The 57671-nt window shown below is 54.0% G+C and carries 41 protein-coding genes and 1 CRISPR repeat array (2 of these 42 only partly in view); of the genes, 24 read left to right on the top strand and 17 right to left on the bottom strand.

The window, feature by feature from the left end; all coding sequences use genetic code 11:
• Positions 1-405, bottom strand: partial view of an asparagine synthase-related protein gene (locus EQG79_RS04040; RefSeq protein ID WP_240699267.1) — the beginning only. 1491 nt of this gene lie to the left of the window's left edge; 405 of the gene's 1896 nt are visible here — the first part of the coding sequence; the start codon lies at positions 403-405; its stop codon lies off the left edge, out of view.
• Between the two features lie 322 nt (positions 406-727).
• Between EQG79_RS04040 and EQG79_RS04045 the strand changes: the two genes are divergently transcribed.
• Entirely contained in the window at positions 728-1372 is a 645-nt protein-coding gene (locus EQG79_RS04045) for a hypothetical protein (RefSeq protein ID WP_129600101.1), read from the top strand.
• On the opposite strand, the gene porU2 is transcribed toward EQG79_RS04045, so the two are convergent.
• A complete protein-coding gene (gene porU2, locus EQG79_RS04050; protein WP_129600103.1) occupies positions 1369-4635 on the bottom strand; it encodes a putative type IX secretion system sortase PorU2 in 3267 nt (1088 codons plus the stop codon). The two genes, EQG79_RS04045 and porU2, sit on opposite strands and share 4 nt — an antisense overlap.
• Before the next feature lie 336 nt (positions 4636-4971).
• Between porU2 and EQG79_RS04055 the strand changes: the two genes are divergently transcribed.
• The 4 genes from EQG79_RS04055 to EQG79_RS04070 are packed head-to-tail and all read left to right on the top strand — an operon-like array spanning position 4972 to position 11082.
• Positions 4972-5448 (top strand): MarR family winged helix-turn-helix transcriptional regulator, encoded by a 477-nt coding sequence (locus EQG79_RS04055; protein ID WP_129600105.1) that lies wholly within the window; start codon positions 4972-4974, stop codon positions 5446-5448.
• A gap of 55 nt (positions 5449-5503) precedes the next feature.
• The gene (locus EQG79_RS04060) at positions 5504-6859 is read left to right on the top strand and encodes a TolC family protein (protein ID WP_129600107.1); all 1356 of its coding nucleotides are present in this window, start codon (positions 5504-5506) and stop codon (positions 6857-6859) included.
• A gap of 23 nt (positions 6860-6882) precedes the next feature.
• Positions 6883-7938, top strand: coding sequence for an efflux RND transporter periplasmic adaptor subunit (locus tag EQG79_RS04065; RefSeq protein ID WP_129600109.1), 1056 nt, complete (start codon positions 6883-6885; stop codon positions 7936-7938).
• Between the two features lie 12 nt (positions 7939-7950).
• Positions 7951-11082, top strand: a complete 3132-nt coding sequence (locus EQG79_RS04070) for an efflux RND transporter permease subunit (RefSeq protein ID WP_077920483.1) — start codon at positions 7951-7953, stop codon at positions 11080-11082.
• A gap of 38 nt (positions 11083-11120) precedes the next feature.
• Here EQG79_RS04070 and EQG79_RS04075 read toward each other — a convergent pair whose 3' ends face one another.
• Complete coding sequence (locus EQG79_RS04075; RefSeq protein WP_077920484.1) at positions 11121-11684, bottom strand: TetR/AcrR family transcriptional regulator; 564 nt, start codon at positions 11682-11684, stop codon at positions 11121-11123.
• A 240-nt stretch (positions 11685-11924) separates the two neighbouring features.
• On the bottom strand, positions 11925-12920 hold the full coding sequence (locus EQG79_RS04080; protein WP_129600111.1) for a helix-turn-helix transcriptional regulator: 996 nt from the start codon (positions 12918-12920) through the stop codon (positions 11925-11927).
• Positions 12921-13076: 156 nt separating this feature from the next.
• Between EQG79_RS04080 and cas6 the strand changes: the two genes are divergently transcribed.
• From cas6 to EQG79_RS04130, 10 genes are all read left to right on the top strand, one after another.
• Positions 13077-13916, top strand: coding sequence for a CRISPR-associated endoribonuclease Cas6 (gene cas6, locus EQG79_RS04085; RefSeq protein ID WP_129600113.1), 840 nt, complete (start codon positions 13077-13079; stop codon positions 13914-13916).
• A gap of 100 nt (positions 13917-14016) precedes the next feature.
• Positions 14017-15444 (top strand): type I-B CRISPR-associated protein Cas8b1/Cst1, encoded by a 1428-nt coding sequence (gene cas8a1, locus EQG79_RS04090; protein ID WP_129600115.1) that lies wholly within the window; start codon positions 14017-14019, stop codon positions 15442-15444.
• A 2-nt stretch (positions 15445-15446) separates the two neighbouring features.
• Positions 15447-16520 carry a type I-B CRISPR-associated protein Cas7/Cst2/DevR gene (gene cas7i / locus EQG79_RS04095; RefSeq protein WP_129600117.1) on the top strand — a complete coding sequence of 358 codons (1074 nt, stop codon included), beginning with the start codon at positions 15447-15449 and terminating at the stop codon, positions 16518-16520.
• Entirely contained in the window at positions 16520-17194 is a 675-nt protein-coding gene (cas5b, locus tag EQG79_RS04100; RefSeq protein WP_129600119.1) for a type I-B CRISPR-associated protein Cas5b, read from the top strand. Before cas7i ends, cas5b begins: the two co-directional genes overlap by 1 nt.
• Entirely contained in the window at positions 17187-19523 is a 2337-nt protein-coding gene (gene cas3 / locus EQG79_RS04105; protein WP_129600121.1) for a CRISPR-associated helicase Cas3', read from the top strand. Before cas5b ends, cas3 begins: the two co-directional genes overlap by 8 nt.
• On the top strand, positions 19520-20032 hold the full coding sequence (gene cas4, locus EQG79_RS04110; RefSeq protein WP_129600123.1) for a CRISPR-associated protein Cas4: 513 nt from the start codon (positions 19520-19522) through the stop codon (positions 20030-20032). The genes cas3 and cas4 overlap by 4 nt, the downstream gene beginning before the upstream one ends.
• A gap of 63 nt (positions 20033-20095) precedes the next feature.
• Entirely contained in the window at positions 20096-20629 is a 534-nt protein-coding gene (locus tag EQG79_RS04115; RefSeq protein ID WP_129600125.1) for a serine/threonine-protein kinase, read from the top strand.
• 48 nt (positions 20630-20677) lie between these two features.
• The gene (cas1b, locus tag EQG79_RS04120; RefSeq protein WP_129600127.1) at positions 20678-21685 is read left to right on the top strand and encodes a type I-B CRISPR-associated endonuclease Cas1b; all 1008 of its coding nucleotides are present in this window, start codon (positions 20678-20680) and stop codon (positions 21683-21685) included.
• Between the two features lie 93 nt (positions 21686-21778).
• Positions 21779-22042: a CRISPR-associated endonuclease Cas2 gene (gene cas2, locus EQG79_RS04125; RefSeq protein ID WP_129600129.1), complete on the top strand. Its 264-nt coding sequence runs from the start codon at positions 21779-21781 to the stop codon at positions 22040-22042.
• A gap of 214 nt (positions 22043-22256) precedes the next feature.
• Positions 22257-26374: direct repeats of the CRISPR family, unit length 30 nt; unit sequence CTTCTAATCGTACCTGAGTGGAATTGAAAT.
• Between the two features lie 97 nt (positions 26375-26471).
• Positions 26472-27116 carry a 3-keto-disaccharide hydrolase gene (locus EQG79_RS04130; RefSeq protein ID WP_129600131.1) on the top strand — a complete coding sequence of 215 codons (645 nt, stop codon included), beginning with the start codon at positions 26472-26474 and terminating at the stop codon, positions 27114-27116.
• Between the two features lie 85 nt (positions 27117-27201).
• Here EQG79_RS04130 and EQG79_RS04135 read toward each other — a convergent pair whose 3' ends face one another.
• Together EQG79_RS04135 and EQG79_RS04140 are read right to left on the bottom strand one after the other, a co-directional pair.
• Positions 27202-28191 carry a gluconolaconase gene (locus EQG79_RS04135; RefSeq protein ID WP_129600133.1) on the bottom strand — a complete coding sequence of 330 codons (990 nt, stop codon included), beginning with the start codon at positions 28189-28191 and terminating at the stop codon, positions 27202-27204.
• 98 nt (positions 28192-28289) lie between these two features.
• Entirely contained in the window at positions 28290-29279 is a 990-nt protein-coding gene (locus EQG79_RS04140; protein ID WP_129600136.1) for a gluconolaconase, read from the bottom strand.
• A gap of 101 nt (positions 29280-29380) precedes the next feature.
• Between EQG79_RS04140 and EQG79_RS04145 the strand changes: the two genes are divergently transcribed.
• The 4 genes from EQG79_RS04145 (at position 29381) to meaB (ending at position 32786) form a co-directional block, all read left to right on the top strand.
• Positions 29381-29746 carry a hypothetical protein gene (locus EQG79_RS04145; RefSeq protein ID WP_077919005.1) on the top strand — a complete coding sequence of 122 codons (366 nt, stop codon included), beginning with the start codon at positions 29381-29383 and terminating at the stop codon, positions 29744-29746.
• A gap of 112 nt (positions 29747-29858) precedes the next feature.
• The gene (gene queA, locus EQG79_RS04150) at positions 29859-30902 is read left to right on the top strand and encodes a tRNA preQ1(34) S-adenosylmethionine ribosyltransferase-isomerase QueA (RefSeq protein WP_077919006.1); all 1044 of its coding nucleotides are present in this window, start codon (positions 29859-29861) and stop codon (positions 30900-30902) included.
• 55 nt (positions 30903-30957) lie between these two features.
• Positions 30958-31659 carry a 2-C-methyl-D-erythritol 4-phosphate cytidylyltransferase gene (locus EQG79_RS04155; protein ID WP_129600138.1) on the top strand — a complete coding sequence of 234 codons (702 nt, stop codon included), beginning with the start codon at positions 30958-30960 and terminating at the stop codon, positions 31657-31659.
• A gap of 155 nt (positions 31660-31814) precedes the next feature.
• Positions 31815-32786: a methylmalonyl Co-A mutase-associated GTPase MeaB gene (meaB, locus tag EQG79_RS04160; RefSeq protein ID WP_129600140.1), complete on the top strand. Its 972-nt coding sequence runs from the start codon at positions 31815-31817 to the stop codon at positions 32784-32786.
• Between the two features lie 53 nt (positions 32787-32839).
• Here the strand turns inward: meaB and wrbA are convergent, their stop codons facing one another.
• From wrbA to EQG79_RS04205, 9 genes are all read right to left on the bottom strand, one after another.
• On the bottom strand, positions 32840-33451 hold the full coding sequence (wrbA, locus tag EQG79_RS04165; protein ID WP_077919009.1) for an NAD(P)H:quinone oxidoreductase: 612 nt from the start codon (positions 33449-33451) through the stop codon (positions 32840-32842).
• 101 nt (positions 33452-33552) lie between these two features.
• Positions 33553-34005: a hypothetical protein gene (locus EQG79_RS04170; RefSeq protein WP_129600142.1), complete on the bottom strand. Its 453-nt coding sequence runs from the start codon at positions 34003-34005 to the stop codon at positions 33553-33555.
• A 123-nt stretch (positions 34006-34128) separates the two neighbouring features.
• A complete protein-coding gene (locus EQG79_RS04175) occupies positions 34129-34680 on the bottom strand; it encodes a hypothetical protein (RefSeq protein WP_077919011.1) in 552 nt (183 codons plus the stop codon).
• 364 nt (positions 34681-35044) lie between these two features.
• The gene (locus tag EQG79_RS04180; protein WP_077919012.1) at positions 35045-36535 is read right to left on the bottom strand and encodes a SusD/RagB family nutrient-binding outer membrane lipoprotein; all 1491 of its coding nucleotides are present in this window, start codon (positions 36533-36535) and stop codon (positions 35045-35047) included.
• A 60-nt stretch (positions 36536-36595) separates the two neighbouring features.
• A complete protein-coding gene (locus tag EQG79_RS04185; RefSeq protein WP_077919013.1) occupies positions 36596-39859 on the bottom strand; it encodes a SusC/RagA family TonB-linked outer membrane protein in 3264 nt (1087 codons plus the stop codon).
• A 539-nt stretch (positions 39860-40398) separates the two neighbouring features.
• Complete coding sequence (locus EQG79_RS04190; protein ID WP_077919014.1) at positions 40399-41907, bottom strand: glycoside hydrolase family 130 protein; 1509 nt, start codon at positions 41905-41907, stop codon at positions 40399-40401.
• Positions 41908-42013: 106 nt separating this feature from the next.
• Complete coding sequence (locus tag EQG79_RS04195) at positions 42014-44413, bottom strand: glycosyltransferase family 4 protein (protein ID WP_129600144.1); 2400 nt, start codon at positions 44411-44413, stop codon at positions 42014-42016.
• A 240-nt stretch (positions 44414-44653) separates the two neighbouring features.
• The gene (locus EQG79_RS04200) at positions 44654-45412 is read right to left on the bottom strand and encodes a LytR/AlgR family response regulator transcription factor (protein ID WP_129600146.1); all 759 of its coding nucleotides are present in this window, start codon (positions 45410-45412) and stop codon (positions 44654-44656) included.
• Positions 45409-47421, bottom strand: coding sequence for a histidine kinase (locus tag EQG79_RS04205; RefSeq protein ID WP_236648533.1), 2013 nt, complete (start codon positions 47419-47421; stop codon positions 45409-45411). The genes EQG79_RS04200 and EQG79_RS04205 overlap by 4 nt, the downstream gene beginning before the upstream one ends.
• 253 nt (positions 47422-47674) lie before the next feature.
• On the opposite strand from EQG79_RS04205, the gene EQG79_RS04210 reads away from it, so the two are divergent.
• The 4 genes from EQG79_RS04210 (at position 47675) to EQG79_RS04225 (ending at position 54847) form a co-directional block, all read left to right on the top strand.
• Complete coding sequence (locus EQG79_RS04210) at positions 47675-49009, top strand: OmpA family protein (protein ID WP_129600148.1); 1335 nt, start codon at positions 47675-47677, stop codon at positions 49007-49009.
• A 59-nt stretch (positions 49010-49068) separates the two neighbouring features.
• Complete coding sequence (locus EQG79_RS04215) at positions 49069-51780, top strand: M4 family metallopeptidase (protein WP_129600150.1); 2712 nt, start codon at positions 49069-49071, stop codon at positions 51778-51780.
• Between the two features lie 114 nt (positions 51781-51894).
• A complete protein-coding gene (locus EQG79_RS04220) occupies positions 51895-52407 on the top strand; it encodes a DUF2306 domain-containing protein (RefSeq protein ID WP_129600153.1) in 513 nt (170 codons plus the stop codon).
• 85 nt (positions 52408-52492) lie between these two features.
• A complete protein-coding gene (locus tag EQG79_RS04225) occupies positions 52493-54847 on the top strand; it encodes an efflux RND transporter permease subunit (RefSeq protein WP_129600156.1) in 2355 nt (784 codons plus the stop codon).
• Here the strand turns inward: EQG79_RS04225 and EQG79_RS04230 are convergent, their stop codons facing one another.
• On the bottom strand, positions 54848-56911 hold the full coding sequence (locus tag EQG79_RS04230) for a sialate O-acetylesterase (protein WP_077919021.1): 2064 nt from the start codon (positions 56909-56911) through the stop codon (positions 54848-54850). It lies immediately after the preceding gene.
• Between the two features lie 101 nt (positions 56912-57012).
• Positions 57013-57315: a DUF4286 family protein gene (locus tag EQG79_RS04235; protein WP_077919589.1), complete on the bottom strand. Its 303-nt coding sequence runs from the start codon at positions 57313-57315 to the stop codon at positions 57013-57015.
• Between the two features lie 86 nt (positions 57316-57401).
• Here EQG79_RS04235 and EQG79_RS04240 point away from each other — a divergent pair, with 86 nt between their 5' ends.
• Positions 57402-57671, top strand: partial view of a cytochrome B gene (locus EQG79_RS04240; protein ID WP_077919022.1) — the 5' portion only. 165 nt of this gene lie beyond the right edge of the window; only the first 270 of its 435 coding nucleotides appear in the window; its start codon is at positions 57402-57404; its stop codon lies beyond the right edge, outside the window.

The raw sequence follows: 57671 nt of genomic DNA on the forward strand, positions 1-57671 counted from the left end.
TCTGTATTTGTGGCGATTCGGTTTGACGATTACCTCCCCAATGGCAAGCAGTGCTTTGATCTCCGTAGCAAATGCGCAAAACGAACCGGGTCGATGCACGTAATACAACGGTTTAACACCCAGCAGATCTCTGGCACAGACAAGCGTCTGCCGACGATCGTCCCATAAGGCTATCGCAAAATCGGCGTTCAGTTGATTGAATGACGAGAATCCACGCTGCAGGTAGTTGTCAACCAGGGAATTGCTGGCTCCGGGCTGCGAACCATCAGCGGCATCGGCGACGGCATAAATACCCGCATTTATGTCAACATCCAGGGTGCTGTTAAAGGCAAATAAGGTACCCTGTTTGTGGGAATAACGGTTTACCGTGCCTCTATGCACCAAGAGGGTTTCAATAGCAGCCATGTCGGACAACTCGACAGGCCGCCCATCGAACCGAATTATTCCAGCGATTCCGCCCATATTACTTTACCAGGTTAGTGAACGAAAACTGACTGGTAAAATCAGCCTTTGCCATGACCTATTTATTGACTCAATGCTCCTTATTAATAAATACTGGCACGCAGGAAGAACTAGTAAACAGGTCGACAAAGTGCTACCTTTAGGATTCATAAAAAAGGAGAAATTTTCCTGAAAATGGGTTGACCTACAACCATAAGTCATCAAAAACGTGGGAATAAAAACCGGTTTACAGGTAACGCTTTGGCTGGCTTTGTTACCCGCACTCATGAGTTGCCAGGAACGGGCAACGAGTCCTTTGCCTGACGACTCCGCTTATTTTCCGCTGGAGGTGGGAAATTACTGGACCTATCAGGTATCGACCGAAACGTACCTCACCGCCAATGTACCTACCAAACAAAGCTACCAGCTCCAGCAAAAAGTCAGTAGCTCTTACCAGATGAACGGTCAGCTGGTTTTTATAATCGACGAATTGACCCGACCCACGAATCAGTCGCCGTGGACACTGAAAAGCATCCGTTCCCTGTATAAAAACAGGGTCGAAGTGATTGATCAGGATAACAACTCACCGATTGTCAAACTGGCGTTTCCCATCGCGCCGTCAACCTCCTGGAATAAAAACCTGTACAATACCAACCCGCTCTCGCTCCTTCGGTACGAGGCTATAGTACGCCCGTTTATTAGTGGCAAAAACCGGTTCGATAACACCGTTACCGTTCTGGGAACCAACGATTCAACCCTGGTCAGTCAGGAAAAATACCTTCGGGTCTATGCCCGGTCGATTGGCTGCGTGTACCAGGAAGATCGGTCGTTGGCCTTTTGTCAGGAGTCGCCCGCTTGCCTGGGCACCGGCGCAATCCAGTCGGGCACGACGGCAAAGTGGGTACTGATTGCCTCCGATCGATTCCCTTAATGCAGCCATACCACCTTACCCGTTCGTACGTCAGACCGGCCGTCCTGCCAGCCCAGCCGCAATCGGTACGAGTACACACCCGGCACCTGCGTTTGCCATAACAGCGTATTTTTTCCCGTTAGCACCGGAAACGGCTCATCGAAAACCTGTATCCCATGAATCGAATAGATGGCCAGCCGGGCTTCGGTGGGTAGAGCAAGAAGGGGCAGGTTTAATTCGAACCGCACATACGTACTCGTCGGATTTGGATAGCTGGTAAACGTAATGGGCTCATCGGCGCTTACCACCCCCATGATCAGCGCATAGGGCGGTTGAGTCCGGTTACCGGCTGCGTCTTTCCCGAAAACGGTAAGTTGGTACGTACTGCCTGCTGCCAGCTCCAGTGTTGTTTTGATCTGAAGTTGATTCGGCGACAATTCGGACAGCAGCAGCCGTTGACGGGGAATTTGCGCCGGGCTACAGGTGTCGCAGGTCGAAATATAGACATCAACGGCATCGGTATCGCCGACGGAAAGGGGACGCTCATCGGTCAGGTAAATCGTTAGTTCAGGCCTCGTATCGACTATAGCACCGTTTTCCCGTACGCTCCCGTTGACCAATACCGTAAGAGCCGGACTGACCACGTCTGGCAGAACTATTGATGGATAGCGACTCCCGACGCTGGCTTGCGGCCAGTCTATTGCCAGGCTTGCCGCGTTATTATCCCGGCTCAGTTCGTCTACCTGGCTGTCCGGATCAAGCAACACATCGATTTTTTGCAGTGATCTGTCGTTCGGCAGGGTGTACACCAGCGTATCCAGATACCTGAATGCGGGCATTCGGACAACATGGCTGCCTACCGTTTTGCCGGTCGTTCGAATCGAAAGAGCAACGGACTGGTTCGGCTGAAACCGGCCCAGATTGGCCAGGGGAACAATTACCTGAATCGAATCGCTGTTTTGTAGCGTACTTCCCACCACCGATGCCTGTATGTATACCCCTTTTTGCGCGACAGAAAAATCGGGGCGGGCCAGCGGATAAAGCTGCAGAGCCGGGTCGCCCTGAAGAATCATCTGCAGCAAAACCGACACATCATACAGATTAGCACCTTCTTTTTCGAGTTCGGCGTTTACCTGCTGCTGCACCTTCCCGAACGATTGGCCGAGAGTTGCCGGATTCGTAAATAACGCCCGGTACAAGCTCTTCAGGTACCGGGTTGTTGGTGCTTCGTAACTGTAGTAGGAATGAGCCAGAACGAGGGCAGCTCCCTTGTCCGGAGCCAGCACCCAATCGGTCGACAAGGTGTTGAACCGGGAGAAGATCTCGCCAACTCCGCACCCGTTAAAAATCATGAACGGATAGATCGTATTGCGAAATCCGTTTTGGGGGGCCGAGGCAAAGCCAAAGTTCATGTCGGTGATGGCGGGTCCGGCATGGCCGAAAAAGGTAATAAGGCTTACGCCATCATTGACCACCGGCGCTATATTGACAGGCTCGACTGTACTGTATGGATTGCTTTTGCTGAACGATTTGACTTCTCCGCCCAGCTGGCCATTGACAAACACAGTCTCCAGATCCCGCATCGCCAGTTCCAGGCTCTTCGCTTCAGGTTCCGACTTACCACCGCTGATATGAACAAGTTGCTTGCGCCACAAGCCGTTTGGCGTACCCGCTTCGACATGTTTAACCTTCGTTAGGTAGTCGAGTACCTGCTCGTTGGTCGTTACCGCAAGGCGACCCGTCGGAATAGCCGGCGTGTTCGCGGAGGTACCGCCCAGACCGGCCGTCAGCAACACGTCTGACCCCGGATACCCAATGGTAGGTACCAGATCGTCGGCGGCCGTTTTAATAAAATAAGGATAGCTATTGGCTTTCCCGATCAGCAGCATGTTCTTCACTACTGTTGTCTGTAGCATAAACCGGGCAAAACGCCGGATCGCCAACGGACTGCGTTCGCCGTAATTGAAGGCATCGAACAGGGAGTCGACATCAACCACCAGCGGTTTGTGCCCGCCCCCCGACACCGACGCCCGGTAATCGGCATAAGCCATCGCTGATTTTTTGAGTGACCCGTGGGTAATGATCAGATAATCGGTCGAGGCCGGGTAGGCGAATCGAAGCTGAACGGGTTTTACGCTCAGCGGGTTCAGCACCTGGTTGGTTACCAGAATATCCCGGTTCTGCCCCATGCCGTCGACCACAACCTCTGCGTTACTGGCTATACTGTTTACCGGCAGATAGCGGCAATTGAGCTTATCCGTAACGTCATAGGCGAACGTTGACGAGGGAATATGCTGTATCGCCAGAAGCACGGTCTGCCGCTTACCGGCAGGCAGATGAAATACCTTGCTGCCCTCCCCGTTCATGTCGAACTGCTGAGGATAAGACACGTTCACATAGGTAATGGAGAACTGATTGGCGCCGACGTTCCGTTCCGGTTTGAAGCGAAGCCTTATTTTTTCATCCCGCAACAGGCCGGGGGGCAGCGTTGCCTGAAAAGGCTGGCTGGTAAACCCCAGAAAGCGCAGCGAAGCCAGTGATGTTGGCACACTGTCATTGACCTGAATCTGAATCTGATGGAGCTGGTTGTCGCGACCATTGATAAGGCCCTCTAAACGGATTGGCCAATCAACATTCACACGTCCGGGCAGACTGAAGTCAACCGCTCCAATGGAATCTGTCGATATCAGTTTACCCGACCACCCTTCGCCGGGCTCGAAATAGCTCTGTTGAAGGAACGGTTCAATGCCTTTTAAGTTGTTAAATGTATAGTCACTGGTGAAAGCCTGAACAGATTCCTGCACATGAAACGTCTCGGGTATCAGACCCTCACCAGAACCACTGACAACAGCCATACGCTTACCGACGGATGTCGGACTCGCCGTCAGGAAGTAAGCTGACTGGTCGGAGAATAGCGTCTGGTATGGATGCAGTCTACTCTGGGGCCGATACAGGAGCGAGTCCTGACTGCCGTCGTTCCCTTCCCCATAAAACTCGATGCTCGACTGCTCGGTGAATGTCCCCCCTTGCTGACCGGACATTCGGATGGCTATTTCCTGCCCGCGAAAAAATAACTGCCACCCGGCCGGGTTCGTCTTTAAAAAAGAAGCATCGCCATTTTTTATGTCTGAATAACGTATCCGATGAATCCCTGCCTGATTCACAGTTACCTTCAAGTACGGCTGTCCGGCCCTGATCCACTCATTGCCAATCAGGACCTGCGCCTTTCCGCTAAGCCCGGCACTAAGTAGTCCTATTACCAGCAACCTTTTTCTTAGTAGCATGAGGCAGGTGATTTTTTATATACAATCACTATCAAATATATCCTTAATATATTTAAGAATACCGTTTTTACAACTTCAGAATACATCAGGCAGTAGTTAGATGCATATTCCGCGCCCGAATCAGGACAAGTACTCAGCCGAAGCGAAAAGACAGGCCGGTTTCCATCTTTTATTCGTTCGATGAGCGGCCCTACACCCTGTGGCACCTGGCCGACTTCCTGCGCGGGTGCCGACCGTTGAACGTCAGCCGTCTGACCGCAGAATAGTATCTTAAAAATCAGGACACTTTTTATCCGGAAATTTGGTTGATATAACAACCTACTTTACTTTTGCCGCATGACAGTGATTAAAGAACGAGAGCTACAGACCAGGTTTGCAGAGCGCATGGGTACCCAGGCCATTTTTGTGATCAGTCATGTAGGTCACCTGATGGCACGTCGGGCCAACCGCGAGCTGGCCCGGCTGGGGTTTACGATCCAGATCGAACAGTTTCCGGTCCTGTTTGTTGTCTACTTTGCCGGTGAGGAGCTACTGTCGCAGCAGGAGATCGCCAACTTTCTCCAAAAGGACAAATCGGGCATACAACGCTCGGTACGCACTTTAGAACGAGATGGTTACCTCCGGGTTGTACCGGATAGCGACGACCGGCGCAAGAACATGATCCGCCTGACGCCCGCTGGCAAGATGGTGATCGAACAGGCCCTGAAAACAACCGAAACCATCGACCACGAAGTGATGAGCCAGCTGACTGCCGACGAACGCGATTCGTTTCTCAAAACGGTGATGAAGATCGCTACCCTCCTGGAAAAATAATTTTTTTGCTTAATTAGTTGACATATCTACAGTAGACACGTCAACTTCTGGATTTATGAAACGATTAATTGCACTTTGCTTAGTTTTTGCGCTCGGCACCTCCCTAACCGGATGGGCACAGACGCAACCCCAGCCCCCCGCCCCGGGCGGTTTTCGGCTGAAAGACTGTATCGACTACGGACTGAAGAATTTTGGCAGCGTTCGGCTGGCGCAATATCAGGTAGAAACCGCCGATCAGCAGGCGCGGCAGGCCCTGGGTCAGTATCTGCCTCAGGTCAGCGCTACAGGAACATCTATCAACAACGTCAAACTGCAGCAGAGCGTCGTTCCGGCGGGGGTGTTCGGCCCCGAGCCGCGGGTGTTCATCATTGGGCAGAAGTACCAGACCAACCTGACGGCTCAGGCCAGCCAGACCCTGTTCGACAGGTCGCTGCTGCTGGGCATCAAAGCCAACAAGCCGAACCAGCAGCTGGCCGCCCTGAATACCCGCCAGACGCAGGAAGACGTGATTTATAACATTACCAGCAACTACTACCAGGTATTCGTAGCCCAGCAGCAGATCGCGCTGCTTCGCGACAACCTCGAACGGACCCAGCAGGTGCTCAACATCCTGAAGCTTCAGCGCGACAACGGGGTGATTCAGCCCGTCGATTATACCCGTACGGAGGTTAGCTACAACAGCACCCAGTCGCAGCTGACGCTGGCCGAGAACGATCTGAACCTGGCGCTGAACCGGCTCAAATACCAGATGGGTATGCCGCAGGAGCAGAATCTGGTGCTGTCGGACTCGACCCTGCTGACGCAGTTGCCCACCATCGATCAGGGGCAGTTCGACGCCAGCCGGCTGGTTTCGTTTCAGCAGGCCGAAACCAACCTGGCCCTCCAGAGCCTGCAATACCAGCGGATCAAAGCCGGGTACCTGCCCACGCTGAGCCTGACGGCCAACTACGGTACGGTGAACCTCGGCGCGCAGACCCTCGATCGTATTTTCAGCAACTTCGTCGGCTTCGGCAGCTTCGGGCTGCGGCTGAACATCCCCATTTTCGACGGATTCCAGCGTGACGCGCAGCTGAAGCAGCAACGGCTCACCCTGCTGACCCAGGAAGAGCAGCAGAAACTGAACGTGTCGGCCTACCGGCTTCAGTTCAACAACGCCCAGTCGCAGATTCAGCGGGCCCAGGTGAGCCTGCAAAACGACGATCGCAACGTAAAGCTGGCGCAGGAGGTTTATAACATTACCACCCTGCAATACAAACAGGGTACCAAACTGCTGACCGACCTCATCAACGCCGACAATTCGTACCGCGAGGCCCGTACCAACTACATCAACTCGCTGATCAATCTGTACCAGGCCCGGCTCGATCTCGAACAGTCGCAGGGCAGTCTCCTAAGCTTTTACAACCAACTCTGAGCAATACAACCGATTTATAGATCATGAAAAAGACAACGCTCATCGTCGTCGCAGCCATACTCGCCATAACCGGTCTGATTGGCTTCCGCCTGGCTTCCAACAAAAAGAAGATCGACGAGCAGAAAAAGCCCGCGGTCCTGACCAACGTGGCCATTCCGGTTACCGTAGCGCCGGTTGCCGAAGGTACCGTTAGCCAGCAGCTCGTTAAAACGGGCAACCTGATTCCGTACAAGGAGGCCGACATCATTGCCACCACGGCCGGTAAGGTCACCAGAGTGAATTTCAATCTGGGTTCATCGGTGCGCGAAGGGGCTACGCTGGTTCAGTTCGACAACCGGCTGAAGGAACTCTCGCTGGAGGCCACCCAGCTTTCCATTGACCGGCTGAAGAAAGACGTAACGCGGTACAACACCCTGCTGGCCGGTAACGCCACCACCGAAATTCAGGTGAACGAGACCAAATACAATTACGAAAACGCCGTTAACCAGGCCGAGCAGATCAAAAAACAGATCGCCGATGCCAACGTAAAATCGCCCATCGGGGGTCGTATTGTCCAGAAAGACATCGAACCCGGCGAGTACATCACGGTTGGTAAAGTGCTGGGACGCGTGCTGGACGTAGCCCGGCTGAAAGTGCAGGTACCCGTTAACGAAAGCGACGTGTATCAGCTGCGCGAAGGGCAGGCCGTGAAAGTCTCGGCCGATGTTTTTCCGGGCCGGACCTTCAACGGTCGTATTTCGTACATCGCTCCGCAGGGCACCGAAGAGCATAACTACCCGGTCGAGATTACCATCGACCAGGCCGGCAGCCTGAAAGCCGGTACGTTCGTTAATGTTGACTTCTCGCAGAAATCGGCCCAGAAAGCCCTGCAGATTCCGCGGTCGGCCCTGGTCGAAAGTATCAAGAACCCCTACGTCTACGTCATTGCCGGCAACAAAGCCGTTCGGCGCACCATCCAGGTAGGTCGCGACTTTGGCGACACGATCGAAGTACTCAGCGGCCTCAACGCCGGCGAGCAGGTAGTTACGACGGGCCAGCTGAACCTCAGCGACGGCAAGCCGGTCCAAATCACCCAATAACCAACAGCCCTCATGTCTGTATCTGAAATAGCGGTTAAACGGCCCCTGCTGGTAACGACCATCTTTACGGTCCTGATCCTGTTCGGCGCCCTCAGTTACCAGCAGCTTTCCTACAACCTGCTGCCCAAGTTCGAAGCCAACGTCATCAGCGTGGTAACGACCTACCGGGGAGCCTCGGCCGACGAAGTAGAAACCAACGTAACCAAGCGGATTGAAGAAGCCCTGTCGGCGCTGGAAGGCCTCGACCGGATGACCTCCACCTCGCAGGAAGGCGCGTCGAGCGTGGTTATCCAGCTCAAGAACGGGGTCAACACCACCCTGGCCCAGCAGGATGCCCAGCGCAAGATCGAGCAGATCATCAACCTCCTGCCCGACCAGGCCGACCGCCCCATCCTGAATAAATTCTCGACCGACGAGATTCCCGTACTGCGGATGGGCGTTACGGCCGACATGTCGCCGACGGCCCTTTACGACCTGATCGACAACGACATCAAACCCCAGCTCTCGAACGTGGCCGGGGTGGGTCAGGTCAACGTCATCGGCGGTAACGAACGCGAAATCCAGGTCAACGTCAACACCGAAAAGCTGCGCGGCTACGGCCTCTCGATCGGTCAGGTATCCCAGGCCATCAACGCAGCCAACGCCAGCTACCCGGCGGGTCAGCTCGAAACCCGGCAGTCGCAGTACTCGATCCGCTTCGACGCGTCGGTGCAGACCGTCAAACGCCTGCGCGACCTGATCATAGCCCAGCGTAACGACGGCAGCCAGGTGCTGCTGAAAGACGTAGCCGAAGTCGTTGACGCCACGACCAAACCGACGGCCATCAACCACATCAACGCCCGGCCTTCGATTGGTTTGCAGATCCAGAAGCAGTCAGACGCCAACGCCGTATCGGTGAGCCAGCAGGCGCAGGTCAAAATAGCGCAGCTGGAAAAGCAGTACAGCAAAGTAGGGCTCAAGTTCAATATCGCGTCGGACCAGTCGATCTACACCCTGGCGTCGGCCCACGCAGTTGTTGAGGATATGGGCCTGGCGGTGCTGATCGTATCGCTGGTGATGCTGCTGTTCCTGCACAGTTTCCGCTCGGCACTGTTCGTGCTGGTGGCGCTGCCGTCGTCCATGATCCCGACCTTTGCGCTGATGTATATCATGGGTTTCTCGCTGAACCTCATGACGCTGATGGCCCTCTCGCTGGTTGTCGGTATCCTGGTCGATGACTCGATCGTGGTGCTGGAGAATATCAACCGCCACCTCGAAATGGGGAAAGACAAACGGCAGGCGGCCCTCGACGGCCGGAGCGAGATCGGCTTCACGGCACTGGCCATTACCCTGGTCGACGTGGTGGTATTTGTACCGCTGGCCATGACCGGTGGCCTGATCGGCAACATCCTGCGTGAGTTTGCGCTGGTGGTCGTGTTCTCTACCCTGATGAGTTTACTGGTATCGTTCACCCTGACGCCCCTGCTGGCGTCGCGCTTTGGTAAAATCGAGGTGCTGAACCCCAAATCCCTGTGGGGTAGCCTCAACCTGGGCTTCGAGCGCTTCCTCGACCGGCTCACCAACGCCTACGGCCGTATTCTGGTATGGGTACTGGGTCATAAACGGTACGTCTTCCTGGGCGTCATCGCGCTGCTGGTCGGCTCGATTGCGCTGGTACCAGCCGGTTTCATTGGCGGTGCGTTCATGCCCCAGAGCGACCAGGCCGAAATGAGCGTACAGGTCGAACTGACGCCAACGGCCTCGATCTACCAGACCAACGCCGTTGCGCAGCGGGCCGAGCAGATCATCATGAAGCATCCCGAAGTGACCAACGTGTTCACCAACGTGGGCTACAGCAGCAACGGCCTGGCCACGGCCTCCAACAGCAACCTCGCCGACATCAACGTGAAGCTGGTCGACAAGAAACAGCGGACGCTCTCGACCGAAGCCTTCGGGCAGATGCTGAAGCAGGAAGTCGGGCAGATTCCGGGCGTTAAAGTGACGGTCAGCCCGGTCGGTATCGTAGGAGCCTCGCAGGCGCCGATCATGATTGCCGTCAAAGGCACCAACCTGGCCAACATCCGCAAGGCAGCCGAAATTGTTAAACAGGTCACCACCTCGGTACCCGGTACGCAGGACGTGAAATATTCGGTGAAAGATCCGAAACCTGAAGTGACGGTCAACCTGAACCGCGAGCGCATGGCCCAGTTGGGTATCAACGCATCGGACGTAGGTATCGCCCTGCAGAATGCCTTCCGGGGTAACGATCAGTCGAAGTTCAAGCAGAACGGCAACGAGTACGACATCCTGGTCAGCCTCGATCAGTTTGACCGGACCCAGGCGCAGGACGTAAGCCGGCTGACGTTTGTCAACAACCAAGGCAAAACCTTCGAGCTGTCGCAGTTTGCCACCGTTCAGGAGCAGGTTGGCGAAAGCGTGCTGGAGCGCATCGACCGGCTCTCGTCCATCACCATCAACGCCCAGGTAGTGGGCCGTCCGGTGGGTACGGTGGGTGCCGACATTCAGGCCAAAATGGCGCAGCAGACGCTACCCGAAGGGGTCAGTATCCAGTACCTGGGGCAGCTGCAGCAGCAGTCCGACGCCTTCGGCAGCCTGGGTCTGGCGCTGATGATCGCCATTCTGCTGGTGTACTTCATCATGGTAGCCCTGTACGAGAGCGTTGTGTACCCGTTTGTGGTTCTTTTCTCGATACCGGTGGCACTGGTCGGTGCCCTGCTGGCGCTGGCGCTGACCATGGAAAGCCTGACGGTATTCTCGATTGTGGGGATGATCATGCTGCTCGGTCTGGTGGCCAAGAACGCCATCCTGATCGTTGACTTTGCCAATCAGCTGAAAGCCGAAGGGCACGACGTCATCGACGCCCTGATCGAAGCGGGCAAAGAGCGGCTGCGCCCGATCCTGATGACAACCCTGGCCATGATCCTGGGTATGCTGCCCATTGCGCTGGCCAGCGGTGCCGGTGCCGAAACCAAGAATGGTATGGCCTGGGTCATCATCGGGGGGCTAACCTCGTCGCTGATCCTGACGCTGCTCGTGGTACCGTCGATGTACCTGGTCGTTGACCGGATCCTTGCCCGGTTCACGAAGAAGAAAGTCATCCCGAAAAAACCCCAGGAGCTGGAAGTCGCCAAAGCCATGGAGTAATCGACCAGAAGGCCTGCCGAGCGGCAGGCCTTCTGTATTTACAGCCGGTGCTGTTCGTACAGGGCCAACCCGGCCTGGGTCAGCAGCCCCCGCACGAAGTGGTGCTTGATGGCCAGTTCAGCGCCGGCATGGGGTACGTCCCACTGACTCTGTTCGAGCCACAGCCAGGCCATGGTCGTCTCGTCGAGGTCGGTGCGGTACAGCCCCTGCCCGACCCCCGCCCGCAGGTTGGCCAGCAGAATGGTGTTGATGTATTCGGTTCGGAATGTCTGAAAGTAGGTCCAGATGGTCGGGTAATGCCGCTCGATATCGCGCAGCAGGTTCGGGTTGACGGTCTGTTTGTAGTGAATAAGCCGATCCCAGATCAGCAGCGCACTCGTCATCGGGTCGGTTGCCTGGGTATGAATGGCACTGGCTTCGTGCAGGCTCTCATTCAGCTGGCTTTCCAGTATCTGCCGGACGAGGTCTTCCTTGCTGCTGAAATACTGATACACCGTTTTTTTCGAGATGCCCAACTGCTGGGCTATGTCCTCCAGCCGGATGGATTTCACCCCGAACTGGTTGAACAGCTGCCGGGTCTCGGTAATGATTCGCTCTTTCATGTTCCATAAACCCCCGCAACGGCCGAGAGTTATGTACCACCGGCCCCTGCGAGGTTGTTTGGGGAAGAGTTGATGTGAATTCCACTAGCCCGAATCGCTACCGTTTCACCCCCCAGCCCCCTAAAGGGGGAGTTAACCCCGCCGTTTTTCTCCCCCTTTAGGGGGCTGGGGGGTGTTCAGGCAGCCCTTTGAGCCGACTAAAGTCAGCAGATATCTTCCCCAAACAAGCTCTGAAGGGGATCAATCGGCGTATTGCTGCAACGATTCCTGGAGGTAGGTTTTCAGCTGCGCCACCAGATGAGGGGGCGAAAGAACCTTCACCGCCGGGCCCAGCCGCGCCAGTTCATACACCAGTTCTTTGTTGATAATCATCCGCAACCGGATGCGGCACTCAAGCTCGGTATCGCACAACACATCGTCTTCTGCAAACGGGAAAAAGGGCTGCGCCCGGAAGTAGCGCCCCTGCTGCGGACTGAACGACAGCACCACTGCTTCCGGCTCCTGGTCTTCGTATACCGCCACCCCCAGCGAATGCCGAAAATAACTGTCGGCATCAAAATCGGGGATAACAACGTGCGGAGCGGTTTGATCTACGGCCAGACTGCCCGGCACGATCCGATCCAGGCCGAATACCCGCAGCAACCCATAGTCGACCTGGTAGCCAATCAGGTACCAGCGGTTCCGGTGTTCTTTGATCAGGTACGGAAAAACCCGGTGGGTACTGGGTGTGGGCGCGTCGAACTTTTGATGGCTGAACGTCACGACCGTTTCGTCGCGAATTGCCTGTAAGAGAAAAGCTACATACTCACTCCCCCGACTGTACGGCACCGACTCGAAATGCAGGTAGTGCCGGTAATCGGCCGATCCCGAAAACCGGAACCGTACCGCCTTCTCCAGCTTGTCGACCAGGCCTTCCAGGTCGCGAAACATAGCCAGTTCCTTAAACTGATTCAGCGTAGCCACCGCCGTTTCGAGCGCGGCCAGTTCCTCATGGCTGAACGGCAGCTGAATAGCCATATCGAACGGTGTCTGGTAGCAGTAGCCCCCCTCGCTGCGCCGATAAACGATGGGGGCGTCGTACTCGTCGCGCATGAATTGCAGGTCTTCTTTCAGGGTGCGCTCCGAGACCCCACACAGCCGCATCAGCTCCTCCTTGGATACCGGCCGTCCACCCCAGCGGTTGAGCCGACCATTGATTTTCTGAAGTCGGTCAAGGCGATTTTTAACAATAGGCATAAAAAAAACAGTTTCGTGCAGATAGATTGCCCGATGCTACGAGACCTTTGAACCGCTTACTAACATGACCTTGTAACTGGTAAAGCAAAGGCATAACATTACAGACATGTAAATCTAATCATCGATGCTGGTTCGGGATAACCGTTTACTCACTCGATGCGATTTCTATCCACCATCATGCAGTTTCGACTTACCCTTCGCCCCACCCAGCGCCAGACGCTGGTTCCGTTTAACTACGCGTATCGGCTAAGTGCGTTCATCTATACCGTGCTGGCCGAAGCCGATCAGCAGTACGCCCATTTTCTGCACGAGCAGGGGTACGTGTATTCGACTACCCGACGCTTCAAGCTGTTCACCTTCTCGGACCTGATCATGCCGAATGTTCGGGTCGATACGCGGGCGGGCGGCATGTGGGTCAACTCATCCCATATAGAGTGGATCGTTAGTTTTTACATCGACAAAGCCGCTCAGGATTTTATCATGGGTCTGTTTCAGGACCAGCGCTGTGTGATTGCCACGCCGAAGCACCGAACGGAGTTTATCATTGAACGGGTAGAAGCCGTACCGGTGGAGATAACAAGCGATACGGTTCGGTTACGAACGCTCTCGCCAGTAGTAATTGCGGAGAAAGACGAGCGGGGTATGGATCAGTATCTGCACCCGGCCGACGAGCAGTTTGGTCCCCTGCTGGTCTCGAACCTGCTGGCAAAGTTCGCCAGCGTACAAACAACCTTACTGGCCGGCGACATGACGGATTACGACCCCGAACCGGCTTCGCTCACTTACCGGCTGTTGCCCAATCCGGGGCGGCAAGCGGCCCAGCCCAAATCGAGATTAGTAACGATTAAAGAAGGCGCTCGGGAAGAAACCAAAGTACGCGGCTACTACGGCTTCTCATTCGAGTTGAACGGTCCCAAAGAGTTGCTTGAAATGGCCGTTCTGGGCGGTGTAGGGCGATATAACGCGGAAGGGTTTGGAGCAGTAGGGGTACAATAAATAAGCAGCCCCCTTCAAAACCGTGCTAATGCAACCCCCAACTTGATCTGAGTTTTAGTATTTGAAAACGCCTGCTTAATTAAAAAAAATACGAAAGTTTATGAATCAAGGTATTGTCTCAAAAGATTACTTAATATCTCCTACTGGCGACCCCTTCGCTGACGTGGGCGGGTATGTGATTGAAACGCTTTGGGAAGATCCTAAGCTGAAAGACAAGGATATTCTGGGATTGATTGAGTATGTAGCCAATATCTACATCAATCAATGGAATGCCAATCTTCATGCCTTCTTTCTTAACTCAAAAATTACACAACCTGCTTTCGATAGTAAGCGCAAACTGGCCGAAACGCTGGCTTATTACAGAAGCATAATCAACGAAACGGCTCCGTCTCAGGTTGGTTACTGTCGCATCTCTGGCCGAAAAACAAACTTGTTTGCCGCTGGGCGGGATAACCATATCCTTTCGGGTTCAAGTACGTTTATAAACTTCCATCACGGATTTGAGAGTGGGCTATACTTGTCTAAAGAGATCATCATTCGGTTCTTTTTTGTACCGCTGGGCGTCACGCAGTTGGGCGACAAAATCGGGCTTATCAGCAGTAATAACAGCGTTGTTGCAAAATACTACGTACAGCAGTTGTTGAACGGTACCGATGGACATTTAACGGCTATCGGACGTGGGCTAGCCAGCGGGGTTGCTCGTTCTGAGTACGGCATCGTAGCTAATGCCCTCTTTTCCTTTGCTGATTCCTGCGTTAAAAATATTAGGCCAGCCGTGTTTACACGGCTTGATGAGAATGTCGTAGAGATTCGCGATACCACGTTGAGCTTGTATCACTTCACCAACTTTGGCGCAAAACCAGAGGTGGTCATGTATCAGCTCCCAGCTACAATATTCGGCTTCTACGCGCTTTGTCAAACGGTAGTTTACGCTGAACAATGGCGTCCGTTTGTAGCCGCTCATTATCGCAATTCGAAATATAAGGATGCAAGGTATAATCAAGACTCAAACACGTGGGTATCTACCAAAGAAGAGCTGGCTTACGATTCGTTCAGCACGTGGCGCAATGTCATTTTAGAGCGCTTGCTAAACGGTGGAACCTTGATTCCTTATTTCAAAGAGTGGATTCGCAAACACAAGTTTCCCTTTCAGATCGTTGAGAACTACCTTTTTTATGTAATGAATATGGATAAACGAACCCTGCAAAAAATTAAAGATGTCGCGGGCTTTATCGTCAGCCGCGACGAGGATAGTATCAAAAAAGCCATCCTCCGACTCAACCGAGCGAAGTACGTTCAGGAAGTAAGACAGTATCTGCTGAAACTGATTGACGACAACTACAAGGCTAATCCTGTCACACCTTTAATTCGGCTGGACGACGTGGAATACTTGTTTCCCGAAACCGTTAGCTGGCGAGAAATCAGAGACTTACTGCTGATTGCGATTTACGAGAAACTTCATGATAACCACATGATTGTGCCAACAGAAATAGAAGAACAAGAATTAGAAACCTCTGAAAACGACTAATCATGAATTTGAAAACCCAAGGCTTTGTCCTACTGGACGTTGACGTTGTCGCGCTGAACAACGCTGGAAAAAGTAGCAGTAGCAATTTTGAAAATGCCGTAGCTACAAAAAAGATAACGAAGAATGGTCGTACGCATACGTACGTATCGGGGCAGGCCTGGCGGTATTGGTGGCGTGAAGCCTTGCAACGTAACGTAGGCTGGTCGTTGTCCCCAATTACTCGTGATAACAAAATCGCTTTCACCGAAGCCAATCCTTTTCTGTATCCTGACGACGACGTTTTTGGGTATATGAAAGCCGTCAAGGAAGAAGTAATTGATGAAAAGGGAAAAGCTAAGAAAGTTGATGCTACAGTGACGCGCGTTTCTCCGCTGAAAAACTCGGCGATTGTTTCAGTTGGCTCGGCACGGACGGTCGAAAACTGGTCGAGTATGGCCCGTCAGGATGGCGATTCTGTACCTTATAGCAAGGAAGAGTACAGCGCTATTATGAAGGGTATGTTTTCGCTTGACTTGGCTCAGCTTGGCACGTTTGCCAGTTATAATAAAACAGGTTTCAAGAATATTACGCAAAAGCTGCGGACCGAAGCACTTAATCAGGGGGCAGTGGAGATTGACGATCCATACGTCAAAGACGGTAAGGGTAATCCGCAAAAGCTGGTTCAGCTAGCCAAAGACGTTCGTTTGGAGCGGGCGAAGGGGACGATTCAGGCGCTGAAAACCATTTCGGGCGGAGCCATGCAAACGAACAACATGGGTGACGTAACACCAAAGTTCATTGTGCTGGCAACAACGAGCAGCGGTAATCATCCTTTCTCGCATATTGTTGCGAGCGAAGGTATGAATCATGACCGAGTTGTGCTGAATTTGGAGGGACTGAAGGAGGTGCTGAGAGATTACAACGAGCAGTTTATTGGTACAGTCTTTATTGGCAAGCGCAGTGGTTTTTTGAATGAGTATAACGATTCTCTGAAAGAACTGCTGTCGCTTGGCGAAGGCTACCCAACCGTTCAGATTGGAACAATCAATGAAACGATTGATGCGTATTGCAATCAACTCGAAAACCAGCTATCCTGATGCAAGTTCATGTTGTGGACATAAGCAGTTGGACGGCCAGTTTCCGATACCCTAATCTGATCAGTGGTGTTCAACCGACGCTTGAAGTGCCACCGGTCAGTACAGTACTGGGGTTGATTAATGCAGCCGCAGGACAGTATTTGAGCCATCAGGAGCTTAAATTGGGCTACTATTTTCAGTTCGAAGCCAAGGCGTCTGACCTGGAAACCATCTACCAAATTGACAGTAATAATGGTAGAGCCACGAACAACGCTAAGTCGAACATCATCCGGCGTGAGTTCCTATATAATGCAAAGCTCAAAATCTACCTGACCGATAAAATCCTGGCTGATTTTTTCCGGCAGCCTTACTATCCTTTAGTGCTTGGGCGGATGAATGATCTGGCGACTGTCGACCAAATAACAACCGTTGACTTGCCTGAAGTGGCGTACTCGTCTCGCATAGCCGGCCAGGTAATACCGTTCAGAGAGAACCATCTGGCCGGTCAGATTCAGGCACTACCTAAATACTTTACAGACACGTTTCCCCGTCAGAACGTAGGAACAGAGCCGTATTCCGTCATTAGCTACCTCACGCCAGTCAAGGGTAATTTATCGGCTATTCATGACGAAAAGGTAGGCAAAGAAGGAGTTGATATTTATCTGCACCAATTAGATTTCTCTGAATATGACTAAGCCGTATGATGAAATTCTAGCTAAGTCAGAACCAAGGCTCACCTTACAGGAACATGTTGACGATTGCTTGCTGATCTGGGAAAGATTGCAAACTATTTTTCCTCAGATCAGCAAGCTACAACTCTCGTATGATTTTTGGCGAGTACTGCATCTTGCTATTGTTTGCCATGATCTGGGGAAAGGGCACATTGATTTTCAGAAGGTATTACGTGGTGAATCGAACCAATGGCGTAAGCAGCGGCACGAATTGTTTTCACTACCGTTCATCGATGGGTTAGAAGAGGACAAGCCTATTCGGGAGCTAATTCGATTAGTTGTAGCAGGACATCACAAAGATTACGAGCAGCTTTGGCTGAAATATATCTGTGATTTCTATCAATCTGACGATGATGCGTTTGGACTGCCGGGGGCAGATGGTCGTCTTGATTACGAAGGCGAGTTCCGTCGAAACGTTCGTGAGAAATTACTGATTCAGTTAGCCGCTGACGAGTACGGTGTCAAGCTCGGTAAATTTTCTGTTCGGCATCCCGAGCAGGTAGTCCTCTCTTATCAGGGACAGATCAGCAAAATGAATACGTCCAATCCAGCGTATATTGAGTTGCTGCTTTTGTTTGGCGGGCTAAAGCATTGCGACCATCTGGGCTCTGCCCGAGTTAAAGAATTGTTATGTATTTCTGATGAACAGTTTCAGTTTCTGGATCAGAAGCGCATAAATCTTAGAGCGAAAGGGGCTGACTTTTATGATCATCAATTGTCCTGTGCGAGCGTCATAGGTAACCTGATTCTTACGTCGCCAACTGGTTCGGGCAAAACAGAAAGTGCCATTATCTGGCTACGTCAGCAAATGAAGCACTTCGGCCAAGGGCGGGTTTTCTACATCCTACCATTCACGGCTTCCATCAACGCGATGTACGAGCGGCTTGGCAGAGAAATGGGTCAGCCATACGTCGGAATGCTACACGGCAAACTCAGTGATTATCTGTATGACTACTTTGATGATTTCCAATATTCGCTTAGTCAGAAAAAAGAGAAGATTGATGAGCTAAAGGACAAGTTCAAAACGCTTGTTACGCCCGTCAAAGTGGTAACACCGTTTCAGCTATTAAAACACTTGTTTGGCTTAAAAGGCTTTGAGCAAGGTCTGTTTGAGATGGTAGGTAGCTACTTCATCTTCGACGAAATTCACGCGTATAGTCCTGACGTGTTTGCCCAGATCAAGGTGTTGCTTCAATACGCTGTGAAGCATCTCTATGTCAAGGTAATGGTCATGACGGCGACCATGCCAACGTTTCTGAAAAAAGAGTTGGAAGAAGCCATTGGTGAGTTTACGGAGATCAAAGCATCGGATAGTCTATACAGTCAATTCGTTCGCCACCGGCTTCAATTGCAGGAAGGGCTATTAACGGAGAATCTTAGCCTGATTCGGAAAGCGTTGAATGTCGGAAAAAAAGTGCTGGTCGTTTGTAATACCGTTAAAAATGCACAGTTAGTTTTCAATGAACTGAGAGAGGATTGCGACAACGCCGTTCTTTTACACAGTGCATTCAACGGGGTAGATCGAACTCAACATGAATTGGCGTTAAAGCGTGGTGAAGAGGACGGATCGATAAAACTTTTAGTTGGAACACAAGCTATTGAAGTCAGCTTAGATATTGACTACGATCTGATTTTCACCGAACCAGCTCCCATTGATGCACTCATTCAACGATTTGGGCGCGTAAATCGAAAGCGAGAAAAAGGGGAAAGCCCAGTGATTGTTTTTCGGGAATCTAATCCGACAGATCGATACATTTATCCTACCGAGATCGTAGCACTTACGATTAATGCCTTTGAAAAAATTATCGCCGAAAAAGCTGGTGTTATAGAGGAAGGAAAGCTACAGCAGTATATTGATTTCGTTTATCCAGACTGGCAACCTAAGCAGAAAGAGCAGTTCGATCTAATTTACGATCGATTATCTGTGTCGTCAGAGCAACTTGTTCCTATGTATCGATCTAAATTGGGAGAGGAGGACTTCTACAAACAATTTGATGGAATAAAGGTACTGCCGGTAATTTTACAAGAAGCTTATATTCAGCGGCTGAGCCAGTTTGATTTTATTGGCGCAGAGAGCCTTAAGGTGCAAGTTCGTAAAAATAAGTTTGCTCAGTTGATGCGAGAGAATGATCAGAATCTTCAGGCGCAGATGTACTCTATCGAAAAGAAAGATGGTTCGCTTCTTGAAATAAAGTATTTCATTTTGACCAAGAAATACGATCCTGAGTTTGGGCTTCTTTACGATCAGCAAGAGGAGTGGACCGATACATCTGGCTTTGATTTTGATTCATGACCATCACCGGCACGTATATCAAATACTACATGGTTTGCCACCGGAAAACCTGGTTGTTTCACCATAAGATCGAGATGGAGCACACGTCGGAGCTGGTCGCAGAAGGCTCGTTCATTGGAGAGAAATCATACCCCCAGCGCGCTGAACGCTATCGGGAACTTCTACTCGACGGCTCTAAAATCGACTTCTACGACCCCAATGACAAAGTGGTGCATGAAATAAAGAAGTCCGATAAGTTGGAGCATTCGCATGTGGCTCAGGTACAGTTTTACCTGTATCTGCTTCGTAAAAACGGCATCGAGGGCGCTACCGGATTGATCGAGTACCCCAAGCTTCGGCAGACGCAGGCCGTCCGGCTCGAAGTCGAGGATATTCCAGTAGTGGAAGAGTGGATTCGGGATATTGAACGAATCGTGGATAGTGAGCAGTGTCCGGGCCGGATCAGCAAATCGAAATGCCGGTCGTGCAGTTATTTTGATTTCTGCTATGTCGAAGAATCCAGTGAATAAAATCGAACAGCCGAAGCGGAGCAATAGCTACCGCCCAGCTGTTCGTTCTGTTCTCTACCCAGTATGAAATATCCTCGTCAACTGTCGGCCGGTGCAAACAACGCGGTCATTGCTGTATCGAAAACCGAAGTAGCTAAGCTATTTACGGGTGATACGCGCTCCGATATTGGTTCAGAAGCCGAAAAGATAAAGTTCGCCAACACAATTAATGATTTGGTGGTCAGGTTTATCCGACTCGATTACAGTGAAGAACTTCAGGCCGAAATGCTGGTCATGGAGCGTATTCGTCCGTTTGACTACCGGGCTTACGAAATTGAACGTCGGGAATTATGGTATGATGTGTTTGTCGATGAGCTGACGGCCTTACATCAGGCGGGGTTTGTTCATCGAGATTTAAAGCCGAGACGTCGGCCCGGGCTTTCTGATCTGGGCGGCCTGGCGTTTGATAATATTCTGCTCACCGAACACGGCCTACGGCTGATCGATGTAGGCATATCGGCCTTGAAATGGCAGGTGGGCGAGCGGATTTTTGCCAGATACCTGGACGTTGAACAAACCGAACTGGTACAGTTTCGGGATTATTTTTTGAACAGATAAGGCCGCGTATAACAGTATTTGTCCCTGCCTCTTCGCCACATCAACTTTATGAAACAAACCAAATACCTCTTCAACGCTGGCCGCATGAGTCGTAAGGATAACACGTTGAAGTTTACGCCAGTAGACGAAGCCGGTCATGAAGGCCAGCCGCGCTATCTGCCCATTGAGCAGGTGTCGGACCTGTATGTCTTCGGCAGTCTGGACGCCAACTCGGCCCTTTATAACTTTCTGGGTAAGGAAGGCATCGCCGTTCATTTCTTCGACTATTATGAGCATTACACCGGTTCATTTATGCCCCGTGAGTATTTGCTGGCGGGCAAAATGCAGGTCGAGCAAACCCGGTACTATCTGTCGCCCAAAAAGCGGATCGCCATTGCCCGAACGTTTGTCGAAGGGGCTGCCTGCAACATCCTGCGGGTGCTGAAGTATTACAACAATCGGCAAAAAGACCTGGAAACGGCCGTTGCCACGGTAGAGCAACTGCTGGCGAGCGTACCGACCGCCCCGGACGTACCGGCGCTGATGGGCCTCGAAGGCAACATCCGCCAGACGTATTATAGCTGTTTCGATGCCATTGTTGGAGAGACATTCTGTCTGGATGGCCGAAGCAAACGCCCGCCCCAAAACGAGTTGAACGCGCTGATTTCGTTCGGGAATATGCTCTGTTATACGGCCTGTCTGAGCATGATCTATCATACGCAGCTGAACCCGACAATCAGCTTTCTGCACGAGCCAGGGGCGCGTCGGTATTCGCTGGCGCTGGACATGGCCGAGATTTTCAAGCCGATCCTGGTCGACCGGCTCATCTTTCGGATGGTGAACAAGCGGCAGCTACAGGCGTCGGACTTTAGGGTCGAGGTGGGCGGCTGTGTGATGAAGGAAGCGGCCCGCAAACGATTTCTGGAGGAGTTCGACGCTGCGCTGAAGGAAACGATCAAACACCGGTCGCTGGGTCGGAGCGTGAGTTACCGACACCTGATCAAGCTGGAGTGCTACAAGCTTCAGAAGCATTTGCTGGGGATCGAGGAGTACAAACCATTCAAGGCCTGGTGGTAAATTAATTTTGAATGAGCGAATGCGTGATTGAGTGCATACTCATTGAGCAGCTTTTCACTCAATCGCTTATCCACTCAATCACTCAATAAAAACATGTACGTAATCCTGGTGTATGACATGGGGCAGAAGCGGGTCGGCAAAATGCTGAAGCTCTGTCGGCGGTACCTGAACTGGATACAGAATTCTGTTTTCGAGGGTGAGATGACGGAGGTACAGCTAAAGGAACTTCTTTACGAAGCCCGGCGAATTATGCGTGAGGACGAGGACAGCCTGATTCTGTTCAAGAACCGCGACCAGAAGTGGCTCGATAAGGAGATTGTGGGTGTAGAACGGCAGTCGACGGATAATTTTTTGTAGGGGGAAATGTCGTCGGTCTGGCCGAACCTGTTCATTGACATGTTGTAGAATCAGGAAGAAAAGCCTTGTTTGCAGGTAAGCGACTGACAATGAGCCGTCGTCGATCGCCGGGCCTTTTCGTAGTATTGGCGATCGACGATTTTTCATTCCAGAATAAGAGTATCAAAGTGTCTTGGGACAATCTCAAGGCACTTTTTTAGTACTAATTTCACGCCTTCTAATCGTACCTGAGTGGAATTGAAATGCGAACTACCGGGGTGACAATGGATTCGAAGAAGCGCTTCTAATCGTACCTGAGTGGAATTGAAATTAGATGGTCAGTTTAACCGGGCTGGGAAAGTCCTGCGCCTTCTAATCGTACCTGAGTGGAATTGAAATGTCGAGATAGATCAGCCGGTCGAGCGCATTGGTCAGCCTTCTAATCGTACCTGAGTGGAATTGAAATCGAAGTAGCCGCCCTCGAAGCGGCCAAACAGCGCGCTTCTAATCGTACCTGAGTGGAATTGAAATAGTAGTCTACGCTGCTCCAGCCGGTCGAGTAGCGTCCTTCTAATCGTACCTGAGTGGAATTGAAATGGAGAAAAACGACAACAGCCCCAGCCTGACCGCTCCTTCTAATCGTACCTGAGTGGAATTGAAATTCTTCGAGACTATAGGCAGGCATGGCCCGGTGAAAGCTTCTAATCGTACCTGAGTGGAATTGAAATAAATTCGGGATTACCTGCCCGTCGCCCCCGATTTTGCTTCTAATCGTACCTGAGTGGAATTGAAATAAATCGTATGAAATACCGGCTCTACCACGTCGTAGCCTTCTAATCGTACCTGAGTGGAATTGAAATGCGGGCAACACGGGCACCATTACGGTGGTACTGGCCTTCTAATCGTACCTGAGTGGAATTGAAATGGGCTTATCCGCACCGTAGCCGTTGGTGAACTCGACTTCTAATCGTACCTGAGTGGAATTGAAATAAGGCTGCAAGGATGCTAACGAAGTACAGCAAAAGCACTTCTAATCGTACCTGAGTGGAATTGAAATCCTGTCCTGGGCAACGGATACGGTAGAGCGAATAATCTTCTAATCGTACCTGAGTGGAATTGAAATGGCGCACAGCCTGGCCGACTCGCTAACCCGTAGACTTCTAATCGTACCTGAGTGGAATTGAAATAGAGTACCCCGTAACACCCCCACTCAACCTAAGAGACTTCTAATCGTACCTGAGTGGAATTGAAATCTCGAAACGCGCATTGGCGGTTACGTACTGCACATCCTTCTAATCGTACCTGAGTGGAATTGAAATTTGCCGGTAGACGCGTCAACCATACGCGCCATGTGGCTTCTAATCGTACCTGAGTGGAATTGAAATTTTGAAGAATACATTACGGCGCGGGTCCTGGCTAACTTCTAATCGTACCTGAGTGGAATTGAAATTAGGGCAGAATAACTTTTTGATTCGCAAATTCTACCTTCTAATCGTACCTGAGTGGAATTGAAATGGGGCCAGTACGTGCCAGGCTAACAGCATCCGGCCGGCTTCTAATCGTACCTGAGTGGAATTGAAATACTATGTACTACACATGCCAGATGGTAGCCAGCAGGTCTTCTAATCGTACCTGAGTGGAATTGAAATACCCCTGACCGCGCAGCACGTCGCGGATACGTTTTCCTTCTAATCGTACCTGAGTGGAATTGAAATACCTGGAAAAACGCGCCCGGATGAGCGCCGACGAAACTTCTAATCGTACCTGAGTGGAATTGAAATTGTTTGAAACGCGAAAAAGGGTAGCGTTTCAAACGCCTTCTAATCGTACCTGAGTGGAATTGAAATGCTCATCGACAAGTTTAGTAACGGCATTACCTCGCCTTCTAATCGTACCTGAGTGGAATTGAAATAGGCAATGCCCCGGCCTTATCGAAACTCCTCTCAGGTCTTCTAATCGTACCTGAGTGGAATTGAAATAACCACGACAGCCGGAACCGCGCAGGACACAGACGCTTCTAATCGTACCTGAGTGGAATTGAAATGGCTGAACTGCCGGGCGGCTGGGATAAATGGTCTACCTTCTAATCGTACCTGAGTGGAATTGAAATTTCGGCGGTATCCGCCAGGTGCCAGGCGGCTTCGGCCTTCTAATCGTACCTGAGTGGAATTGAAATGGCGAAACCGACGACGACACCGGCCACACCAAATCGCTTCTAATCGTACCTGAGTGGAATTGAAATTCGATCAGGAGCCACCGCCTGGATACCAGCGCAATCACTTCTAATCGTACCTGAGTGGAATTGAAATCTCGTTCAACTCGAACGCCCGCGTGATCGTCTCCAACCTTCTAATCGTACCTGAGTGGAATTGAAATATGCCGATAAAGACCAGCGCGATATACACCGCCCGGCTTCTAATCGTACCTGAGTGGAATTGAAATTTTTCGCTGGCGTACTTTTCGGCAATACCCCGCTCGGCTTCTAATCGTACCTGAGTGGAATTGAAATGCGTTTTTTCTTGCTGAGTCCGAGCGCGGGCGCGATCTTCTAATCGTACCTGAGTGGAATTGAAATTGATGATTCTAACCCGGCCGGTATTGAAGCAATCGCACTTCTAATCGTACCTGAGTGGAATTGAAATGCCCTTTAACACGTAAAACAAACTGCCCGTTAAAGCTTCTAATCGTACCTGAGTGGAATTGAAATCGAATACAAGAACGCGTTCTTCACCGAAGCCGCCTGCTTCTAATCGTACCTGAGTGGAATTGAAATGCGTATGACGACAAGCGCGACACCGTACGCATTAACTTCTAATCGTACCTGAGTGGAATTGAAATAAATCAAACTGCTACCCACCCCTGAACAGGCACAAGCTTCTAATCGTACCTGAGTGGAATTGAAATCGAATACAAGAACGCGTTCTTCACCGAAGCCGCCTGCTTCTAATCGTACCTGAGTGGAATTGAAATAACGAAAACCAAAACCAAAACCCGCCCCCACTTCTAATCGTACCTGAGTGGAATTGAAATTTACGCAGCACGGTACTGGGAATGACAACCGGATAACCTTCTAATCGTACCTGAGTGGAATTGAAATGCCAAACTGGCGCTGGTGGCCAAGCTGCTCAACTACTTCTAATCGTACCTGAGTGGAATTGAAATGAAAGGACTGAGCAAAACAAGTCAGGACGGACTGGCCTTCTAATCGTACCTGAGTGGAATTGAAATGGTAACGTGTTTACGCTGGGCAGTCAGACCTACACCGCTTCTAATCGTACCTGAGTGGAATTGAAATACAACGTGTCCACCTGCGGATCGTAGTAGAACTCACTTCTAATCGTACCTGAGTGGAATTGAAATCGGCTTCGGCATTGCCAGACGCGTGGCTGACCTGCTCTTCTAATCGTACCTGAGTGGAATTGAAATGCGCGACCGCAACCCTTACACTCCTGCAAAGATGAACTTCTAATCGTACCTGAGTGGAATTGAAATACTACAAGCTTGACACCAAGCTGCCCGCCGATGCCGAACTTCTAATCGTACCTGAGTGGAATTGAAATTGGGTAAAGAGAAGCTGCCCCAATTGACCCTCGCGTCTTCTAATCGTACCTGAGTGGAATTGAAATCGATCAACCCGCCGTTCTCGATCAGCTCGTGCTCCATGCTTCTAATCGTACCTGAGTGGAATTGAAATGGGTATCGCATCGGCCGCTTCGCTGGGCTACGATTACTTCTAATCGTACCTGAGTGGAATTGAAATGTGGTTTCGTCGCTGATGGTATGAAATACCGGTTCGCTTCTAATCGTACCTGAGTGGAATTGAAATTTACCCTGAACCGGCCCGGTGGCGGCACCAGCACCTCTTCTAATCGTACCTGAGTGGAATTGAAATTTGGATGACCGCCAGTTTTTAAAGCTGTTGAGGATACCTTCTAATCGTACCTGAGTGGAATTGAAATACGGTACGCGGTTGTTTGCGGGTAAGTCGGTCTACCTTCTAATCGTACCTGAGTGGAATTGAAATGCCAGATCGGATTCGAAGTACTTCGCCCCTTCGTAGCTTCTAATCGTACCTGAGTGGAATTGAAATAAAAAGAAGGAGCCACGCTGGTGATTGCCAAACTACTTCTAATCGTACCTGAGTGGAATTGAAATAGAAGATACCAGGCTGGGGTTTCTGGACGAAGCTCACTTCTAATCGTACCTGAGTGGAATTGAAATTGTTTTACGCCCTTGGGTCGTAATTTGTCGGAAATACTTCTAATCGTACCTGAGTGGAATTGAAATTCCGGCCGCAGTGAAGACCCTGCATGAACTGTACACTTCCCAATCGTACCTGAGTGGAATTGAAGTGAGCGGGGAGTTGGTTGAGTTATTCGGTTGGTCCGTTAGGATTTGGGGGGTTGGTTCTTTGGTTGATGAAGGTACTCCATAATGCCTGATGCTAACTATGAAATCATACCTCATTGCGCTGGCTACAGCGGTCGTGCTGGCGGGCTGCGCCGGCGCTAAAACCACCCAACAGGCCAATGGCTGGACCAGCCTCTTCGATGGAAAAACCCTCACCGGCTGGCGGGCCGCCGAAAACCCGGCCACCTTCAGCGTACAGGATGGGGCCATTGTGGTCTTCGGCCCACGAGCCCACCTGTTCTACGACGGACCCGTCAACAACCATTCGTTCAAGAACTTCGAGTGGAAAGCGCAGGTGAAAACAATGCCCGGCGCCAACTCCGGCATGTTCATCCATACCACCTACCAGGATACTGGCTGGCCCGTCAACGGCTACGAAATTCAGGTGAACCAGACCCATACCGACTGGCGAAAGACCGGCAGCGTGTACTCGTTTCAGGATGTGAAAGAAACCTTCGTCAAAGACGACGAATGGTATACCGAACAGATTACGGTCGAGGGTAAAAAAGTCACCGTCCGCATCAACGGCAAAGTCATCAACGAATATACCGAACCCGATACTGCCGAACGCACCGGCGATAACGCCACCCGCCGGCTCAGCAGCGGCACCGTGGCGCTGCAGGGCCATGACCCCAAAAGCAAAGTGCTCTACAAAGACATTATGATCCGGGTGCTGCCCGATTGATCGACTTTCCTGTCAATACGAACGGTCGGTTTGGGCGCCTAACTGTGCGCCCGAACCGACCGTTCGTGTTTCTTCGGACAGTAGCCTACCGGAATTTCTGGATACTGTACTGGTTACTTTGCAACTGGCCGGGGTTCATGGCCATGGCCGCTGCGCCTACCTCACCGATCCGGGCATTGAGGGTGAAGATACTGTTGTTGACCAGCACGTTGGTGGTAGCCTGCGCATAGCCGTTCGTGTCGTTCCGGACCAGGCTGGCCGTGGCAAAATTGTCGGTGCTGCGAACCAGGGATACCTGACTGCCGCTGTTGGTCACGATATATAGATCGGTCGTCCCCACGAGGGTAATGCCGTCGCCCCCCTGCAGGGTCAGCCCGCCCACTTCGGTGATGGCGTTGCCGTTGTTGAGATCGATCTTGAAGAGCTTGCCTTCACTGGTTTTTACGGCAATCAGGTAGCCACCGGGGTGATAGATGATGCCGTTCATACCGAACATGCCCATGGGCGCGCCCAGGCGGGTGTCGTTCACCAGAATAGAGGGGGTTCCGTCGGGCGCTACTTTATAAATCACCGGGGCAAACGAATCCGTTACGTAGACGTTGTTCTGCGGATCGACCGCCAGATCGTTGGCAAAATGACGAACGCCCGGCAACAGATTATCCAGGTCGACGCGGTTGGTAAGCTGGCGGGTAGTCAGGTCGAACACCAGCAGTTCGGCCAGCTGAAAAGCGGTTTCGGGTTTACTCTTGACCGAAACGCCCTGGTCGCCGTTGCAGACCAGGATCCGGCCGTTCCCTACCTTAACCCCGATGCCGCTGATGAGGGCCGGGTCGGTGAGCAGGTCTTCGTACACGCCCGTTGTCGACACGGTGCCGATTTTCCCCTGGGTGATCGACGTAATAATGAACCGATCCAGCTGCGCGGAGTACGCAATTCCTTCGGGGTACTGGCGGGCGGCCGTAAACTCGATCCGATCCGGGAAAACGGCATTGGGACTGTCGCGGTGATCTTCGCAGCCCGTCAGGCAGGCAGAAGCGGCCAGCAGAACGCCGGAGACGATACACGATGTTTTCATAACGAAGGACTTAACAATAGATAAAATATATAGAACAAGACGACCAACTGGCACGCCCTTTCCAGTAAGTATGTGTCAAGTCACTTTGTTTCTCTATATTACGGAGTGGGAACGGCCGGCCGAAACTGCTGGATGCTGTAGTCGCGGGCCTGAAGCTGGGCGGGGTTACCGGCCGCTGCGCTCACCTCACCGATGCGGGCGTTGAGGGTATAGATCCGACTGCCCACGGCCACGCTGGTGGTGGCCTGCTCGTAGCCCGTGGTGTCTGCGCTGACGAGGGTGGCCGTTTTCCAGTCGTCGGTACTTCTCAGCCGGGATACTTTCCGCCGTTCGTTCACGACATAAAGGTCATTGTCCAGCAGCGTCAGGCCATCGCCCCCCGCTACGGTTACGCCCGTAATTTCGGTGATGATATTCGGATTGGCCACGCTGACCTTAAACAGTTTGCCTTCGTTCGATTTCACCACGATCAGGTAACCGCCGGGGTGGTAAACGATACCATTCAGGTTGAACCCCTGCGCCCCGGCAAACAGGGGGCTATTGATAAAAATAGCGGGCTTATAGTCGGGCGTAACGCGGTAGATCACCGGCGCAAACGAGTCGGTGATGTAGGCGTTCCCCTGCGGATCGAAGGCCAGGTCGTTGGCAAAATGGGGGACCCCTGGCAGCAGCGAGTCGAGCCGGACGGCCTGCACCCGGGCGCGGGTCGTGAGGTTAAACACCAGCAGCCCGGCCGTCCTGAGGGTGGTCTGGACAGTGCTTTTGGTCGATACCCCCTGATCGGCGTTGCAGACGTACAGCAGGTTGCCGCGAATTTTCAGCCCGATGCCGCTGATGAGTCCAGTATCGGTGAGGAAGTCGGCGTACCGCCCGTTGAGGTCAACGGTCCCTATTTTTCCCTGCGTAATGGAGCTGACCAGAAACCGGTCGAGAGCGGGTGAATAGGTAATGCCTTCGGGATAGAGCCGGTCAGCCTGGAACGCAATTCGCTCGGGAAATACGGCCGCATCGAACTCGCTGTCGGGCGTGTTGCAGGCCCACATACCGGCCAGGAAAAGAACGGGAAGGCGTAGCAGATACCGGAACATAGGCGAACGGTTTACTCGGTGAGACAACGGATTCCATAAAATAGCGAAAAACTATCCGTTTTGTTTTGGGTTTACACTAAAAACGTAATACTACCAACGTCATGAATCATTTCACCACCTTAACCGAAGCCATGGAAGCCCTGCGCGAACGCGGCTACACCCACGAATTCGGCCCGAAAAGCGATTATCTGGAAGAGAAAAGCACCGAGACCAAACTCAAAAGCGATGAGTTCAACGTGGACGAGTTCCACCGGTTCGAGGGCACGTCGGACCCCGGCGATGAGATGACGTTATACGCCATTACGGCTGCCAACGGCATGAAAGGCGTCTTTGTATCGGCCCAGGGCACTTACTCCAACGAGGCCTCGTCGGAACTGATGGCCAAGTTCAACGTATCGGACCGCGCAGGCGTCAACACCGACGGCGCGGTGCAGCCGATGGATGGTTTGCCCGTCGGCGATAATTGATTTTTGTCATATTTGCAAGAAAAAAGCCCGGAACATACTCAATTTTCCGGGCTTTTCGCTATATTTGCGCCCTTTACAGAAAAAAGATTGTTGTTATTCGTGCTGATAGATCATGAAATTATCCGAATTCAAGTTTGATTTACCCGAGAGTCTCATTGCTAAATACCCGGTTGAGCGGGGTGAATCGCGGTTGATGGTTGTTGACCGTAAAGCCAAAACCATTGAGCATAAACAGTTTTCGGATATACTCAGCTATTTTACCGATGGTGATGTAATGGTCATCAACAACACGAAAGTGTTTCCGGCGCGTTTGTATGGCAACAAAGAAAAAACCGGCGCTAAAATTGAAGTCTTCCTGCTGCGGGAACTGAACCGCGAAATGAAACTGTGGGACGTACTGGTCGATCCGGCCCGTAAGATCCGCGTTGGGAACAAACTGTATTTCGGCGACAGTGATCTGGTAGCGGAAGTTATCGACAACACCACCTCGCGCGGCCGTACGATCCGTTTCCTGTTCGACGGCAACCACGAGGAGTTTATGAAAGCGGTGGATGAACTGGGCGAAACCCCCATCCCGCGCGAGATGCAGCGCGAAGCCGAACTGGCCGACCGGGATCATTACCAGACCGTTTTTGCCCAGCACGTTGGCGCCGTAGCGGCTCCTACGGCCGGTCTGCACTTTACCCGCGCCATGATGAAGCGGATGGAGATCAAAGGCATTCACTTTGCGCCGATTACGCTGCACGTTGGCCTGGGTACGTTTCGTCAGGTAGACGTAGAAGACCTCACCAAGCACAAAACCGATTCGGAAAACTACCGGATTCCGGCCGATGCGGCCCAGATCGTCAATACCGCGCTCGATGGCGGCAAACGGGTCTGTGCGGTAGGTACCACCTCGCTCAAAGCCATCGAATCGTCGGTGTCGGCCAATAGCCGCCTGAAGCCGGTAGAGGGCTGGACGGATAAGTTTATCTTCCCCCCCTACGATTTCAAAATCGCCAATTCGCTGCTGACCAGCCTGCACCTGCCCGAGTCGATCCTGATCATGATGACGAGCGCGTTTGGCGGTCATGAGCTGATCAAGGAAGCGTATCAGGTAGCCATCAAGGAGAAGTATCGCTTCTTCAGCTATGGCGATGCCATGCTGATTCTGTAGGCCCGCGCCCGATAGTGGGTTGTCGTTTGTAGTTTTGCGTCAGTTTATCCTTCGCATGACAACCCACGACCAACCGACGTCCTCCCCGGCCAGCCCGGCCTGTTTTGCCATTATCGTTGCCGGTGGCAGTGGTAGCCGGATGAAATCGGATATTCCCAAGCAGTTTCTGCTGCTGAACGGCAAGCCGATCCTGCAACATACACTGGACCAGTTTCTGGCGGTACTGCCCGCCGAACAGATCATACTCGTACTGCCCGCCCGCGAACGCCAGACCTGGTTGTCGCTGTGCGGGCAGTACGGCTTTCAGGCACCGGTGCGGGTGATCGACGGCGGAGCCTCGCGCTTTCAGTCGGTACGCAACGGCCTGCAGGCGCTTCCCCTGTCGGTCGACGGTGGCGTTGTGGCGGTACACGACGGGGTTCGGCCGTTCATTGCGCCCGATATTATCCGGACCAGCTTCGAGACGGCTGCCCGCCTGGGTTCGGCGGTGACCTGCGTACCGGCCAAGGATTCCGTTCGGATTGTCGGGGCCGACGGCATGAGCCGGGCCATTGACCGGGCTAGTGTCCGGCTCGTACAGACCCCACAGACGTTTCGGCTCGACTGGTTCCGGCAGGCGTTCGCTACCGATGAACAGCCTCACTTCACCGACTGCGCCAGTGTGCTCGAACATGCCGGTTTCCCCATCGCGCTCATCGATGGTGCCTACGAAAACATCAAGATCACGACCCCCGACGATCTGGGGCACCGGGGGTAGCTAGCCAGGTAAGCCAGGTCTTTTATCCATATCGCCCTTACCGGGGCTGGGTGTAAGCGACGGCTTTTGTTGCTATTCCTCCCCTGCCGGGGCTGGCGTCCTGTGGCGTTAGATTCCGTAACTTGCTGGTCCGATCGTTCGTTTAACCCGCTTTCATGCGTCACCGCTTTCCGCCCGATTACTACATCAACGGTATCCTGAACGGCGACCGGCTTACGCTCAGCCGCGCCATTACCCTCGTCGAGAGCCGTCGGTCAGACGATCAGCTCCTGGCGCAACAGGTACTGGAAGGGGTGTTGCCCAACACCGGTCGCAGCATCCGGGTCGGCATTACGGGGGTGCCGGGCGTCGGAAAAAGTACGTTCATCGAAGCCTTCGGTCGCTACCTGACCGGGCAGGGTCATCGACTGGCCGTACTGGCCGTAGACCCCACCAGCCAGCGATCGGGCGGTAGCCTGCTCGGCGACAAAACCCGGATGGAGACGCTCTCGATGGACCCGAACGCCTACATCCGCCCCTCCCCGGCTGGTGACTCGCTGGGGGGTGTGGCGCACCGTACGCGCGAAACTATCCTGCTCTGCGAAGCCGCTGGCTACGACGTCGTTCTGGTCGAAACGGTAGGCGTGGGTCAATCCGAAACGGTGGTGCACGGCATGGTCGACTTTTTCCTGCTGCTCATGCTGGCGGGTGCCGGAGACGAGTTGCAGGGCATGAAACGCGGCATCATGGAGCTGGCCGACGCGCTCTGTATCACCAAAGCCGACGGCGACAACCGGGCCGCGGCCGACCGGGCGCGGGTCGAGTACCAGAACGCGCTGCACCTGTTTCCGCCTACCGGCACCGGCTGGTTTCCGCCCGTCCTGACCGGCTCAGCCCTCACCGGCGAAGGCGTGGACACGGTCTGGCAAACCATCCGGGATCAGCAGCAACTAACAACGGCCAACGGCTACCGCAACCAGCGTCGGCAGGAGCAGCAGCTTACCTGGTTCAGGGCCCTGCTGCGGCAGCGACTCGAGGGTATGTTTTACGAGCAGCCCGGTATGCGCGAGCGGCTAGCCCATATCGAAGAGCAGGTTCGGACCGGCACCCTCCTCCCCGGCCCCGCCATCAGCCAGCTTCTGCACTAAAAAAAGCCACCGCTCAACGCAGTGGCTCCAGATGTGGGATAGAAGAAAAAAAATTAAGCATGCTGCGGTTGCCCGACAAAAGTAGCCGTCACTTCGGCTACGCGCTTACCCTGAAACCGGGCCGCATCCAGGGCGACCTCGTCGGGTGGCACCGTACCGTTCTGGCTCGTATGGGAGGTACCATAGGGGTTGCCCGACTGGAACTGAATCGGATCAGCGTAGCCCGGACCAACAATGATACTGCCCCAGTGGTAAAAGGTGTTGTTCAGACTCAGCAGCGTCGACTCATGGCCACCGTGGGCCGTAGCCGCGCTGGTAAACGACGACCCAATTTTGTTCACGAGCTTGCCCTGCCCCCAGAGCGGACCGGTTGAATCGATAAACTGCTTGAGCTGCGCAGCCGGCATACCGTAGCGCGTTGGTGCGCCCAGGATGATGGCATCGGCCCATTCCAGATCGGCCAGCGTAGCCTCGGGCACATCCTGGGTTTCGAGCCGGTGAGTCGACCAGCCTTCGTTCGATGCAATGGCTTCTTCGGGAGCCAGTTCTTTCACTTTCAGCAGCCGCACCTCGGCGCCGGCCTGTCTGGCTCCTTCTTCGATGGCGCGGGCTATTTTGTAGGTAGTACCCGTGGCACTGTAATAGATGATGGCAACTTTTGTCATGCGCTCTTGTTGGAAAAGATAAATGTATATACACGAAAAGGGCTACAAGAAAGCCCCTGGTCCGTTCATGCGTCTGAACCGGCCAGGGGCCTGTCTACAGCTTAGGAGTTACCCAGCGTACGGTCTGGCTCATTAGCCCGGGTGGCCGGGATAGCGCCTTCCTGCGTGCTGCGGTTCCAGTCAGCGTCGGCCACTTTCTCATCGGTAGAGAGGGCGTCTGGGTTCTGGTAAGCCGTCATGGGGTTGTCTTCGTCCGTCGATGCATCTTCGGCGTTCATAGGCAGCGGCTCCTGTCCCCACGAAGCTCGCTTCGACTCGTCGATGCGCTCGGCCGACATGTCATCGTTCTCCTCGTCGCTGGCCAGGGCGGCCGCCTGGGTCATATCTCCCGGCACGTCAGTATCGCTGATTTCAGCGACGCGCGAGGGCAGTTCACTGTCCAGATTCTTATCGTTCAGTTGCGCCAGTTCGGGGTGAATACCCATGGTGCTGCGCATTTGCTTGGCCGCATTGGACTCGGTGCTTTCTTTGCGGGAATTGCTACTTACGCTCATAACGTTGGTTGGTTTATCGGTTAACGGAATATAGAATGGTTGATAGCCGGTGCGCCCGAACGCACTGGAGGATCGGTTGGGCACCCCCTCCGACAAAGGCAGACGGTACCGGCCATAGACCGATTAATACGTAGGCTGGTTGCTGAGGTCGGTGCCTGTTTCGGCTACCTCTTCCTCGCGCGACTGATCGGTTTCGTCCGTATCGTCTGCGTCGGTACGATCGGCTTCCGTATCGTCGTCCTCGCCCCCATCAGGCTCCTGCTGGGCTTTGGCGGCTTTCTGGGCGTTGGGAACACCAACGCGGTCGGCCGATGCGTAATCGTCGGGACCGTGGGTCGTTACGTCGACCATGGCGGTGTTGGTTTTGTCGGCACCGGCGGCTGCGTTCTGGGCGCCCTCTTCGGTCACTTCCATGGTACTATTGTCCATGTCGCCCAGGCGCAGGACGCCGTTTTCGCTATCCATATCGGTGCTGCCCATGGCCCGGTTGTTGCGGCCATCCTGACCACCCCGAACCTGTTCACTGTCGAGACCGTTGGGCGAGTTTTCGGTTTCCGGCCGGTGCTTATTATCCTGTTTGTAGACGTCGGCATCAGCGTCATCCGAGCCAAAAGGGCCTTCTGTGCGGCCAATTATCTGCGCGTCGTCGCGCTCTACATCCTTTTCGTCTTTCATAGCGTTGGGCTTATTCAATACATAGAATAACTGGATTTCTGATAAAAGGTTATCCCACCTCTGTAACCGCTCATCAGCCCAACCTACCGAAAAATCAATATTTGTACCGATAAATATACATTATGTCCGAAGGTTCATTTGAGTGTATACATTTGTATATGTAAGCCAGCAAAAATCTTTACTTTGCTGCAACTAAATGCCCCTTTTCAGGGTCTATATTATACAGACTATACGACTGCCTCTTACTTACGTTTTGGGCAGTCTTCGATATAAAAGAGTTTAATAGTTGGATAAAGCGTAATACCGAAAGCGGGCCGACATTGTCGACCCGCTTTTTTGATTTTTCAGTATTTGTCCGTCTGGATCAGGGTTTATCCCACCACACGCGCGAGCTGGTTTTGTCGCCGTTCGACAAACGGCCTACGGCAGCTTCGTACGCAGCGGTGTTCAGCGTTGGTTCCGTGTTCGGATACCCGTACCGGCGCGGAATCTGCTTGCTTTCGTTCACCGCGTACGGCGTAGGCTGCAGGTTCGGGTACCCCGTCCGACGCCATTCGGTCCAGGCTTCCGATCCGTTCGGATACAGCGCGATCCAGCGCTGATCACCAATTTTAGCCAGGATGTCGCCGGCGGTAGGCGCTACGTTCGGGCTGGCAATGTAGGCCGTGTACTTGGCGGCATCATAGACACCCCACTGCTCCCACGACGCACGAATCGCGTCATTGTAAGCGGTTCTCGCATCGGCAGAAATCCAGCCGAGGACCGATGCCTCCGCTTTGGCCAGCAGCATCTGAGACGCCGTAATGATGTAGCTGGGCTGCGTCTTGGCCAGCACTTTCGCGCTGGGCAGGGCATACTCAGGGTTATCGTTCGTATAGTCGATGAGCAGGTCGCGGGTCAGTCCGTAAGGAAGGCCCACGAAGTCGCCGGTGCTGGTTGGGGTAGCGTAGGCCGGCAGACGCGGATCGCTCAGGCTTTCCAGCTTGTTGACCAGCACATCGCTGACACCGTAATCGCTACGGCCATCGAACAGGGCATTGTCCGGGTTCCGGAACTGGTTCACATCCGTATACCGAATGGTTGCGTTGTCGGCGTTGGTGCTGATGTAGCCAGCCGCATCGTTGTAGGCAGCGGTGAACTCCGTACGGCCCGTGGCAGGGTCTACTTTAGTCAGGCGCAGCGCCAGGATCATCCGCAGCGAGTTGGCAAACTTCTTCCACTTGGTGGCGTTACCCGCAAACAGGATATCGCCGTCGAACGCCCGGCCGTTGTCGAACTGCGCACTGGCTTCTTTCAGCTCTTTGAACAGATCGGCGTAGATCGCCTGCTGTGGATCATATTCTACCTGCGTCTGCTTCTTGAGCGCGTTGAAGTAAGGCACATCGCCCCAGCGGTCGGTCACCACCGAAAACACATACGCCTTCAGGATCCGGGCCGTAGCCAGCTGGTTATTGTTCGAACCAAACTGCGCTACGTAGGCTCTGGTCGACTCATCGGTATTATAATCGATGATGGTCTGCAAATCCTGGAGGGTTACGGCATAGTAGCGGTTCCAGTCAGCAAACGTGGTTGCGTATAGCGAGTTCTCGGGATACTGGCTCTCTGACCAGTACTGCGCGAACAGCCGCGGCTCAGGCGCCAGCGTGGTCAGCCGGCCGGCAATACCTTCCAGCAAAGCGCCGGTTGCCGTGGTTGGCGGTACGCCCAGCATGGCTTCGGTCAGCAGCGCCGAGGTTACCGGCGTTACGGCAGCGTTCGGGTTTATGTTCTGATCACCAAAGTCGCTGCAGCTCGCCATCAGGCCCAGTCCGGTTAGCAGACCGAGCGTCATGAATCTATTTTTAACGGTAGTCATTTGTGTTTGAATTGAGTACGCGACCCACCCCGTAGTGCGGGTCGCGTGGGTACATGGCTCTTAGAAACTTAAACGAACGTTGAAGCCCAGCGAGCGGGTGCCCGGCTGCTGGCCGTTTTCGCCGAAGCGCTGTGCCAGCTCCGACGGATCGATGTTCGGGTTAGAAGCGTAGATCAGCCAAGGGTTACGAGCCACTACGCTCAGGTTTACGCCCTGGATGTATTTGTTTGGCTTGATAGGCAGGGTGTAGCCGAAGCTCACCTCCCGCAGTTTGATGTACGACGCATCGAATACCGAGTTGTCGATGATGCTGTTGTTACCAAACTGGTGGTAGTAATCGTAAGCCGGTACGTAGGTATCGATAGCCTCGCCCGTTTCGCTCACGCCCTGTACCCGAACGCCACCGCCGTTGGCTACGTCGTCCCGAACGTTCATGCCTTTGTCGTTGGTAGCGGCCGTTTCGGCGTACAGACCCGAGTAGGTACCCCAGAAGTTCGACAGCGAGAAGTATTTGCCCCCGCGCTGGAAGTCAAGGCTCAGACCCAGCGAGAAATCCCGGTACCGCAGCGTGTTGACCAGACCACCCGTGAAATCAGGCAGTACCGAGCCAAAATACTGGTTCGGCGCGAACACGTACGTACCGTCTTCGTTCAGCACCGGCTGGCCGTTCTGGTACACGATACCGTTACCGCGCAGCTGACCCCAGCGGTTGTTGCCACCGTTGTCGACACCGGTCGAGTGAATGACGTAGGCGTAACCGAACTGGTCATTGGTCGTAAACGATCCGGAGGTAGCGCCGAAGGGTGTCGACGAGGTAGCCTGAATCGAGTTGATACCCGGTGCCAGGCTGATGATCCGCGAGTTGTTACGGGCGAAGTTCAGGGTAATATCCCAGTTGAAATCCTTGCCAACGATGGGCTTACCATCCAGCTGAATCTCGATCCCGTCGCGCTCGATCCGGCCGGCGTTGATAACCTGCTGGGTAAAGCCGCTGACGGTCGTTACGTCTACGTTCAGGATCTCGTTGATCTTGTTTTCCCGGTAGTACGTGAACGCCAGACCGGCCCGGTTCTTCAGGAAGCGCAGATCGACCCCGGCTTCGAACGCCGACGACAGCGACGGAACGATGTTGGCGTTGGTCAGCAGGTTCGGGGTCGTGATCAGGCTGTTCGTGTTATTGTACTTGAACTGGTTTACCTGATAGGTCAGTGCCAGCTGGTACGGGTTCAGGTCAGAACCGACCTGCGCCCAGCTACCCCGCAGTTTACCGAACGACAGGAACGGCAGCGCGTTGCGGGTCAGCTCCGAGAATACAAAGCTACCACCTACCGATGGGTAGAAGTACGAGTTGTTGTTGGCAGGCAGGGCCGAACTCCAGTCGTTACGACCCGTTACCTCCAGGAACACCAGGTCACGCCAGCCCAGCGATGCGCGGGCGTACAGGCTGCGTACGGTTTTGCTGAAGCGGTTGTTGGTCTGGCTGAACGAACCAATCGAGTTACCGATCGTATAGAGATCCGGTACGAACAGACCACCCGTGGTAGCCAGGTCAACGCGCGTATAGCGGTTATCCCGGATGTTACCCCCTACGTTGGCATTCAGCGTAAAGTCTTCGCCGAAGCTATCGTCGTAGGTAGCCAGGAATTCGTAGTTGTCTTCGCGATCGGTGATCTGACCGGTGGCGTATTCGGCTTTCAGACCCGTCTGCGACGCGCTGGTCTCCAGAATATTCGGGATCTTGTTCTCGTAGTTCGTGTTCCGCTGGTTACGGCGCAACCAACCCTGTACCCGGAACTTGTCGTTGATTTTATAGGTCAGGTTCACATCCCCGAAAATCCGGTCGCGGTTGGTCTGGTAGTCGATATTGTCGAGGTACGAGTACCAGTTGTACCAGTAGTTACCGCGGTTGAAGGTCGCCGTCTGGAAGTTGGTCGTTGCCGTTGGGTTGGTATGGTTCCAGCTGGCCAGCGCACCGGTAGGCGTACGCAGGGCGCGCAGCTCGCGGAGTTTGCTCATGTCCAGATCGCGATGGAACCACTGGTTGAACGAACCCGAACCCGACAGGTTTGAGTAGGCATCGTCAAACTCGCCACCCAGCCGTTCGGTTGTGTAGTTGATGTTCAGACCGGCCGTCAGTTTGGCTCCCAGATCGAAGGTCGTAGCCGCGGTAACGTAGTTCCGCTTCAGCGACGTATTGGGCAGAACACCCGTCTGGTCGAGGTTGTTGTACGACAGGCGCAGGTTGTAGCCCGTGCCACTCGTGCGCAGGCTTACGCCGTTGTTGAGCGTTCGACCCGTGTTGTAGTAATCGCGTACGTTGTTGGGCTGGGGCGTAAAAGCTGCCGTCTGGAACGAATAGGCATGACCCGGGTACCAGGCGTACCAGGGGATGTATTCGCTGCCATCGATGCGCGGACCCCACGAAGCGTCATCCGAATAATCGTGATACTTCTTGCCGTTCAGCGCCTGCCACTCAACTGGGTTGCCGGGAGCCCAGGTAAACGTACGCCAGTCGGCCGATCCACCGCCACCGTACTGGTTCTGGTATTTCGGGATGACGTTCACGCGGTCAAACGTAGTAGTGCTGTTGATATCGATGCCGATGCCTTTGCGGTTCAGTCCTTTCTTGGTCGTGATCACGATCACACCGGCATCGCCCCGCTGGCCGTAGAGGGCCGTAGCGTTGGGGCCTTTCAGTACCGAGATGTTCTCGATATCGTCGGGGTTGATGTCCAGCGTGGGGGGCGTATCCGAATCACCCGTCAGGGGCGTGCCGTCTACAACGTACAGGGGGTTTTTATCGACCAGCGAAGCCGCCCCACGAATACGAACCACGGCACCCGAACCCAGCTTGGAACCGGCCTGGCTCAGTACCTGAAGACCGGCTACTTTACCCGCCAGGGCGTTACCGGCATCAGCCTGCCGAACCACCTGAAGCTGATCCTGGGTGATTTGCTGGGTAGCGAACGAAACCGACTTGGCGTCGCGCTTGATACCCAGGGCTGTAACGACAACCTCCTGCAATTGGGCTGCGTCTGAAACTAGTGTTACGTTGATGGAAGTTTGATTACCTACCGCTACTTCTTTACTCGTAAACCCAATAAAACTAAAAACCAGCGTCGAACCCGCTGGAACGTTGAGTCGGTATGTACCACTCGCATCGGTACTGGTGCCGCGCGATGTGCCTTTCACCGCTACGTTAACGCCGGGAAGATCAGACCCATCTTCTGACGACGTTACCTTTCCACTGATGGCAATATCCTGCGCCATCGACGGTAGATAGAACAAGCACAGCAGGAACTGTACCACTAGAAATTTTCTCATAAAAGTGATCTTAAGTGTAGGTTAACGCTGAATCAGCATTTTTTCTAATATCAAAATTGTGCAAAATAGTTGTCACAACAAAATTTCGTAGTCTATAATTTTTACAGAATTATTAGAATATTAAAGTACCATCCGGGCGAATATTCATAATATCAAATTATAACTGCCTCAAAACCAACGTTTTTTTGTTAAGAAATCATAATTCTATTCTGCTCTCACACCTGGTCCACTAGCGGATAAACTGTTTGTACTACCGCACGAAACGCACCGAAAAATCAACTTTTTCTATCCTACGGGAAAGTGGCAAAATATTAGATTAGTCATATTTACTTAAGTACTTTAGGCGCCCTACACTGAGTAAACTGAAAGTAACTATGCAGATAGTCAGTACACTACCTCCAGCGTCTTTTCTCGGATATTCAGCCGCCCCGGTTACGACTGCTGTCGGGGCACCAACAAAAAAAACCTGCCGTGAGGCAGGTTTTTACCAGCGTACTGGCTGGTGTTCGTTATACTGGCCGGAGTCGACGACCCGGGGTTCAGGCTACTTCTTCCTGACTGGCCGAGGTGGCCGTCGTGCTTCTGGCGGGGCTGGCCTGGCCGGTCAGTTCGGCCAGAAGCTCACTGACGCTGACCATGGCAAAACTGCTGGCGTAGTCGGCCATCGCATACGGAATAATCAGCTTATCGCCGTTGATAACGCCCCCGCAACTGTATACCACGTTGGGTACGTACCCTTCGCGTTCGTTTTCGTCGGGACTCAGGATGGGCTCGGTTGTTCGCCCGATTACTTTGCTGGGATCATTCAGATCGAGCAGAAAAGCGCCTATGGCGTATTTACGCATCGGACCCACGCCATGACTCAGTACCAGCCAGCCCGCTTCGGTTTCGATGGGCGAGCCGCAGTTACCCAGCTGCACGTACTCCCAATGGTAGGTTGGTTTCAGGATGAGTTCTTTGGTTTGCCAGAAATACAGGTCGTCCGAGTACATCAGGTAGATGTTCTCGCCATCCTGCCGCGAGATCATCACATACCGCCCGTCAATTTTACGGGGAAACAGAGCCATACCCTTGTTTGATACCTCGGCTCCGTTGAGGGTACTGACGCTGAAGTGCGAAAAATCTTTGGTTTCCAGCAGCTGCGGAAACGTAACCCGGCCGTTGTAAGCCGTGTAGGTAGCATAGTAGGTCACCTCCCCGTTATCGTCGGTAAACTGCACGAAGCGCGCGTCTTCGATACCGTTGGTTTCGTTGGGCGACGATGGAAAAATACAGCGCTCATCGAGGCTCTGGTCGTCGTCGAAATCGATTTCGTAGTTCGACTTGGCCAGGGCCAGCAAACTGCTCGCAATGGTCTCGTATTCGGCGTTGTAGCGGTACTGCGCCAGGATGCGCTTGATCTGGGCGTCGAGTTCGGTCAGGCTGAACTCCTCGCCCAGGCCGATCATCATCTTTTCCTGAATGCTGTTTTCGAGCCGCAGTTCGTAGAGTTTACGCTCAAACTGCGTCCGGTTGAACCGCTGGGTAGACAGGATATCGGGGGCGGTTACGTAGCGGGATGGTTTCCGCAGCACAATATTGCTTTCTTCGTCGATGTACCCCATCCGGAACGAGATCGAGGAAACGTGGCCCTCGCCGGTAGCCCGCAGGCTCAGGATAAACCGTTTATAGCCGGGTGGTACGTTGGTCTGGTCGGGGTGCCAGATCATGGAGGGGTTGAACAGCGCAGCCGACTCCAGCGAATACTCCATGGTGAAATACGCACCCAGTAGCAGTTTGCGCTCCTGCGTCAGGGGCTCGTCGGTCAGGAGCTGGGGCCGGATCTGCTCAAACCGCTGTAGTAAAAACCGTTCCAGCTTATAGTGTCGACCGCCAAACTCCCGAATAACTTCGTCGAGCTTCTGATCCACTTCGTCGTCGGTCATGGAGCCAACGCGGGCAATGATCTTTAACGTGCGGGTAGCGCTTCCCAGCTCAAAGGGACGAAACAAAACACGCGTTGGGTCCGGCCGGAGAACAATACCCGTTCGGGTTGCTTTTATGCTCATTTATGAAAAGTTTTCAGTGTCCGTATACGGTTTCCGGCAAATTTCGTCCGATTTGGCCAGTCATCACCCAAAACCGTATACAGAAAACTGAAAACTACTAAAGTTATTACCCATTCACCAGCGCAGAAACGGCCAGGTTCACCGATTTTGCTTCGGAACGTTGCTTCTGAACGCTATGCAGCTCGGCCAGCGCCAGCAGATACGACAGCGTACTTTCGGCACCCTGGTTCTGGTTGACCCGGTCGATATGCAGGCCGTCGCGGCAACCACCCGTCTGCGCGTCGTACAAAGGCAGGCCCAGATCGTTGTGGCCGGTAAACCACTTGAACACCCGGAGGGCGGTACGGTGCCAGTCTTCGTCGCCGGTAACGGCATAAGCCGCCAGGCAGGCCGATACCGTACTCTGCGCTTCGAGCGGCTGCTGGTCGAAGTAAGCGCGGGGTTGTCCTTTCACGTAGAACCCGTTCGATCCGATGGGCTGGAAGTTACCCCAGGCCGGGTTGGTACGGGTCGATATACCCGGTGCCTGGTTGCCGAAGTCGGCCGTACGGGGTCCGGCCGTTTGCAGCTCGATCAGCCACCGCAGCGAGTTCAACCCGATCTGAACCAGCTTCTCATCGCCCGAGCGGAGCAGCACGTGTGCCAGCACCGCATTGTCGTACGAGAGTACGTTTTCGAACCAGGGCCAGTCTTCCGTTGCGGTAGCGTTGTATAACTCCATCAGCTTGCCCAGCAGTTGCTGCTGAATGGTTTTGGCCAGCCGATCGTCGCCGAATTTCTTCTGGTACTCGTAAATACCCAGCAGCGAAAACGCCCACGCCCGGGGCGATGGCATATGAACAATACTGGGCAGGACTTTCTCGATCAGGTTAATGGCCCAGGTTACCGTGTTTTTATTGGCGTCGCGGCCCAGGCAGGTGCCCAGCGCCCAGACGGCCCGGCCCGTGCTGTCGTCCGACCCGACGTCTTCGAGCCAGCGCCGGTCGTAGCTCATGAAATTACGGAACCGGCGGTGTTCGTCGGTGTAGGCATAGTTCAGAAACGCGCAGTAGTCGTCGGCGGCTTTGTCGAGTTTCTGTTCGCTCAGCCCCGCATCGCGCAGGGTCATGGCCAGAATCAGCGCCCGGGCGTTATCGTCGGTGCAGTAGCCTTCTTCGTAGAACGGCAGGTGATACCGCGCGTGCTGCACGATACCGGTCGAGTCGGTCAGGCGGTACAGATGGTCGAGCCGGATAGCGGGCAGTACGAACCCACCGGCGCTCCCCATATACGGCGCCAGTCGGCCAATGGTACTCATGCGTTCCTGACGTGCCTGCGCAAACGAGTTGGCATAGGCCTGGATAGACCGCTCCCAGATCATTTCGCGCCCCATCAGGTAGCCCCGCTTCCGCATGGCGTGCCGCATGGGCTCGTCGGTGAGCAGGTTGATGATCTGATCGGCAATGGCATCGTGATCGCCAAACGGCACCAGCACACCCCGGCCGTCGGCCAGCAGTTCTTCAGCATGCCAGTAGGGCGTCGACACCACCGCTTTGCCGCAGCCAAATGCGTAGGATAACGTACCCGAGGTAATCTGAGCCGGGTTCAGGTAGGGCGTAATGTAAATATCCGCCGAGCCGATGTACTCAAGCAGATCGTCGAGTTCAACAAACTGGTTGTAGAACCGCACGTTGTCACGAACACCCAGATCTTCGGCCAGTTTTTTCAGGCTGTCGCGGTATGCTTCGCCTTCGTGTTTGATCAGGTGCGGGTGAGTAGCCCCCAACACCATATAAACCGCGTTCGGAACCTGCTCCACTATACGCGGCAACGCCCGGATCACGTTTTCGATGCCTTTGTTGGGCGACAGCAGACCAAACGTAAGCAGGGTTTGCTTGCCTTCCATGCCGAACTTGTCTTTATAGAAGTGCGGATCGACAAACGGCATATCCGGAATACCGTGCGGAATCAGATCGATTTTCTCTTCGGGTATTTCGTAAATATTGATCAGGAAATCACGGCCTTTCTCCGACATACAGACCACCCGGGCCGACAGATCGGCGATGCTTTTCAGCACCAGCAGCTGGTCTTCGTTCGGATTTTTCAGGATGGTATGGAAGGTCGTAACGACGGGCATCGACAGATTCCGGAGCATCGTCAGGATGTAACTGCCGGCTGGTCCGCCAAAAATGCCGTATTCGTGCTGCAGACAGACTACATCCACATCTTTGGCATTAAGAAACTCGGCCGCCCGCCGATACGCTTCTTTATCATGCTGGTAAAAGTCGTAACGAACCTCCGTTGGGTAGTCATATCCATCGGGTGTGTCGTTTACGGATACAACGATAGGGCGGGCATCTGGAATGAATCGGGCATATGACGTATACAGGTCCGACGTGAATGTGGCAATGCCACACTGACGGGGCAGGTAATCACCAACAAAAGCCACGTTTTTCGGATTGTGTGGCCATGCCGCTGTGGCTGTTCCGCCCTGCTCAGGCGAAACGCGATTGGTAGGAGTCGTCATAATTATTGAAAGGTTTTGCCGCGCTAAAGAGCCGCGACATGCCTGATAATACTACTGAATCTATATAACTATAGTAATAATCGTTTGAGCCAGTGTTTTGTTTTGAAAAACAAAACATATTTGCATCATACCTTGGCCATGGCGCATCAGAAACAAATATTATTTTACATACTATACAATTTACCGTATTTATTATTGGTTTTACAATATTTCCCAAAACGGTAACAAATGAATTATTCATCATCGGCGCTCAATGCTGCCGAGTAGCTCAAGTAGATAATCCCGTTTTGGCTTATTGACCGGCACCTGGGCTCCGTCGGCCATGAGCAGATACCCTCCCTCCTGCCGAACAATCTTGCGCAGGTAAGCCGGGTTGATTAGGTGCGAGTGATGTACCCGAACAAAGCCACAGGGCTCCAGCGCCTGACCTACCTCTTTCAGCGTTCGGCAAATGAGCAGGCTGGAGTTATCCTGCAGAAAGAAATGCGTATAGCTGGCATCGGCCGTACAGCGAACAATATCGCTCACGTCGATGATCTCATGGCCTTCCTGCGTTGGCAGCGCCACCCGGGTCCGGCCCGGGCTGGCTGGCGTCTGGTAGTGTTCCTGAAACAGCTGATACTGCGTTTGCTGCAACTGCCTTACTTTTCGCTGCTGCCAAAGTCCGATGGCTTCGCGTAGTTCGTTTTCCTGGATGGGTTTGAGCAGGTAATTCAGGGCGCTGAACCGAAAGGCCCGAATAGCATACTGGTCGTAGGCCGTCGTAAAAATTACATCGAAATGAAAATCACCGACTTCCTCAAGCAGACTGAAGCCGTTCATGCGCGGCATTTCAATATCCAGGAACAGCACATCGAAGGCCGTATGCCGAATAAACTCAAGGGCCGCTTCGGGCTGATTGAACTTAGCCATTACCTGTACGTTCATATCGAGCTTGCGTAGCTTCATGTCGAGCAACTCGGTAGCGTGCTTTTCGTCGTCGATCAGGATCGCTTTCATAACTGGTTGTGACTGGTTTGTGGCCGAGATGGGCTGGTCAGCCGAAGCTGGTAAGTAATTCGGACCAGCGTACCGCAGCGACCGGCATCGGCCAGGTCGATCAGCTGTACGTTGAGCTGCGAAGGGTAATTCCGGTTGAACAGGTCGATCCGCTGTTGAGTGATAGCCATCCCGAGTGATTTCTGTCGCGTGGCCGAGCGGCTTTTCAGCCGGGCCGCCTGCTCGCGCCCGATTCCGTTGTCTTCTATCTCGAACTGAATGGTTTCTTCGTCGAGCATCAGCACCCGCAGCCACACACATTTGTCGGGTCGATGACTGTGCTGCAGGCCATGCCAGATTGCGTTTTCAACAAAAGGCTGCAGTAACAAGGGGGGAATGACCACCGCATCCTGATCAATAGCCGGGTCAATGTCGATTACATACTGAAAATTTTCATCGAATCGACTGCTTTCCAGTTCAAGATACAGCTGTAGTCCGCTTACCTCTTCGGTCAGCCGGACGGTATCTTCGTTGGAATGATTGAGAATCAGGCGCAGCAACCGCGAGAAGTTAGACAGATAACGGGTGGCATTGGCTTCGTCCCCTTTCAGCACGAAATACTCGATGGTGTTCAGGCTGTTGAAGAGAAAGTGGGGGTTCATCTGGCTGCGCAGAGCCAGCATTTCTACTTCAGCCAGTCGTTTTTCATAGGCTGTTCGCTGCTCAATTTCATCGATGTAAGCCGCCTGACTGGCCTGCCGTTCGCGGTCGATGATTCGGATCCGATGGGCCAGCGCCAGGGCAAAGACGATGATTTCGAGCAGCACTCCCAGGGGTAACATCAACAGATTATCTACATAGCCCGGCAACGACTCACCCACCAGAATGATCTCTCCTGCCCGCAGGGAAGCCAGTACGCCGATGACCGTAAGCAGAACATTACCCACCACCACATAGCGCGTCAGTACGGAGGGCACCCGCCAGAGCATCCAGACCAGCACCGCCACATGTACCGGCACAAACACCAACCGGCAAAACCAGTAGCTCAGCTGATAAAGGCCACCGTCGTTGGTCAATAGCAGCAACCCTCCCGCCAGCAGGCTGTAGGCAATGGCAAACCGCCCCCACTGCCGCAGTTGGCGGGCCGCTGCCGGATGCGTCCGCGTCAGGTCAAGCAGCTCGACCAGAAAATACATATACGCGCCCCAGCCAGCCCAGACGATACTTTCCATCGCATGGTAGCGAAGCAGAGGCATGGTAGCAAAAACCTGACCAATGGGTGTATACGTTCGGGTCTTCAGTAAAGCGTACAAACAGCCCGCCAGCACGTACAGCGCGTAATAGCCGTATAGCGGCCGACGGTAATAGAGGTAGATCAGCACCACAAACAACAGGAAAAACAACAGCCCTCCCTGCACCCAGGACCGGTACTGCAGTTCGGGCAGGTTGCGCCTGTACTGAAACAGGGCCTGTCGGAAATGAAGTGATTCGGATTCGAACCGCAATCCCAGCGAGGGGCGGGGCAGTTCCGAATGGGTCAGCGCCGGTAGCAGGCCCGGGCGGTTAGCGACGCGGATCAGGACAACCGTGGTCTGACGGGGCCCGAACCGGAGGGGTAGGTACTGATCATCGTCGGGAGTAGCCCAGTCCCGGCGCGGAACCATCGTGCCGCACCGCAGCGAATCGATCAGACGTCCCGAGTCGGGCAGAAGCCGATAACAGACGACCGTCTGACTGGTAGCTGCGTAGGTATAAACCGTCCGGCTTGTATCGGCATCGTTCCGTACCAGCAGCCGAAGCCAGTAGACCTGCTGACCATTAGTGGGCAGGTTTGAGGACACTCGCTCTCCTCCCGTCTGCCGAAACATCGAAAGCCAGCTTGCCTGCCGGTCTGTACGGCTCAGTACACACCGGTCGCGCAGATAAACTGGCCCGCGGTCCAGCTGGCTTAACCGGATGGTATCAGGGTAGCCGGCCGCCCACAACCGGCCAGACAGCATCATACCTAAAAACAGTAGCCAGCGAACCATAGGTTTTCAACGACAAAGTCCCGTGTAACAATAGTACGAAAAGCACCCGACTGCGTAAAGCCAGGCTAACAGACAGTGCGTTTCAGTTTATCAGCCAAGCGTTTCGACCCATACGCGCTCCTGGTTCGTGTATTCACTCATATAAGATGCTGACAAACCCAAAGTCCAGACTGGTGAATTACCCGGTCCGGTTCTGGGTACTCCTGCGGACCTTTCGCAAACGTTCACAAAGCAGCAATCAACCACTCCGTGTATGAATTACATCGCTTTACCAACCCTGGCTTGTTTACTGGTGGCTACTGCGGTAACCAAAGCTCAGGTGCGCGTATCAGATCCGAAACAAACGGTAGAACGCAATGTAGAATATCGGGTCAATAGCAGGGTAGATCAGGGCATAAACCGGGGGCTCGACAAAGTAGAGCAGGGCATTGGCAACATCTTCAAAAAAAAGGAAAAGAAAGCCAGCGGACAGCAACCCGCCGATGACACCTCTCAACAAACGCCCGGTGGACCCGCCAATCAGCAGCCCGCCGACACACCGATGGGCGAAGCGGCAGATACGGGTACCCCCCGCTCGTTAAAAGCTTACAGCCGGTTCGACTTTGTTCCCGGCGAGAAAGTAGTGGCCCTGGAGGATTTCGGTCAGGATGCGGTTGGCGATTACCCCGCTAAATGGAATACCAACGCCAGCGGTGAAGTAGTGACCCTGGACGGGCGGTCAGAAAAGTGGCTGGCGGTTACCCAGAACGGCCTCCTCTACCCCGAATTTCTCGCGGCTTTACCCGAAAACTTTACGCTGGAAATGGACATGGTCATCACCCCCGGGTTAGATAACAACTTCCTGGGCACGGCGCTGAACTTCGTTGATGGGAAAGCGGCTAAAAATCTGCTTACGGCAGACCGAAAAAATACCGTACAGCTCAATATTCACCCGGGTGGTGGGTATACCAGCGTTACAGCCTGGGATGCTGACGAAACGATTCGGGTAACCAACGAAAACTACGAGAAAGAGTGGCTCAGTGGCGAAAAGCCAGCCGCCCGATTATCGGTCTGGCGGCAGAAAACCCGGCTTCGGGTCTACCTGAACGAAGTTAAAATCTGGGATATTCCACGCGCCTTCGATCCGACCGTAACGTACCGGCTCGTACTGGAACGCAATTTCTTTACGACTGAAAACCAGGCCTGGTATATCGGCAATCTGCGCGTTGCCGTGGGTGCTCCCGATACACGCTCAAAACTAATTACGGAAGGCAAATTCAGCACAACGGGTATTCTGTTCGATGTGAACTCCGACAAGATCCGCCCGGAGTCGTATGGTGTATTGAAAGAAATCGGGCAGGTGCTGAAAGAGAATGCCGGTATACGCGTCAAAATAGTTGGCCATACAGATTCAGATGGCAACGACGCCAGCAATCTCGCCCTATCAAAACGACGGGCGACTTCGGTGAAAACGGCACTGGCCACTGAGTTTGGCGTTGACGTTAATCGCCTGGATACCGATGGGAAAGGCGAAAGCCAGCCCGTTGGCCCTAACACCACGCCCGAAGGCAAAGCCAACAACCGGCGCGTCGAATTCCTGAAACTGTAACAAAAAGCCAGGCCAACCAGCTTATCAGATAGACAAGCCACACGCCAGGAACTAAAGCTATGACCATCAAATCGTTGTTCATACTATTTTTCTGTCTATCGGCGACGGGCGCCAGCTGGTCGCAACAGCTGTCGCCGGCTCAGCAGGCTGAACTGGAACACCTAAGCCGCGAGGCACAAGCCGAACTTACCAAAGCACTCGCCCCCGGCCACATGGCCCGCCTGTTCGACGAACAGATTCAGGAAGCCAGAAAGAGTGGGACCACACCTGCCCAGATAAAGGCACTTGAATCAGCCAAAACCGACGCCCTCCGTCAACTACGGGCTAACCGACAGGAAGCGGCCCGGCAGAACACCCAAGCCGATTCGGAACCCGCCCCTACCGATACGCCTGACAAAGCGGGAGTCAATTCCGTAGGCGCGCTGAAAAATCGACTGACTCATCCGGTTCCGGTCATTTACGATGAGCAGGAAGGCCGGTACAGTCACATACCAAGGGCTTTTCGGGTGTATGCTGAAGCCAAACTGACGCCGGAAAAATGGGTGGCCTTCATGCACCAGCAATACGGGGTAACGCTGCGCGAAAAAGGCAGGTTTGGCACCAAACAGACACCGGTACTTCAGTACGAGCAGCTGCACAAATCGTACGTTGTCCGACTGGCCCGCTACAGCATCACCCTCGACAACACGGGTTACGTGAACCGGGCCAGCGGCACCTTGTTTGCGCTTACTGCGCCGGATCCCGGCCCCGCCACGACCCAAACCTTACTGCTCGCACTCCGTCGGGCTACCCAACAACCCACCCTGCCCCTGCTGACGGACCCTCTCCCCAGCCAACGCCCACCAGCCTACGCTCAGGCCGAAGCGCCGATGTGGGTTCCCACAAATCTGGAACCAACCGCCAAACAAACGGTACTTACCCGACCATTTACGGTAACGACGCCCGGCCAGGTGGTTCGCTGGTATCTCGATGCCCAGACCGGGCGCGTGGTAGCCTCCGAGAATCGGCTGTTCGACTGCACGCCCCCGGCACCCAGAAAGGCAGTTCGGCGGATGGTCAGTACGTTCCACAGCGGTCGGAAAGCGGTAACCCTCGAACCCGTTTATTACAATAATAAACCTAGCTTTTACCTGGCCGACAGCTCCGAAACCCCAGCAGTGGTGGTTCTGTCGCCGGAAAACGAAACCAGTGCTCAACATACGGATACGAGCCTGACCGATGCCAAATTACGGGTACGGGGTGATTTCGATGCCCTCTACGGGCTTCGGCGGGCGGCCACCTATTTCAAGACAATGGGAATCAACAGCTTCGACGATGCCGGCACCACGATCAGGGCCACAGCCTTCGACCGGGTCAATGCATCCTATTCACCCAGTACGAAGCAGTTTTATTTCGGTATGTATGAAGGCAAACCGCTGCTGACGCTGCTGGTAGCAGGTCATGAGTTTACCCATGGTGTGTCGGATCACTACACTGATTTTGTAGCGAGGGGCGAACCGGGGGCGTTACACGAGAGTATTGCCGATATGCTGGGCCGCGCCATTGAGCAGCAGGTAATGGGCGGTAACTGGGTTATTCTGGATGAAGTAGTACCCAACGGTCTGCGCAGTATGTCTGATCCAAAAACCCTCAAACACCCCGATACCTACGGCGAAACCTTCTGGGCCAACCCCGGCAATCTGAAAGTCGATGAGGGCGGTGTTCACATCAACGCAGGCATTGGCAACCGCTGGTTTTACCTGCTCGTCAACGGGGGCAAAGGCCAGAACGACCTCAAGCATTCCTACGATATTCAAACGACCATCCCCATCCATGAGCTCACCAAACTGGTACTGACTACATTACCTAAGTTGGGGCCCACATCGGGATATGACGATTTCTGCCGGGAAACCATTGCTACTGCCGAAGGGCAATACGGTGAATGCAGCAAACGAACCCACACCATCAAACAGGCGTGGTATGCTGTAGGCGTTCTCGATGACCCGCCGGTTCCCTGCTCAGGCTGGAGCTTCGACATGGTAGCCAGTAATGGTACTGAGCAGCAAGTTACCCGGTTTTATTTCAGGGGCGATAGCGCCGTTGCTGTTACCCGCACTCCCGACGGCATCCTGAAATCATTTGCCCGCCGAAGCAGCCCTACCATGACCGCCGTTGTACAAAATACCGACGGGGTGAACGTAACTGAACTTCCCAAATCCATCACTCCTGTGGTGAAGCAGGCAGTTGAAGAAACCCTCCCCGCTTTGGAAGTGGCAATGAGCGCCGAACTTGAAAAAGCCCGTACCGAACGCAATACCCTCGGCACCTCGCCCGAACGCCGGGCCACCCTCGACAAGGGTATTCCCGTGATGGAAAAGTTTCTGCGCGACCTGAAGCAGGGCCGCGCCAAAGCCCAGAAAACGCTCGACACGCTCCAGCAGGGCGAAGTACCAGTTTCGGCCATGACGTTCTGGGAAACCCGCCAGGTTCGGCGCAACTTCGACAAGCAGCATATCAAAGCCTACCAGAAATACGAGAACAAATACGAAGCCAGCAAATACGTGATGCAGAACGGGATTTACTGGTGGTCAACCACCCGGATTCCGCTGCGGATGTCTGACCTGATGATCATGATCCCTTACTCACCCGTTACCCAAATGCGTAACGGCCTCGACCACTGGCTGCGTGGTTTTCCGCTGGATTATCTGGGTATGTTCAAGATCAAAAACATCCGCGAGCACGTACCTGTTAATTTTGATGCTCTCTTTTCAACTGCACCCGTTTTTCAATAGCTGCTTCATCGGCAGCTGACCGGCATTCGTCCGTGATCAGGCCGGGTTGGTCTGAAATTGGTAGTTCAGCCCGGCGGGAACGGCTAGGTTTGTGATCATAAACCAGTAGCCACCATGAACAACCTCGTCCACTCCCCTATCGGCCTCCTCCACCTGACAGCCGCTATACTGGCCATGATCACCGGTGCTCTTGTCATCCTCACCCCCAAAGCGACGGTAAGCCATAAACGAATCGGGTACGTATACGTAGTCAGTATGCTGCTCGTTAACCTGACAGCCTTCCTGATTTACCGACTGTTCGGCAAGTTTGGCCCTTTCCATGTGGCCGCTATCTTTAGTTTCGTTACGATACTGGGCGGTATGATTCCGATCCTGTTCCGGCGCCGGTTTACGGACTGGCTGTCGTATCACTACTTTTTCATGAACTGGTCGGTAGTAGGGCTCTATGCCGCGTTCTGGGCCGAAACGCTGGTGCGGCTGTTTCCGATGGCGCAGTTCTGGCCGGTGGTGATGTTGGCAACCCTGGCCACGACCCTTACCGGCAGTATCCTGATCCGGCGGCATAAAGATCGGTTTCTGACCGGTCGACCCGCAGCACCCATCAGCAAGCCCACCCTTTTTCCTTAACTTGCGGCTTCATTGTTTGGCGTTCGGCGTGAGAAGTTCGACGTGCCTGCTGCGTCAAACCTCAACCCAAACGCCATACAGTTGAATGGTCTGGCACCGTATCTCCTCCTTTATTCTTCGCCATCGGCTGGCCCTGGTAGCCGTTGTTCTGATTGGCACGGCCTTCATGGGCTACCAGGCCAGTCACGTTAAGTTATCCTACGAACTCGCCAAAATCCTGCCCGTTTCCGATACCGAATACAAGCGGTACGAAACGTTTAAAAGCCGCTTTGGCCAGGATGGCAGCGTCATGGTACTGGGCATCGAGTCGGACAGTATGTACCAGCTCGATTTCTTCAACGACTGGTACGCCCTTAGCCAGCGCATCAACGCCATCGAAGGCATTCGGGACGTAGTCGCCAACGCCAACCTCTACGACATTGTCCGCGACGACACGGCCCGAAAATTCCGGATTGTGCCGCTGGTACCCCGCCCCCTCTCTGCCCAGTCGTCGGTCGACAGCCTCCGCGACCGGATTGCCCGGCTGCCGTTTTACCGCGGGCTGGTGCAGGACAGCAGCGGCCGGGCTCACCTCATGGCCGTTACCTTCGATCAGAAGCTGATCAACACCAAAAGCCGTATCGCCACCGTTCGGCGGGTTGCGGCCATGGCCGACTCCTTCGGAACGCAGCACAGGCTGACAGTTCACAAGTCGGGCATGCCCTACATCCGGACCGAGTTTTCGGCTAAGGTCAGCCAGGAGCTTACCCTCTTCATGGTACTGGCATTTGTGGTTACGGCGCTAATTCTGGTTTATTTTTTCCGGTCGCTGACGGTCATGATCGCGGCTGCGCTGGTGGTAGGCATCGGGGTGGTCTGGGTAACCGGCTACATTGTTCTCTTCGGCTACGACATTACGATCCTAACGGGTCTGCTGCCCCCGCTCATCATCGTGATCGGGATTCCGAACGTTATTTTCCTGCTCAACCGCTACCACGAAGAGCTGAACCGACGGCACCAGAAAGACGACGCGCTCCGGATTGCCATCGAAAAGGTAGGCGAAACGACTTTTTTCGCCAACGTAACCACGAGTATCGGCTTCTTCGTTTTCTACTTCACGGCCAGTCCGCTGCTGCTGCAGTTCGGGCTGGTAGCGGCCTTTGGTATCATGACGACCTATGCCGTATCACTGATTCTGATTCCGATTATTTTCAGCTACCTGCCGGCCCCTTCGCCTAAACAGCGCGGCCACCTCGACCGGCGTCGGGTCACGAGTTTTCTCGGCTGGGTCGATCAGCTGGTCCGCACGCGTCGTACGGCTATCTATGGCTTCATTGCGGTTGTAACGGCGGTATCGATATTTTTTGCCCTGCGGATCAATGCCATTGGGTACGTGGTTGATGACCTGCCGGCCAACGATCCCATCTACGCGGATCTTAAATGGATCGAGAGTCGGTTTAAAGGGGTTATGCCGTTCGAGGTGAGTATCGACACCAAACGGCCCGGCCGGGTACTGACCCCCCAGACGCTGAGCAAAATCCGCCTGCTCGAGCGCGAGTTCAGCCAGTACAGTGAGTTTACGCGCCCGCTGTCGCTGGCCGAAGCGGTCAAGTTTTTTTACCAGGCCTACCGCGGGGGCGACCCCAAGTATTATGCGCTGCCCGGCGCGCTCGAACTGGGACAGCTGGCCAGTTATGCGCCCCAGCTGAAGGGGTCAGAAAGTCGCTTCAAAGGCTACCTGGACAGCACCCGCCGGTATACGCGCGTTAGTTTCCAGATGCCCGATGTGGGAACTGTCCGTACCACCGAGCTACTGAGCCGGCTCCAGCCGAAAGTGGATTCGATTTTTAATATAGACCGCGAAACGGGCCAGCGCGTAGCTGCCGATGAGCAGTATGACGTCAGCATCACCGGCAACAGCGTGGTTTTTACCCGCGGCAACGATTACCTGCTGAAAAACCTGGCCGAAAGCACCATGCTAGCCATTCTGCTGGTTTCGGTCATCCTGATTATTCTCCTGCGCGATATCCGGCTGAGCCTGATCGCCATTCTGCCCAGTGTGGTCCCCCTCATCGTTACGGCCGGGATCATGGGCTTCTTCGACATCCACCTCAAACCCTCGACCATTCTGATCTTCAGCATTGCCTTCGGCATATCTTCCGACGGCACCATCTATTTCATCACCAAATACCGCGACGAGCTTCGGAATGGGAAACACTCGCTGACGCAGGCCGTATCGGAAACCATTCGGTATACCGGCCTGAGCATGTTCTACACGGCCATTATCCTGTTTGCGGGCTTCGCCATCTTTACGGCATCGACCTTTCAGGGAACCATTGCGCTCGGCATTCTGGTGTCCATCACCCTGCTGATGGGTATGGCTTCCAATCTGATTCTGCTGCCGGCCTTTCTGCTAACGGTCGACAAGCGCCGGAAAGCCACTGTGCCGAGCCAGTCGTAGTCAGGGAAGCGTTGGCGGATGAATTGACAGATCCAGTTGGGCAGTATCGTCTTCGCCGTTGGTATAGCCGTTTCCCGGTCTGGAATCGGGGTCGGTGACGGCTGCGGTCTGTATCTCTGCGTTCAGTCGGGCCCGGCCCAGCGGGGTTGAGACCGTGACTCTGAATGAGAGTGTGGCTGACCGGCCAGCCGCCAGATCGCTGATGGTGCCGCTGACCAGTCCGCTCACCGCCGTCATGCCGGGGCCATCCAGAAACGACAGGGCGGCCGGTAACGCACACCCCACCCGAACGCTCCCCGACGAACGGCCGCCCCGGTTGGTGACGACCAGACTAATCGATAGCAGTCCCCCGGTTCGTACAGAAAGCCGGCTGGTTATCAGTTGCAGGCTCAGGTCGGCCGTGTTGGGGTCCGGGACGGGCTGGTTCGAAGCAACGGCAGGCAACGGGTCGGCATTGACCGAAACGGGAACGCTGTATACCTGCCCGGCCGATCCCCGGGTTCGAAACGTGACCTGCGCCAGATCATCCTGACCATCGCCAATGCTCGTATTAGGCTGCGAATCGACGTCCAGCTGATCGGCCCTGACAATTTCGGCCGCCAGCTGGTAAACCCCTTCCTGCGTGGGCTGAACCAGGAAGGTTACCGAACGCGGCACCGACGGCTGTACTTCCGGCAGTTTGATCAGAATCAGCCCCCGTTTATGGGTCACCTCTCCCCCCTGTATAAAGGCTAGCGCCGGGGGCAGATTACACCGCAACCAGACGCTCGTGGCGGTACGTGGCCCCGTGTTATCGACCATCAGGCTAACCCGAACCGGTGTGTTCAGGGCCGGGCTGGTTTGGTCGGTATACATGCGTAGACTCAGGTCCGTACTCGTTATGGCCGAAGGCAGACGGGGCTGGGTGTTCTGAAAGAACGCATCGGTCAGCGAGCCGTTCCAGGCATCGCCCACCTGCCGCAGCCCATCGCCGGATAAATGAACTCCATCGGTACGGGGCATCTGAATGCCGTCGGTATTCGGGCCGGGATACACCCCGCTGACCTGCTGGATAACCTGATTCTGGGCGTTGATAACCGGCGCGTACTGCGTCAGATGGTAATTCAGGTACAGATTGTTATCCATCGACGCCCGCGCTACTACCCAGGGCAGGGTAAACCCGGCATCGGCCCGACACTGCGCGATGACCGTTTGCAGATCAGCCGCATACCGGGAAGCCGACGGGTCGGTATCGTAAAACTCCGATTCGCCCTGGTGCCAGAGTACGGCCCGCAAGCCCGTCAGGGGCGCATAGTCCTGTACGACGCGCTTCAGATTGCCGTAGGGCATGCCCGGCCGAAAATAATCGCCCCCCGACGTAGCGGTACTATCGACGGTAATGCTTTCGCGCCAGTTGCGGACGGCCGTACCGGACCAGGCCGTATTGTAGAACAGGATCGGCACGTTCAGCCGGGCCGCCAGCAGATCGCCCAGCCGACCCCAGTTCCAGGCCGTCTGACCACGCGGACCGACGGTACCCGTAGCCGACAGGGGCGCTCCGGTAAACGGAATCGGCAGCCGGATGGTATCGTTCAGGTTAAAGTGCGGACTGCCAACCACCCGCTCATCGGCCGGGTTAACGGCATCCCGGTTCCGGATCCCCTGCCCGTTCGACTGGCCCGCAACGACAAACACCTCGCCCACGCCCACCGGCTTTACCTCCGCCACGTCCGTAACCAACCCGCTGCGCCAGGCCCGCACCTCGACCCGGTACCAGCCCCCGCTAACCGTCAGCCGACCCCCAAAATGGCCCTGGGCGGGCGCTGCGTCGAGCAGAACCCAACCGGTAGCCTGCCCCTGTCCCGGATTCATCTCCGTCAGACGAGCTTCTACCTGATCCGTCAGCGCCGGACAAAGCCCCAGGATCGACAGGGTTGTCTGGTTATTGTTGCCGCGCTGAAACACCAACCGGGCCGTCGGGAAGGTAATTGTCAGCTGCGCGTTACAGACAAACACAATTAACAGAAGTACTCCAGACAGACCAACCCGCTTGCCGAGCATCACATGGGACTTATAGAGCGGCATAATTCATCAGAATAGACACAAAAATTTGCTTCTATCTGACGGAAGACAACTCTATAAGACACTATTTACTATATGGTCTATTTATCAACTATTTATTTCTCTTAACTGTCTTCCAGTAACGTATCAAATGATACAAACTGCCCTCCGAACCGATGCTGAATGCGTTGCTGCATGGTTTCAGCGTGTTGGGCCAGATAGGCTTCGTACTCGGTCCGGCTGTTGAAGTTAAGCTGTAGGGAATAGGTAACGCCCCCGTTGTCAAGCTCCGTCAGCAGGCGAAGCAGGCGATGATCGACCGTAAGCCCCGTTGCTTTAACGGCTGGCAGATAGAACGCTTTGATCCAGCGCAGCCAGTCGGTGGCCACTTCCTGGGCCACGCTATAGGTTGTGTTATAAAGAATCATACCCATTCAACGCAGGCGGGTCAGTGTAAGTTGACCATTTGGTTGTTTCTTTGCCGAAACAAATCGATTCATCAAACCTACTTTTTATGTATCCCGGATTAGTACACGCCCACTCAGGCCTCCGCTGGATTGCGCTCATCCTGCTGCTGGCTGCCGTGGCTGTTGCCATTGGCAAGTGGCAGGGTCGCAGCGGCTATACCGATGGTAACCGCAAACTGTATTTATTTACGCTGATTGCGGTTCATACCCAGCTGCTTATCGGACTGGTGCTTTACTTCATTAGCCCGTTGGTAAACTTTAGTATGCTGAGTGACAAACTGTATCGATTCTATACCGTTGAGCACACGACGGGTATG

The sequence above is a fragment of the Spirosoma sordidisoli genome (genome assembly GCF_004138325.1).
Taxonomy (GTDB): domain Bacteria; phylum Bacteroidota; class Bacteroidia; order Cytophagales; family Spirosomataceae; genus Spirosoma; species Spirosoma sordidisoli.

Bases quoted from the DNA above. Each gene is read 5' to 3' on its own strand.
- EQG79_RS04045 (WP_129600101.1), top strand. From the start codon at position 728: ATGAGTTGCCAGGAACGGGCAACGAGTCCTTTGCCTGACGACTCCGCT.
- porU2 (WP_129600103.1), bottom strand. From the start codon at position 4,635: ATGCTACTAAGAAAAAGGTTGCTGGTAATAGGACTACTTAGTGCCGGG.
- EQG79_RS04055 (WP_129600105.1), top strand. From the start codon at position 4,972: ATGACAGTGATTAAAGAACGAGAGCTACAGACCAGGTTTGCAGAGCGC.
- EQG79_RS04060 (WP_129600107.1), top strand. From the start codon at position 5,504: ATGAAACGATTAATTGCACTTTGCTTAGTTTTTGCGCTCGGCACCTCC.
- EQG79_RS04065 (WP_129600109.1), top strand. From the start codon at position 6,883: ATGAAAAAGACAACGCTCATCGTCGTCGCAGCCATACTCGCCATAACC.
- EQG79_RS04070 (WP_077920483.1), top strand. From the start codon at position 7,951: ATGTCTGTATCTGAAATAGCGGTTAAACGGCCCCTGCTGGTAACGACC.
- EQG79_RS04075 (WP_077920484.1), bottom strand. From the start codon at position 11,684: ATGAAAGAGCGAATCATTACCGAGACCCGGCAGCTGTTCAACCAGTTC.
- EQG79_RS04080 (WP_129600111.1), bottom strand. From the start codon at position 12,920: ATGCCTATTGTTAAAAATCGCCTTGACCGACTTCAGAAAATCAATGGT.
- cas6 (WP_129600113.1), top strand. From the start codon at position 13,077: ATGCGATTTCTATCCACCATCATGCAGTTTCGACTTACCCTTCGCCCC.
- cas8a1 (WP_129600115.1), top strand. From the start codon at position 14,017: ATGAATCAAGGTATTGTCTCAAAAGATTACTTAATATCTCCTACTGGC.
- cas7i (WP_129600117.1), top strand. From the start codon at position 15,447: ATGAATTTGAAAACCCAAGGCTTTGTCCTACTGGACGTTGACGTTGTC.
- cas5b (WP_129600119.1), top strand. From the start codon at position 16,520: ATGCAAGTTCATGTTGTGGACATAAGCAGTTGGACGGCCAGTTTCCGA.
- cas3 (WP_129600121.1), top strand. From the start codon at position 17,187: ATGACTAAGCCGTATGATGAAATTCTAGCTAAGTCAGAACCAAGGCTC.
- cas4 (WP_129600123.1), top strand. From the start codon at position 19,520: ATGACCATCACCGGCACGTATATCAAATACTACATGGTTTGCCACCGG.
- EQG79_RS04115 (WP_129600125.1), top strand. From the start codon at position 20,096: ATGAAATATCCTCGTCAACTGTCGGCCGGTGCAAACAACGCGGTCATT.
- cas1b (WP_129600127.1), top strand. From the start codon at position 20,678: ATGAAACAAACCAAATACCTCTTCAACGCTGGCCGCATGAGTCGTAAG.
- cas2 (WP_129600129.1), top strand. From the start codon at position 21,779: ATGTACGTAATCCTGGTGTATGACATGGGGCAGAAGCGGGTCGGCAAA.
- EQG79_RS04130 (WP_129600131.1), top strand. From the start codon at position 26,472: ATGAAATCATACCTCATTGCGCTGGCTACAGCGGTCGTGCTGGCGGGC.
- EQG79_RS04135 (WP_129600133.1), bottom strand. From the start codon at position 28,191: ATGAAAACATCGTGTATCGTCTCCGGCGTTCTGCTGGCCGCTTCTGCC.
- EQG79_RS04140 (WP_129600136.1), bottom strand. From the start codon at position 29,279: ATGTTCCGGTATCTGCTACGCCTTCCCGTTCTTTTCCTGGCCGGTATG.
- EQG79_RS04145 (WP_077919005.1), top strand. From the start codon at position 29,381: ATGAATCATTTCACCACCTTAACCGAAGCCATGGAAGCCCTGCGCGAA.
- queA (WP_077919006.1), top strand. From the start codon at position 29,859: ATGAAATTATCCGAATTCAAGTTTGATTTACCCGAGAGTCTCATTGCT.
- EQG79_RS04155 (WP_129600138.1), top strand. From the start codon at position 30,958: ATGACAACCCACGACCAACCGACGTCCTCCCCGGCCAGCCCGGCCTGT.
- meaB (WP_129600140.1), top strand. From the start codon at position 31,815: ATGCGTCACCGCTTTCCGCCCGATTACTACATCAACGGTATCCTGAAC.
- wrbA (WP_077919009.1), bottom strand. From the start codon at position 33,451: ATGACAAAAGTTGCCATCATCTATTACAGTGCCACGGGTACTACCTAC.
- EQG79_RS04170 (WP_129600142.1), bottom strand. From the start codon at position 34,005: ATGAGCGTAAGTAGCAATTCCCGCAAAGAAAGCACCGAGTCCAATGCG.
- EQG79_RS04175 (WP_077919011.1), bottom strand. From the start codon at position 34,680: ATGAAAGACGAAAAGGATGTAGAGCGCGACGACGCGCAGATAATTGGC.
- EQG79_RS04180 (WP_077919012.1), bottom strand. From the start codon at position 36,535: ATGACTACCGTTAAAAATAGATTCATGACGCTCGGTCTGCTAACCGGA.
- EQG79_RS04185 (WP_077919013.1), bottom strand. From the start codon at position 39,859: ATGAGAAAATTTCTAGTGGTACAGTTCCTGCTGTGCTTGTTCTATCTA.
- EQG79_RS04190 (WP_077919014.1), bottom strand. From the start codon at position 41,907: ATGAGCATAAAAGCAACCCGAACGGGTATTGTTCTCCGGCCGGACCCA.
- EQG79_RS04195 (WP_129600144.1), bottom strand. From the start codon at position 44,413: ATGACGACTCCTACCAATCGCGTTTCGCCTGAGCAGGGCGGAACAGCC.
- EQG79_RS04200 (WP_129600146.1), bottom strand. From the start codon at position 45,412: ATGAAAGCGATCCTGATCGACGACGAAAAGCACGCTACCGAGTTGCTC.
- EQG79_RS04205 (WP_236648533.1), bottom strand. From the start codon at position 47,421: ATGGTTCGCTGGCTACTGTTTTTAGGTATGATGCTGTCTGGCCGGTTG.
- EQG79_RS04210 (WP_129600148.1), top strand. From the start codon at position 47,675: ATGAATTACATCGCTTTACCAACCCTGGCTTGTTTACTGGTGGCTACT.
- EQG79_RS04215 (WP_129600150.1), top strand. From the start codon at position 49,069: ATGACCATCAAATCGTTGTTCATACTATTTTTCTGTCTATCGGCGACG.
- EQG79_RS04220 (WP_129600153.1), top strand. From the start codon at position 51,895: ATGAACAACCTCGTCCACTCCCCTATCGGCCTCCTCCACCTGACAGCC.
- EQG79_RS04225 (WP_129600156.1), top strand. From the start codon at position 52,493: ATGGTCTGGCACCGTATCTCCTCCTTTATTCTTCGCCATCGGCTGGCC.
- EQG79_RS04230 (WP_077919021.1), bottom strand. From the start codon at position 56,911: ATGCCGCTCTATAAGTCCCATGTGATGCTCGGCAAGCGGGTTGGTCTG.
- EQG79_RS04235 (WP_077919589.1), bottom strand. From the start codon at position 57,315: ATGATTCTTTATAACACAACCTATAGCGTGGCCCAGGAAGTGGCCACC.